We start from the raw sequence: 55354 nt of genomic DNA on the forward strand, positions 1-55354 counted from the left end.
GCCGGCGCGGCCGCCTCGCTCGTGGCGGCCGTGCTGACCGCGCTCTTCCTCCCCGACGCCCGCGGTGCGCTGGAGGTTCCGGGCACCGCGCGGATGGTCCCGCCCGCCGCCGATGCACGACAATGACCAGCGTGACCGTACCGACCAGACCGAGCCTCCGCGAGCGCAAGAAGATCCGGACCCGGCGGGCCATCCGCCGGGCCGCCTACCGGCTCTTCGAGGCGCAGGGGTACGACGGCACCACCGTCGAGCAGATCGCGGACGCGGCCGAGGTCTCGGCCAGCACGGTCTTCCGGTACTTCCCCACCAAGGAGGACATCGTCCTCTCCGACGAATACGACCCCGTCATGGTGGCCGAACTGCGCGCCCGTCCGGCACAGGAGCCCATCGTCGCCTCGCTGCGGCACGCCCTGCTGGGCCCGCTGCGCGAGATGCTCGCCGACGAGGGCGAGTTCGAGGAGATGCGGCAGCGGCTCCGGCTGGTGCGCTCGGTGCCCGCCGTCCGCGCCCGCATGGGCGAGAACATCCAGGAGTCCAGCCGGCTGCTGGCCTCCGTCACCGCCGAGCGCCTCGGGCGCCCCGAGGACGACTTCGAGATCCGGGTCGTCGTCGGGGCGCTGATCGGGGCCTGGTCCGAGGCCATCTTCCACTGGCTCGACGCGGACGGCGGCGCGGACCTCGCCGCCGTCCTCGACCGCTCGCTGGAACTGCTCGCGGCCAACCTCTGCCGTCCGCCCGCCTGACTCACCGGCGGCTCACCCCCTGGTCCCCGTGGACACAGGCCCGGCCGTCGTGGTCGGTGTCCAGCCGCAGCGGGTCCCGCGTCCGGTTCGCCCTCAGCGGCAACGGGTAGGCCCTGCGCGCCGAGCCGGCGGCCCGGGCGGCGCAGGAGGTGCGGGCGACCGCCCCCGGGAAGGCGGCCGGCACGCAGACGCCCGCCGTGCCGTAACCGGCCGCGCCCGGAGACGTTCACCGCGACCGGCGCCGACGACCACGCGGACGGGGCCCCGGCGGCGTGCACGCACCGTCCCCGCCGCCGGGGTCCGGAAGGCATCCGCCACCCCCGCACCGATCGGACGCGCGCAACGGCGCTCCCGACGGGGCCGCTTCACCGGCCGGCCGGCTCGCGCCGGACACGCGGCCGGGGGCAGCCCGGTGGCGTCGTGGCCGCCCCGGGCCGCGGGCGGCGAGCGCCCCTGCCGGAGTGCCTCAGCGCGTGCCGAGTCGCTCCGCCAGGGCCTGCGGGTCCGCGGTCGGGGCCGCGCACACGAAGTGCCGGCAGACGTAGGCCGCGGGGCGGCCGCCGAGCAGCGGGCGGTCGGCCAGGAGCACGAACTCCTCGGTGCCGGGCTCCCCCACCGCCACCACCGCGCCCGGGGCGGTGCCCAGCAGCGCGGCACGGTGCAGCGCCGCCGTACCCGCGTCGCCCGCCGGGCCGACCACGGCGACCTCGCGCGGGCCGTCGAGCGCCGCCTCCGCGACGGCCAGCCCCCAGCCGATGAACCGCGGCACCCGGCCGCCGAGGGCCCCCACGACGCCCAGCGCCCGCTCGGCGGCCTCGCGGTGGCGGGACGAGCCGGTGTACGCGGCGTACGACAGCAGCGCGCCGGCCGCGGCCGTCCAGCCCGAGGGGGCGGCGTTGTCGGTCGGGTCCTGGGGCCGGCGGATCAGCGTCTCGGCGTCGTCGGCGGTGTCGTAGAGGGCGCCGTCCTCCCCGGTGAAGTGCCGCAGCACGGAGTCGAGCAGGAGCCCCGCGAGGTCCAGCCACACGCCCTCGCCGGTCACCGCGCCGAGCGCGAGGAAGCCCTCCGCGACGTCGGCGTAGTCCTCCAGCACGCCGGCGTTGCCGCCCACCGTGCCCTCCCGCGAGGTCCGGGCGAGCCGACCGTGCTCGTCCATGTGGACCCGCACCAGCAGGTCGGCGGCCTCGACGGCGGCCGCGACCAGGTCCGGCCGCTCGAAGTACGCGCCGGTCTCGGCCAGCGCGGCGATCGCCAGGCCGTTCCAGGCGGCGACGACCTTGTCGTCCCGGCCGGGGCGGGGCCGCCCCTCCCGGGCGGCGAACAGCCGCTCGCGCACCGAGGCGATCCGCCCGGCATCCACCAGGCCCCCGTCGGCGGGCAGTTGGAGCACGGAGGCGCCCTCCTCGAAGGTGCCGTCCTCGGTCACCCCGAAGAACTCGGCCGCCAGCGCCGCGTCCTCCTTGCCGAGGACCTCCTCCAGTTCCGCCGGCGTCCAGACGTAGAAGGCGCCCTCACCGTGACCGCCGCCCGGCCTGTCGCTGTCGGCGTCGAGCGCGGAGGCGAAGCCGCCCTCGTGGGTGCGCAGCTCGCGGACGAGGAAGTCGGCGGTCTCCAGGGCGACCCGGCCGGCCAGGTCGGAGCCGGTGGCGCGCCACAGGTGGGCGTAGACCCGGCACAGCAGGGCGTTGTCGTAGAGCATCTTCTCGAAGTGCGGCACGACCCACTTGCGGTCCACGGAGTAGCGCGCGAAGCCGCCGCCGAGCTGGTCGTAGATGCCGCCGCGGGCCATCGCCTCGCAGGTGTCGCGCACCATCTGCAGCGCGCCCTCGGAGCCGGTGCGGGCGTGGTGCCGCAGCAGGAACTCCAGGGCCATCGACGGCGGGAACTTGGGCGCCCCGCCGAACCCGCCGTACGAGGGGTCGTAGTCCCGGGTCAGCCCCAGCAGTGCCGCCGCGAGCTGCTCCTTTCCGGGGGCGGCCGTACCGCCGAGGGCCGGCGAGCGTCCGCCCAGGTCCTTCACGATGCTCGCCGCGACCGCCCCGACCTCCTCCCGCCGCTCGCGCCAGGCCGCCTCCACGCCTTCCAGCACCTGCCGGAAGGAGGGCATGCCGTGCCGCGGGGCGGGCGGGAAGTAGGTGCCGAAGTAGAACGGCTCGCCCTCGGGCGTCAGGAAGACCGTCATCGGCCAGCCGCCGTGCCCGGTCGCCGCCTGCACGGCCTCCATGTAGACGGCGTCGACGTCGGGGCGCTCCTCGCGGTCGACCTTCACCGACACGAAGTGCTCGTTGAGGTACGCGGCGGTCGCCTCGTCCTCGAAGGACTCGCCGGCCATGACATGGCACCAGTGACAAGACGAATACCCGACGCTGAGCAGCACCGGCACGTCCCGCTGCCGCGCCTCCTCAAACGCCTCCGGCGACCATGGCCACCAGTCGACGGGGTTGTCGGCGTGCTGCAGCAGGTACGGCGACCGGGAACCAGCCAGTCGATTCATGCTTCCACTCTGCCATGCCGGTAGCGCCGGCCCGGCCACTGCCGCCCCGCTGCCCGGGTCCGGCGGGTGTCTCGTCAACGCGCCATGGCCCGGTCGATTTCCCGCACTCGTTCACGCAGCCGCCTGCCCTGCGCGTCGCCACGGTCGACCAGGTCGGGGAGCGCGGAGACCTGGACATCCCGCTCGCCTTGCGCCGCGACACCCGAATCCGTCCAGTCCAGTTCGATGGCTGCCCGTTCCGCGAGAGCGAGCACCGTGACGACAAAACGTCGGAAAGTGCCCGGATGACGGCGTGCCTGGTGCGCCGGTGCCGTGTCAGAAGAGCGGAGGCGAAGACCGCGAACGCTACGGGTTCGACCTGGCACTCATCGTTCTCCATCGGCCCGATCCCCGAGGCAAGACCCAGCTCCGCCTCAGCCCGCCGCCTCGAACTGTAATAGTTCTTGTCGTACACTGGCCTCATGCAGACGAACCGATCCGGGACGACCGAGAACATCTCCGTGTCCTTGCCTTCGGAACTGGTCGGAGCATTGCGCGAGCGCGCCGGCCGACGTGGCGTGTCCGCCTACATCACCGCAGCGGTCCGGCACCAGCTCGCCATGGACGGACTGGCCGAGATCGTCGCCGACCACGAGGCCGAGCACGGCGCCCTCACCGATCAGGAGATCGAGGCGGCACACCGTGAACTCTTCGGCGACGAAGAGCAGTCCCATGGAACCGGACAGAGCGCCGCGTGAAGGAACCCACGGCCCGATCCCTGGTGCTCGACTCCCAGGCGCTGTCCCTCCTGCTCGGCAATGACCGGCGGATGGTCACCCGCATCGAGGCATCCCGCCGGGCCGGTGTGCCGGTCCTCGTCTCCGTTCTCACCGTGGTCGAGGCTGTCCACGGCAAAACGGATGTCGCCCGGCTCAGCTGGGTCCTCTCCCGGCTCCAGGTCGAGCCGGTCAGCCAAGCCGACTCGATGACCGCCGTGCGCCTGCTGCTGGACGCGGGTGGTCTCCACGGACACAAGTACGCGATCGACGCTCTCGTCGCGGCGATGGCTCTGCGCTCCCCGACCCCCGTTCTGGTCCTCACCTCGGACCGTGACGACTGGTCGAAACTGTGCGGCGATCGCGTAGGCGTCGTCAATGTCTGAGGGGCCCGGACTACTGCCTTTACGCAGTCACTGGCACCAGTGACAAGACGAATACCCGACGCTGAGCAGCACCGGCACGTCCCGCTGCCGCGCCTCCTCGAACGCCTCCGGCGACCATGGCCACCAGTCGACGGGGTTGTCCGCGTGCTGGAGGAGGTACGGGGACGTGGCCTGCGCAGGTCGGTTCGGCATACCCGCATCCTTGCGCACCCGGCCTCCGCCCCGCCCATGCGCCACAGGGGCGGCGCACGTACGGGGCGGAAGGGCGTCGGCTCAGTGCTCGCGCGGCCGGACCGGCTGGCGAGTGGCCGCACTGACCGCCAGGCCGAGGAGGAAGAGACCGCCGCTCCCCCGCACCACGGCACCGCCTTGGGGCCGGCCCCCGTCAGGGGGTTCCCCATCGCCGTCACAGCGCGGCGAGCCCGGTTGCCCGCGGCAACGGACGTTGTCCAGGGCCGGTCATGCTGATGGAATCGACGGCTGGACGGTGCTGGGAGAGGGACAACATGCTGGAGACGGTCGGCCTCACGGCCCCCGAGGGCGACGTGTACCGCCTGCTGCTCGTCGCCGAGTCGGCGTCCGCCGGGGAGATCTCCGGCCGTACGGGCCTCGACGCCCCGGTGGTCCTGCGCCTGCTGGGCGCGCTGGAGGCCAAGGGGCTGGCGTACGCGGTGGAGGAGAGCCCGGGCTGGTACGCGGCCATCCCGCCGGAGGTCGCCCTCGTGCCGCGGCTCCAGCGCCACGCGGAGGCCCTGGACCAGACCCGGGCGGCCGTGTTCGACATGGTGGAGACGTACCGCCGCGTCGCACGGGCCCGGGGCGTGGGCCAGACCGTCGAGATCATCGACGGCGCCGCCGCGCTGCGGCAGCGCCTTCGTCAGCTCCAGGACGGCGCCCGCCGCGAGATGCTGTGCTTCTGCAAGGCCGGTTACGTGGCGATGTCCCCGGAGAGCAACCAGGAGCAGTTCGCCGCGCACGACCGGGGCGTGCTCTACCGGGTCCTGTACGAGCAGGCGTACTTCGACGACCCCGGCTCCGTCGACAACGTCGTCACGGGGGTGCGCGCCGGGGAGGTCGCCCGCGCGGTGCCCCGGCTGCCCCTGCGGTTGGCGATCGCCGACCGGTCGGTGGCCGTCCTGCCGCTGGCCCCCTCCGGCGCTCCCGGCGGCAGCCCCCGGGAGCTGAAGGCGGCGCTGGTACGGGACAGCAGCCTGCTGGAGGCGCTCATCGACCTGTTCGAGCACTACTGGGAGGTCGGCGCCCCGCTGCGGGTGACCGACGAGGGGCGGATCGGCGGCGCGGGGCCGGAGGACCCGGCGTCGCCGGCCGCGGAGGACCGGCACCTGCTCTCCCTGATGGTCGCCGGCATGACCGACGAGGCGATCGCCGGGCAGTTGCGGGTGAGCAAGCGCACCGTCCAACGGCGCATCCAGGGCCTGATGAACCTCGCGGGTGTCGTCACCCGCATGCAGCTGGGCTGGCACGCGGCGCGCCGCGACTGGCTCTGAGGCGGCGGAGACGACGGCGGGGCCCGCCGGGCTGATCCGGCGGGGCCCTGCCGTGCCGTTACGCGGCTACTTGAGGAGGTACGCCTTGAGGACGGTCTGCTCGAAGGAGTTGCCGGCGGCGTCCTTGACGTAGGTGCGCACGCTGACCGAGCCGCCCGAGGCGTTGCGCGGATGGCGCACGGTCACGGTGCGCTTGGTGCCGGAGCCGCGGACCTCGGCGGGGTGCCAGGTCCTGCCCTCGTCGTAGGAGACCTCGGTGGTGAAGGTGCGGATGGCCTGCTCGGAGGCGCCCTGGGCGCGCTGGATCAGCACCGGGATGTCGAGCCGGTGTCCGGCCCGGGCCCGGTTCCGGTCGTCGAGCTCCGGCGCCATGCGCACCGCGTACAGCGGCAGCGCCTGACGCGTCGCCGTGGTCGCGGACCGGAACCGCCATTCGGCGCGTGTGCTCGTGGACACGAGGCTGGGGCCGAGGTCGCGCTCCTGCTCGACCGTCAGACGGTAGTCGGCCGGGGTGGCGTCGGCCGGTACCTCGGTCCCGCTCATCTCCTGCGAGACCAGAACGCCGTTGCGCCGCAGTTCCGTCCTGGGCAGGCTGGCCTGGCTGTCGGCGAGGTAGTCGAGGTTCCCGTTGGCCGCGTACTGGAGGATGTACGTCATGGTGTCGCCCTCGCGGTGGATGTTCGTCTCACCGGGTACGAAGCCGATGGCCTGGACCGCGCCGTTCCAGCGCTCCTCGACCTTGGAGCCGGGGCGGTAGGTGTGCACGGTGCTCAGGTAGCTCTGGCCGCGGATGCTCTCCGGGTCGAGGAAGTTCCACTGGTCGAAGGCGGTCCGCCAGCGCACCCCGTCGCGCGCCGAGAAGTAGTCCACGCGGTGGCCGGGGACGGGGAGTCCCTGCATGTACATCCCGCCGAGCTCGTAGCCGTCGACCCATGTCCACACCAGGCGGACGGCGTCGAGTCCCGGTGCCGTGGCGGCGAAGGTGGTGTTCACCGTGGCCAGCTCGGACTTGCGGGGGTGGTAGCCGGGGTCCTCGGGGATGCCGCCGTGCACCGGCCGGGTGAGGTAGTACACCGAGGAGGGGTTGCCGTCGGCGGCGACGGGCTCGCCCCACACGCCGCTGACGATGTAGGTGAACGCCGAGTCCTTCACCCGTGCGGTCGGCGTGGCGTAGAGGTGCTCGATGTGGTCGTCGCCGACCGCGTCGTTCATGGTGACGGACAGGAGCTCGTCGGCCAGGCTCAGGGTGCCGATCTCGGCCGACATGATGCGGGCGGTGCGGCTGGGGGCGGAGATCGTGACGGGCCTGGCGGTGCGTGCGTCGATGGTGACCGACCGGTCGGCGGTGGTGACGACCTCCGGGGCACCGACCGCGACGGCCTCGGTGAAGTCGGCGTCGAAGAAGAAGCCGCTCACGGAGTAGGTGTCGTTCGGCAGTCGCAGGGTGGTGCCGTCCTTGCCGAGCAGTTCCTGCTCGTAGGTCCTGCCGCCGGCGGATTGGATCAGCAGGTAGGCGTACTCGGGGGCCTTGCCCGCGCGGTCCTTCAGGGTCAGGCGCAGCTCGTGGGAGGGCTGTTCCAGGTCCACGCCGAAGGGGACGCGGACCGAGACCTTCCCGTCGGTGGAGGTGGCCCTGACCACGCCGCTGTAGGCCGCGTACTGGGTGGTGGCCTGCGGGGCGACGGTGAGGGTGACGTCCGCGGAGCCGCCGGCGGGCACGGTGACCTGATCGGCGCCGAGCGTGAACAGGCCCTGGGGAGCGGGCTCGTCGAGCCTGCCTCGGCCGGCGGTGTGCGTCAGGCGCAGGGTGACCGGTGTGGTGCCGGGGTTGCGGTAGGTGAGGGTCTTGGTCACCGGGGGCCGGTTGCCGTCGGCCCACTGGATCAGCCCGAAGTCCAGGGCGGTGGGCTCGGCGGCCACCTGCTGGTCGACGGCGCGGGCGATGTCGACGCGTCCGGCGCCCTGGTAGTAGGCGCCGTGCTCCTTGGCGCCGGCCGTGGTCTGCATCAGCCGGCTCTTGACCTGCTCCGGGGTCCATTCAGGGTGCTGCTGGAACATGATGGCGGCGGCGCCGGCGACGTGCGGGGTGGCCATCGAGGTGCCGCTCATCGCGATGTAGCCGTCCTCGGCGGTGGTCCCGCCGGCCATGGCGGCGGTGACGTTCACGCCGGGTGCGATCAGGTCCGGCTTCAGGCCGGAGTCACCGATGCGCGGGCCGACCGAGCTGAAGTCGGCGCGGTCGTCGTCGGCCTCGGCGGCGCCGACGGCCAGTGCCCGGTCGGCGGAGGCCGGCGAGGAGACCCTGCTGCCGGACCCGTTGTTGCCGGCCGCGGCCACCACCAGGGTGCCGTAGTCACGGGTGACGGTGTCGACCATCGCCTCGATCGCGTCGGTCTCGGGGGTGTCGGTGTCACCCAGGCTCAGGTTGATCACCTTGGCGCCGTGCCGGGCGGCCCAGGCCAGCCCCTCGATGATCGCGGAGTTGTCGCAGTTGCCGTCCGCGGTGCACACCTTGCCCGCGAGGATCCGCGCGCCCGGCGCCACGCCCTTGTACCGGCCACCGGAGGCGGCGCCGGAACCGGCCACCGTCGAGGTCACATGGGTGCCGTGACCGTTGAGGTCGGCGGCGTCGGGTTCGCCGGTGAAGTTCGCCGACTCCACCACCAGGCCCTTCAGATCCGGGTGGTTCGGGTCGTAACCGGTGTCCAGCACCGCGACCTTGACCCCGTCCCCGGTCAGGCCCTTCTCCCACGCGTGCGGCGCGCCGATGCGCGGCACCGTCGTGTCCAGCTGCACCTTCGCCGTGCCGTCGAGCCACACCCGGCGCACACCGGCGCCGAAGGCCGTCGCGCCGGCCTTGCCGGGGGCGATGCCCTTCCAGAACGCGCCCGCGTCCTCGCGGCGTTCGGACAGCGTGGCGAAGGAGGTGCCGGCGACGGTGCCGACGTCGGCGGCGCCGGCCGCGGTCAGCCGGCGCTCGGCGGCACCCGCGTCACCGGCGTACTGGACGATCAGCGGCAGGGCCGACCGCTCCGCGTACTTCCCCTTCGCCAGGGCCGAGACGTTGAACAGCGCGCGGTCCACACGGTCCGCCGCGAGCAGCGGCAGCGCGTCGACGGGGATGACCGTCCACTGTCCGCCGTCCTGACGCTTGACGAACCTCATGCCCTCGCGGCCCTCGGCGGGCTCGACCGACACGCTCTGCTTGCCGGACGGGCCCGTCAGCAGCGTCACGCGGTCGCCCGTGACCAGGGTGACGTGCTGCCGGGTCAGGCCGTGCGTGCCGGACGCAGCCGTTCCCCGCGAGTCCGCGCCGGCCCGCCGGGTGTCCGGGCCGGTGCCCTGGGCGGCACCGGGGGTCGCGGTCAGACCGGCCAGAAGCGCGGCGAGGGCGGCGGCCGCCACGTACCGCGTCCGAGGGCTTCCGCCTTCCGGCCGCCATCTGCTGTTCATGTGTCTCATGACGCGACAGCGTGACGCCGGCGCCTCCCAGGGGTCAGCACTTTCGCCTGTCGGTCAGAGGACAAGTCACCTTTGCGCCACGGCACGGGAGCCGCAAAGGAGCCCAAACGGCGATGAAGCCGCGGCCCGGCGCGGCCCCTTCAGTGGTGCCCGGGCGTGCCCGTCCGCGGACGCGGTGTCGCGATGTGGCGCGTTCGGCAGGACACTTGGGGACCGGCGGCTACCGAGGGGGCCAGTGGTGACGAAGCAGACGCCGCAACGGCAGACGCAACTGAGCACGTCCGACCGGGCCGAGGTGTTACGGCTGCTGGAACGCGCCGTCGCCGGTGAGCTGCGGGACGGGCACTCCGGGGAGGAGGCGCTGCGGCAGGCACGGGCGGCGGTCGACGCGATCGCGGCCGAGACGTCGGCCGAGTACGCCGCCTACACCGCCGCGCTGGCGGCGGAACGCGCCGGCCGCCGGTCGTCGTTGGTCACCCCGGCGCTGGTGACCGCGGTCGCCGCCGTCGCGGCGTGCGTGGCGGACCTCGGCTGGGGCACGCCGACATCCACGGCGCTGGGCGTGGGCGGCGTGGTGGCGCTCGCCGGGGCGGCCGTGACGGCCGCGCTGACGACGGGCGGCGGCGGCGCCCGGCCGCAGGATCTGCGGCGGGCCTGGCTGGAGGCCGTGGAACAGCGCGGTGTACGGCCGTTCCTGGAACGCCGGCGCGCCGTACCGGCCCCGGCGAAGGTGCCGGCGCAGCGCCGCACCGACCGCAGCGCCGCCGCGCGGGGGCGCAGCGTCCTGGAGCAGTCCTTCGCCCAGCTCCCCGCCACCGAGGGGCCGTTCGCCGGCCGCCGGGACCAGCTGCGGCAGATCGCCCAGTGGGTGCACCAGGCGCGGGTCTCCCCCGCCTCGGAGCCCGTCGTGGTCGTCCTGCACGGCCAGGCCGGTTCGGGGCGCACCACGCTCGCGGTGCGCGCCGCCCAGCAGCTCAAGGACCAGTTCCGCGGCGCCTGCGTGGTCGACCTGCGCGGCGCCGCGCCCGGGGAGCGCCCGCTGCCCGTACGGGACGCGCTGCTGCACCTGCTCAACCGGCTGGGCGCGCCCCGCGAACAGCTCCTGTTCCGCGAACGCACCTCCCAGGAGCAGCATCTGCGGCGCCTGACCGACCAGTACCAGAAGCACCTCACCGACGTTCCGGTCGTCATCGTCCTCGACGACGCCGCCGGGCCCGAGCAGATCCGCGCCCTGGTCCCGGAGCGCTCCGACAGCCTCGTCCTGGTCACATCGGCCGAACCGATCGACCTCGACGTGCCGGCGGCCCGCGTGTACGCCCTCCCGGTCGATCCGCTCGGGGCGGCGGCGTCGCGGGAGCTGCTGGCCGGGCTGACGCCTGAGGCCGGCACGGCGGCGGACGGGGAGGGCGCAACCGACGCCGTACGGCGGCTGTGCGGTGGTCTGCCGCTCGCGCTGCGCATCGCGGGCAGTTCGCTGCCCGACCGGGGCGCGGAGCGGCTGGCGGCCGATCTGGCGGCGTACGGCCCGGTGGGCCCGGTCGACCGGGCGCTGGCACTGGGTTACCACGACCAGCCCGAGCCGGCCCGCCGGCTGCTGCGGCGGCTCGCGCTCGCCGGACGGACGAGCCTCGGCGCGGCGGCCGCCGCGGCCCTGCTGGGGGCGGAGGAGCAGGAGGCGGCCCGGCGGCTGGGCGAACTGGCCTCGGCCGGTCTGATCGAGCACGTGCGCGGCAGCCGCTACCGGTTGCACGACCTCGTACGGCGCTTCGCGCACGCGCGCCTGCTGGACGAGGAGGAGCCGGCCGAGCGGGCGGCCGCCCAGGAGCGCCTCATCCGCAGCTACTCCGAGCTGGCCGACGCGGTGATCCGGCTCGTCGACGGCCGGACCTCGACCCGCGCCGACCGCTTCGGCCCGCAGGGCTTCCCCTCCCTGGACCAGGCGCTGCGCTGGCTGGACGAGGAGTCGAGCTTCATCACCGCGGCGCTGCGGCACTCCGAAGGCGTCGACCAGCGGGTGGTGCAGCACCTGCTCGGCGCGCTGTGCGACTACTGCCTGCTCCGCGGCGACCTGTACCGGCTGGGCGAGATCAGCGAGCTGGCCCAGGCGCACCAGCGGGAGGCCGACCAGTCGGTGCTGGTCCGCTCGGTGCAGTGGCGCACCGGCATCGCCGCGCGGCAGCTCGGCGAGCTGGACAAGGCCCGCTCGACGCTGTCGTCGGTGGTCGACCTGTACTTCGAGGCGCAGCACCCGGCGGGCGCCGCCCGCGCCCTGTGCAGCCTGGGCATCACGCTCCACCAACAGGGCAGCCTGCGGGAGGCGGAGGTCAAGCTGCGGGAGGCCCTGGAGCTGCAGGCCGGCGACGAGCTGCGGGCCGACCGGGCCTGGACGCAGCACGCGCTGGCGGCGGTGCTGCGCGACGCGGGCCGGCCGGCGCAGGCGTACGAGCTGCTGACCGAGTCGCTGGCCCTGCACCGGGAGAGCGAGAGCGTGCACGGCGAGGCCTGGGCGCACCTGCAGCTGGGCCAGCTGCTGCTGCGGCTCGGCGACGCCGAGCGCGGCGAGACGGAGCTGCGGACCGCGGGCGAGTGCTACGCCGCGACCCGCGACCCCCGCGGCGAGGCCTGGACCACCACCCAGCTCGGCCGCGCCCGCCTGCTGCGCGGGGACGCCGGCGCCGCCCAGCACCTGCTGCGCGAGGCCCTGGCCCGCCACCGCGCGAACGAGGACGCCCGCGGCGAGGCGTGGTCGCTGTACTACCTCGGCCAGGCGCTGGAGGACGGCGGCGAGCTGGACGCCGCCCTGCGGGCCCTGGAGCGCTCCCGCACCATGTTCAGCCGGATGCGGGACGTCTACGGGCTGGCCTGCGCCCGCCACCATTCCGCCCGGGTCACCCGCGACCAGCGGGCGGCGCTCACCGGCAACCTGCGCAACAGCGGTTTCGCGCGCCAGCTCCTGCAGGACGCCCGGGCCGACTTCCACCGCGCCGGGGTGCCGCACGGCGAGGGCTGGTCCTGTGTGGAGCTCGCCGTCATCGACGCCGGCAACGGCCGCGTCCCGGCGGCCCTGGACCTGGTCCGGGAGGCGGAGCGGCTCTTCGCCGGTATGGGCGACCGGCGCGGCCTGGCGTGGGCACACTTCCTGCAGTGCACGCTGTTGCCGCTGCTCTCGCGCGAAGGGGCCGTCGAGGCCCGCGAGCGGCTCGCCCGGCTGACGGACGACCTGCACGAGGGCCGCGACCTGGACCTGCGGGAGTACGCGGAGACCTACGCCCTGCTGCTGGAGCGCGGTGTCGAGCCGGGCACGCCATGGGAGGCGTGGCGGCTGGGCATGGTGCCGTCGCGGGGTGCCCGGATGGTGATGGCCGTGCCGGTGGACCGGGCGGTGGAGGGCTGAGCGCCCGGCCCGGCGCGTCACCGGCTCCGCGGCGTCCCGCGGATGACCGTCGCGACGGGACCCGGCCGCCCAAGGACGAACCATGGGCCGGCTGCCCGCAGCGCTCCGGCCCATCCGCGACCGGGATCGGGCACTGCCGCGCGAGGCCGGCGTCCATCACGAGAGCCCGGAGCGGCACACGATCACCTTCGCGCGGGACGCGCCGGAGGGCGCCGACGACGGCCTCGCCGTGATCGTCTCCAGCGGCGCGCTGCCCGTGCCGGCCGTCGGCGGGCACGTCGCCGTGCACGACCACGAGGTGCGGGTGGTCGCGGTGCGGACCCCGTACACCCGCTCCGGCGACGAGGGCGTCCCGCTGCTCTTCACGCGGGTCACGGTCGCCGCGCCGGAGTGAGCGTGCCGGGCATCCCTCCCGGGCAGGGGAGCGGGTGCCCGGCGTGCCTCAGCCCTTTCGGCCGGGGCCCTCGGCGCCGGAGGCGGCGGATGCCTCGAGCGACTCCGACGGCTGCTCCGCCTGCTGCGGCTGGTCCTCGAAGTCGATCTTCTTGAACTGCTTGTTCATGTTCTTCATCAGCCACCACAGGGAGAGGCCGATGAGGGCGAAGATGACGAAGCCGAGGAGGCCGGGCGTCACCTTGTTCTCGTCCAGGTCCTTGACGGCGAGGGGGACGAGCTGGGCTGCGGCCGTGCCGAATGTCGCGTTCACGCGCTCAATTCTTCCGGATGCCCGCGAAGAGGTCGTCCTCGGGGAGGGAGGTGTCCACCCGGGACTTCGCGAGCTCGTAGTCCTCGGTGGGCCAGACCTCCCTCTGCAGCTCCATCGGGACGTGGAACCAGGCGCCGTCGGGGTCGATCTGGGTGGCGTGGGCGAGCAGGGCCTTGTCCCGGATCTCGAAGAAGTCGGCGCACGGCACGTGCGTGGTGATGTTGCGCTCCGGCCGGTCGGCGGTCTGCCAGCGCTCCAGCCACTCGCCGTACGGGGACTCCAGCCCACGGGCGAGCAGCGCCTCGTGCAGGGCGACGGTGCGCTGCCGGTTGAAGCCCTGGTTGTAGTAGAGCTTCAGCGGCGTCCACGGCTCGCCGGCCTCGGGGTAGCGCTCGGGGTCGCCGGCGGCTTCGAAGGCGACCATCGAGATCTTGTGGGTCATGATGTGGTCGGGGTGCGGGTAGCCACCGTTCTCGTCGTACGTGGTGATCACGTGCGGGCGGAACTCGCGGATGAGCTTCACCAGGGTGCCCGCGGCCTCGTCCACGTCCTGGAGGGCGAAGCAGCCCTCGGGCAGCGGGGGCAGCGGGTCGCCCTCGGGGAGCCCGGAGTCGACGTAGCCGAGCCAGGACTGCTCGACGCCGAGAATCTCTCGCGCCTCGTCCATCTCCTTGGCGCGGACCTCGTGGATGTGCTCCTCGATGTACTTGTCGCCCTGCAGTTTGGGGTTGAGCACGGAACCACGCTCGCCACCGGTGCAGGTGGCGACCAGGACGTCGACGCCCTCGGCTACGTACTTGGCCATGGTGGCCGCGCCCTTGCTGGACTCGTCGTCGGGGTGTGCGTGCACGGCCATCAGTCGCAGCTGCTCGGTCAAGGTCGGATCCTCAGTCATGGGTCGTAGGTAGCGGCTTCTATAGTGACCGAAGCGAGGGGCTGTTTGATTCCAAGGCGGGATTCCCCGGGCCCCGGGAGGACTGATTCATGAGCGCGGTGCGCGACGGACTGCCCGAGGGACGGTACGGGCGGGGTACCGACGACGACGCGCGCGCGGACCGAAGGCTGCGGCTCGTGGGCTCGGTGCTCGGTGTGGTCCTGCTGCTGTTCCTCGGCTGGATCGGCTGGGACAAGCTCGCCGGCACCGAGGTCAGCGCCGAGGTCATCAAGTTCCAGGTCGTCTCCGACCAGGAGGTCCAGGTCCACATCGAGGTACGCAAGGACGCCGGGGTCACGGCGGTGTGCACCCTGCGCTCGCTCGCCGAGGACCACAGCGAGGTCGGCCGTAAGGACGTTCGCCTCAAACAGCACACCGGTCGCATCGACACCGTCGTCACCATTCGCACCACGAGTCACGGCGCTTCTGCGGAACTGGTCGGCTGCCAGCCGGCCGGCTGATCCGACCTGCCCGGCCATTCACCCCTTGACCTGGGTCTATGGCTTCCCGATGATTTCCCTCTCGCCGTTTGTCGGGGGGAATTGTTACGCTCGTGGTTTCGCCCTCCCGCGAAGACGCATCTTTCTGGGTAGGGCGATCATTTGTAAGCAAGCGAGTTCGAGTACGACGAGGAGCACCTGTGACCCAGACCAGCGAGAACGTCACCTGGCTGACCCAGGAGGCGTACGACCAGCTCAAGGCCGAGCTGGAGCACCTGTCGGGTCCCGCACGCGCCGAGATCGTCGCCAAGATCGAGGAAGCCCGCCAGGAAGGCGATCTCAAGGAGAACGCCGGGTATCACGCGGCGCGTGAGGACCAGGGCAAGCTGGAGCTCCGGATCCGCCAGCTGACGCAGCTCCTGCAGCACGCGAAGGTGGGAGAGGCCCCGGCGGACAACGGCGTGGTGGCGCCCGGCATGGTCGTGACGATCGCCTTCGACGGCGACCCTGACGACACCCTGACCTTCCTGCTCGGCTCGCGTGAGTACGTGTCCTCCGAGCTGGAGACCTACTCGCCGCAGTCTCCGCTCGGCTCGGGCGTGAACGGCAAGAAGATCGGCGAGGACGCCTCGTACGAGCTCCCGAACGGCAAGAAGGCCTCGGTGAAGATCCTCGACGCCAAGCCGCACAGCGGCTGACGGCCGCCGCGCCCTGGAGCTCCAGGCTCCCGGCGTCGCCCCGCAGACGCAGGCGAGCCCCCGGCCTTCCGGCCGGGGGCTCGTCCGCGTCCCGCGGGAATGCGCCCGCGGGAGGGGGGTCAGGCGGTCGCCGAGCGGTACTTGCGCACCGCGAGGGTGCGGAAGATGGCGATGATGACGATCGACCACAGCACCGAGGCGAGCACCGGGTGCTGCATCGGCCAGACGTCCGGGGTCCGGTAGCCGGGCGGCAGGTTGCCGAACAGCTCCCGGCAGGCCAGCACGGTGGCGCTGAACGGGTTCCACTCGGCGATGTGCCGCAGCCAGGGGGTCATCTGGTTGGAGTCCACGAAGGCGTTCGAGATGAACGTCAGCGGGAACAGCCAGATCAGACCGCCGGAGGTGGCCGCCTCCGGGGTGCGGACGGACAGGCCGATCAGGGCGCCGATCCAGGAGAAGGCGTAGCCGAGCAGGAGCAGCAGGCCGAACGCCGCGAGCGCCTTGGGCAGGCCCTCGTGGACGCGCCAGCCGACGAGCACGGCGACGATCGCGAGCACCACGACCGTGAGGGCCGTCTGCACCAGGTCCGCCAGGGTGCGGCCGGTGAGCACCGCGCCGCGGGCCATGGGCAGCGAGCGGAAGCGGTCGATGAGGCCCTTGTGCATGTCGTCCGCGATGCCCGCGCCGGCGCCGGCGGTGGCGAAGGTCACGGTCTGGGCGAAGATGCCGGCCATCAGGAACTCGCGGTAGAGCGCGGGGCTGGTGGAGCCGCCGACGTTCATGGAGCCGCCGAAGACGTAGCTGAACAGCACCACGAACATGATCGGCTGCACGAGGCCGAAGATCACGACCTCGGGGATGCGCAGCATACGGATCAGGTTGCGCCGGGCGACCACCAGCGAGTCGCGTACGGACTGCACGATGGGGTTGGGGGTGCGCGGCGCGCTGGTGGAGACCGCGTCGGTCACCGTGGTCACTGGGACTCCTCTTCCTTCTCCTCGGCGGCGTGGCCGGTGAGGGACATGAACACGTCGTCGAGCGTGGGCCGGCGCAGACCGATGTCGTCGATCTCGATGCCGCGGGTGTCGAGCTCGCGGATGACCTCGGCGAGCAGCTTGGCGCCGCCCGTGACCGGAACGGTGATCCGCCGGGTGTGGTTGTCCACGGCGGTCTCGCCCTTGCCGAAGCCGTTCAGCACCTCGGTGGCGGTCACCAGGTGCTCGCGGTCGTGGACGACGACCTCGACGCGCTCGCCGCCGGTCCGCGCCTTCAGCTCGTCGGAGGTGCCGCGGGCGATGACCTTGCCGTGGTCGATCACGCAGATGTCGTGGGCGAGGTGGTCGGCCTCCTCCAGGTACTGCGTGGTGAGCAGCAGCGTGGTGCCGCCGGCGACCAGGTCCTGGATGACCTCCCACAGCGCGAGGCGGTTGCGGGGGTCGAGGCCGGTGGTCGGCTCGTCCATGAACATCACCGGCGGCCTGACGACCAGTGCGGCCGCCAGGTCGAGCCGGCGCCGCATGCCGCCGGAGTAGGTCTTGGCCGTGCGGTCGGCCGCCTCGGCGAGGTTGAAGCGGTCGAGCAGCTCCGTCGCGCGGGCCTTCGCGTCCCGAGCGCTCATCTGGTAGAGCTGGCCGACCATCTGCAGGTTCTCGCGGCCGGTGAGGTACTCGTCGACCGCCGCGAACTGACCGGAAAGGCCGATCTGCCGGCGCACTTCGTTGGGGTGCTTCAGCACGTCTATCCCGGCCACGACGGCCTTGCCGCTGTCGGGCTGCAGCAGGGTGGTCAGGACGCGCACGGCGGTCGTCTTCCCGGCCCCGTTGGGGCCGAGGAGGCCCAGGACGGTCCCCTCAGGGACGTCGAGGTCCACTCCGTCCAGTGCCCGTACGTCGCCGAAGGTCTTCACCAGACCTTCGGCATGGATGGCGCCTGGCATGCGATGTCTCCGATTCGGGGCTTGGGGTGCATGGGGACTGGGGCGCGCGGCCGCACGGCAGCGCACCACGATGTGTCGCGAGCATCCCAGACGCGATATATCGCGTCAAGCGGATTTACCGCACTCCGCCCTCGCGCGCCGTCCCGCGTCCACGACACCCGATTCCACCATGCCGCACGCCACTGACAATGCGGACCGAACGGGCTCAGAGCAGCGCGTATCCCGCCGTACGCAGCGCCTCCGCCACGGCGGCCCGGTGCTCGGGACCGCGGGTCTCCAGCTGCAGCTCGACCTCCGCCTCGGTCAGTCCCAGCCGAGGATCCGTGCGGACGTGCGCGATGTCCAGCACGTTCGCGTCACTCGCGGAAAGGATCTCCAGCAGGGCCGCCAGCGCTCCCGGCCGGTCCGTGAGCCGCAGCCGGAAGGACATGTAGCGCCCGGCGGCCGCCATGCCGTGCCGCAGGATGCGCTCCATCAGCAGCGGGTCGACGTTGCCGCCGGACAGCACGGCGACCACCGGCCCGTCGAAGGACTCCGGCCGCGACAGCAGCGCCGCCACCGGGCTCGCCCCGGCCGGCTCGACCACCAGCTTCGCCCGCTCCAGGCAGAGCAGCAGCGCGCTCGACAGCTCGTCCTCGCTGACCGTGCGCACCTCGTCCACCAGTTCCCGGACGATGGCGAACGGCACGTCCCCCGGGCAGCTCACCTTGATGCCGTCCGCCATGGTGGCCACCGAGTCCAGCCCCACCGGCCGCCCCGCCGCCAGCGACGGCGGGTACGCGGCCGCGCCCGCCGCCTGCACCCCGATGACCCGCACGTCCGGACGCACCGACTTCACCGCCACCGCCACACCGGCCGCGAGCCCGCCGCCGCCCATCCCCATGACGATCGTGCGCACCTCCGGGCACTGGTCCAGGATCTCCAGGCCCACCGTGCCCTGCCCGGCGACGATGTCCGCGTGGTCGAAGGGGTGGATGAAGACCGCCCCCGTCTCCTGCGCGTACTCCCGTGCGGCGCGCAGCGTCTCGTCCAACGCATGCCCGTGCAACCGCACCTCGGCCCCGTAGTCGCGGGTCGCCGCGACCTTCGGCAGCGGGGCCCCGGCCGGCATGAAGACGGTGGAGCGCACCCCGAGCAGCGACGCGGCCAGCGCCACGCCCTGCGCATGGTTGCCGGCGCTCGCCGCCACCACGCCCGCCGCACGCTCCTCCTGCCGCAGACCGGCGATCCGCACATAGGCGCCGCGCACCTTGAACGAGCCCGTGCGCTGCAGGTTCTCGCACTTCAGGTGCACCGGCGCGGCCACCAGACGGGACAGGTAACGGCTGCCCTCCATGGGTGTCACACGCGCGACACCCGACAGCATCTTGTGCGCGCCGCGCACATCGTCGATGGTGACGGGACACGGCCGCGCGGTCACCATCGCGCGACCCGTGGAACGTGCCGGACTTGCGGGGCTTTCCATGGTCCCCAGTCTTGCAGCAGTGGCCACCGCCCGGACGGACCGAGCAGTTTTCCGCGGCGGGGTCCCCGGGTGACGCTCTCCGCGTACTCTTCTCCCAACCTTCGCAGGACCGACAGAACGCGAGCTTCCGGCCATGCCCATTCCCCCCTCGGAGATCACGACCGACCTCCTGGAGCGCCTGCAGCACGAGGTGGCGCTCTTCGCCCGCCGCGCGGAACAGACGCGCCTCGGTGGCGTCGGCAAGGCCCGCAACTCCATGGACCGGGCCGCTTACCTGCTGCTCCACCGCCTGGACGACGAGGGCCCGATGGGCGTCAAGGCGCTCGCGGAGGGCATGGGCATCGACTCCTCCACCGTCACGCGGCAGGTCGCCCCGCTCGTGGACAGCGGACTGGTCAAGCGCACCTCCCACCCCGAGGACGGGCGGGCGGTCGTGCTCGCGCTCTCCCCCCGCGGGCGTTCGCGTCTGGAGGAGGTCCGCAGCTCGCGACAGCGGCTCATGGAGGTCGTGACGGAGGACTGGACGCCGCAGGAGCGCGAGTCCTTCACCGATCTCCTCGGCCGGTTCAACACCGCGCTCGCGCGGTACCACTCCTCCGTCACACAGGGAGACGAGCAGAACTCTTGACCTGAGGTCGCCGTCTGCCGTCCCATGTCGCTGTGGGAGAGCGCCGGGAGGCAGCGGAGCGCCTGCGCGAGGCCGAGTTCGAGGCGTTCGCGGCAGGCGCGGCAGGGCGTTTGCTGCATGTCGCCGTCCTGCTCACGGGGGACCGGACGGAGGGGACCGAGCTGCTCTGCGCCGCCCTGTCGCGCACCTACGCGGACTGGTTCCGGATGCGCGGCGAGGACCCGTACGCCTGCGCCCGCGCCGAGATGGTCCGCCGCTTCGCCCACCGGCCCTGGTGGCGCCGCCCGCGCGGCGGGGTGCTCGGGCCGCTCAACGTGCGGGAGCGGCTGGTGATCGTACTGCGGCTGTACGAGGGCATCGCCGAGGAACAGGCCGCCGCGCAGCTCGGCATGCCGTCGGAACGCGTACGGACGATCACCCTGCGGGCCACCGCGGTCCTGCGCAGCCGGCCCGTCCGCGGCGGCGCGGCCCCCCGGGTGCGGGAGGCCGCGTCGTGAGCGCGTACGACCGCAAGCAGGAGGAGGTCCGCCGGCTGCTCGACGGGCCGCACCCCGCCGTACCGGTGGACCTCGCCCCGCGCGCCGCCGAGCGCGGCCGCCGCGTCCTGGCCCGTCGCCGCGTGCTGCACGCGGCCCTGTGGACGCTGCTCGTCGTGGGGATCGCCGTCGGGCTCGTCCTGGCGGCACTGTGGTGGCCGTCCGCGGAACCGCTCGACACGACGCCGGGCATCGGCGACTGGTAGCGGCCGACCGGAGGGGGAACCCCCGCCCGTCGGCCGCGTGCGGCCCTACGCGCCCAGCGCCTGGCGCAGGTCCTCCAGCAGGTCGTCCACCGACTCGATGCCGACCGACAGCCGCACCAGATCCGCCGGCACCTCCAGCGCGGAACCCGCGACCGAGGCGTGCGTCATGCGGCCCGGGTGCTCGATGAGGGACTCGACGCCGCCCAGGGACTCGCCCAGCGTGAACAGCCGCGCCCGGTTGCACACCTCGACCGCCGCCTCCTCGCCGCCCGCGACGCGGAAGGAGACCATGCCGCCGAACCGCTTCATCTGCTTGGCAGCGACATCGTGCCCCGCGTGCTCGGGCAAGCCCGGGTAGAAGACCTGGGTGACCTTCGGGTGCAGCGACAGCAACTCCGCGACCCGGGCCGCGTTCTCGCTGTGCCGGTCCATGCGCACCGCCAGCGTCTTGATGCCCCGCATCACCAGCCACGCGTCGAACGGACCGGCGACCGCGCCCATCGCGTTCTGGTGGTACGCCAGTTCCTCGCCGAGCCCCGCGTCGGCCGCGACCAGCGCGCCGCCGACCACGTCCGAGTGCCCGCCCATGTACTTGGTGGTGGAGTGCACGACCACGTCGGCGCCGAGCGCCAGCGGCTGCTGCAGGTAGGGGCTGGCGAAGGTGTTGTCCACGACGAGCCGGGCGTCCGCGCCGCGCGCGATGTCCGCCAGCGCCGCGATGTCGGTGATCCCGAGCAGGGGGTTGCTGGGCGTCTCGACCCAGATCAGTCTGGTCTCCGGCCGCAGCGCGGCCCGGACCGCCGCCGGGTCGGAGGTGTCGGCGACCGACCACCGCACGCCCCAGCGCTCGACGACCTTCGCGAACAGCCGGAAGGTGCCGCCGTACGCGTCGTTGGGGATGACGACGTGGTCGCCGGGCTTCAGGACCGTGCGCAGCAGGCAGTCCTCGGCGGCCAGGCCGGACGCGAACGCCAGGCCGCGGCGGCCGCCCTCGAGCGCCGCGAGGTTCTCCTCCAGCGCGGTGCGGGTGGGGTTGGCGGAGCGGCTGTACTCGTAGCCGCCCCGCAGGCCGCCGACCCCGTCCTGCTTGTACGTGGAGACCTGGTAGATCGGCGTGACCACGGCCCCGGTCCGGGTGTCGGCCGGCTGACCCGCGTGGATCGCGAGGGTCTCGAAGTTCTGGTGCTGCTGCTCGCTCATACCGCCGAGCGTAGTGCGCGCCGCGGGCCGGGACGTGCCGGGCGGGCCCGCGTAGGCTTGCTCATCATGGAATTCCTGTGGGTGCTGTACGGCGTTCTGCTGATCTCCGCGATCGTGCTGGTGCCCCGCATGCTGCGCGGCCGCGGTGTGCGGGCCGTGGCCACGGTCGATCCCGCCCGGTACGGCCTCGTGCCGCGGGAGGAGATCGACATCCGGCTGCCGGGACCGGACGACGAGCTGACGCAGGCGCTGACCGTGACCCAGCGCACCCAGGACTGGCGCGCGGTCGCCGCCCTCCTCAAGGGCACCCCGGCCGAGGGCGAGCTCCGCTGGCAGCGGGTGCAGACCCTGGCCGGCGCCGCGGCGGTCGAGCTGGCGCAGGCCGCCGGTACGGGCGCGGCGTGGCTGCGCACCTGGCGGGTCGAGGACGCCAAGGACGCCGGCGGGGCGGCCGTCCACGCGGCGTTCCTGGTGCAGCGGGCCCGGCGCGAGCCGGCCGGCTCCCCGGACGTGGCGATGATCCTGGAGGAGGCCCGCACGGTCGCCGACCAGGCCGCGCTGCTCGCGCCGGGCGACCCCGTCCCGTACATCGTCGCGCTCGCCGCCGACGGGGACTTCGACCCGGCCTGGGAGAAGATCACCTCCCGCGCCCCGCACCACATGGGTGCCCACCTGGCCGCCCTCGCCCGCCTCCCGGAGGACGCCGCACGCGACTTCGCCGAGCGGGCCGCCTCCTCCGCTCCCGAGGGCAGCCTGCTGCCGGCGCTGCCGCTCTTCGAGGTCTTCGCGCACCAGCCGGACGTCATCCTCGTCCGCGGCTTCTACGAGAGCGAGGTCGTCTCCCGAGCCATCGGCGGCGCCCTCTACGCCACCGAGCACGCCTCCCCCTCCGACCCGGTGCTGCCCGTGGTTCGGCACCTGCTGGCGGCCTTCCTGCTGCGCGCGGAGCGCTTCTTCGAGGCGGTCGAGCAGTTCCGCGCCGTCGACGGCTACGCGGGCGCGGCCCCCTGGGCCTACGACCCCGACCCGGCCGCGGCGTACACCGCCCACCGCGCGCAGGCGCTCGCCGGGCTGGAGTGGAACTCCGAGCGCGGGCACACCCGTTGACGCACGCCACGCCTGCCCTCCCGTGAGGAGGCGATACTCAGGAGTTGTGGACTGGCCGGAGCGCTGATGCCGTCCTGCGCTCCAGCAGCGTGACCGAGACACCGGGCACGATCCGGCGCTCGACGACAGGGACGAATCCGCGCCGACGATAGAGCGCGAGTGCGGGCAGGTTGGCGGTTCCGGTGGAGACGACGGTCAGTTCCGCGGGCTCGATCGAGTCCAGGGCGTCGAGCAGTGCCGTTGCGACACCGCGACGGTGCGCGACGGGATGGACCACGAGCCGGCAGATGTCCAGAGCACCGTTCGGCAAGCGGGCCCAGGCGACCGCTCCGACAAGTCCCGACTCATCGCGAACGCCGAGGAAGGACTCGTCACATGCCCGCAACTGCTCAAGGGACTCGTGCAGGGGCGGGATGCCGTCGAAGCCGATGAGCCGGGCTTCGACCGCGTAGGAGGCCCGCTGAAGGTCCCACAGTTGACGCAGGGTGTCGGGATCGGACAGGTCGAGCCGGACCGCTTCGGCAAAGGGCCGGTGGGGTTCGGTGACGGCGTGGTGTTGGCCGGTCATGCCAAGATCCTCTCACCCCGCGGACGGCGCTGGGCCGCTGCTCGCGCGGGCGGTGAGTTCGGGGCCGAGGAGGCGTACCTCCTCCGTCGGGCTGCCGTTGAGCTTGGCGATGACGAGTTCGACCGCGTGCCGGCCCATCTGCTGCGCGGGGATGGCGACCGAGGTGAGCTGGGGGGCGGCCTGGGTGGCCACCTGGTCGGGGCAGACGGCGACGACGGAGAGGTCCTCCGGCACGGCGCGGCCCTGCTGGCGCAGGAGCGCGAGAAGGGGGGCGATGGCGGACTCGTTCTGGACGACGAGGGCGGTGGTGTCGGGCCGTTCCTCGAAGATGCGGGAGAGGGTGCCCGCGGTGGACTCGTAGCTTCCCTCGCAGGGGCGGTGGATGAGCCGCAGTCCGCGTTCGGCGGCGCGGGAGCGCAGGCCCTGGAGGGTGCGTTCGGCGAAGCCCGTGTGGCGCCGGTAGACCGCGGCGGCCTCGCCGACGACGGCGACGGAGCGGTGGCCGAGGTCCGCGAGGTGGTCGGCGCAGAGCGCGCCGGTGGCGACGAAGTCGAGGTCGACGCAGGTGAGTCCGGCGGTGTCGGCGGGCAGTCCGACGAGCACGGCGGGCCGTTTCCCGGCACGCAGCAGCGGGATGCGCTCGTCCTCCAGCTCGACGTCCATGAGGATCATCGCGTCGGCGAGTCCGCTGGCCGCGACCCGGCGGACGGCGGTGGGGCCCTCCTCGCCGGTGAGCAGGAGTACGTCGTGGCCGTGCTGACGGGCCGTCGTGGCGACCGCCATCGCGATCTCCATCATGACGGGGACGTACATGTCTGTACGGAGCGGCACCATGAGGGCGATGATGTTCGAGCGGCTGCTGGCCAGCGCCCGCGCGCCGGCGTGCGGGTGGTAGCCGAGTTCCTGGATGCTCCGTTCGACCCGCCGACGCGTGCCCTCGGAGATCGACCGCTTGCCGCTCAGGACGTACGAGACGGTGCTGGCGGAAACCCCGGCGTGCCGGGCTACCTCGGCGAGTGTGGCCATCGCGTGTCTCCGTCCCCCAAGAAGTGTCGAGGCGCGTGCCGAAAGCGTTGAAGCGCTTCGACACAGACGGTATCCGGACCCCCACATCCCTGTCCAGACAGGAGTCGAAGCGCTTCGACACCCTCATGGCCGAATCCGGCTTGGCGTTCGATGTGACGCTTGAGCTGTCCGCGACAGGCGGCACATACTGCGTATGCAAGGCGGGGGCTTCACCGGGGGGAACGCCGTGGGGGAACATCGCGTGCGCGCGCCCGGGAACGAGCGCTCCCGCGTGTCATGACGCAGACACAAGGGGATACGTTGCACCGACGATGGAAGAAGGCGCGCGCGGCAGCGCTCGCGACGGGGGTCGTGGCGGCGCTGACCGCCGGCGCCGCCGTACCGGCCTCGGCGGCCGGTCCGTCGGCCGCGGAGCCGGCCGGCTCCGCGTCCGCCACGGCGGTCAGGGACCGCGTGTGGATCACGCTGATCACGGGCGACCGGGTCGCCGTGGACTCGCAGGGCAGGCCTGTCGCCCTCAAACGCGCCAAGGGGCGCGAGAACATACCGGTGCAGATACGCCGGCAGCACGGCCATGTCTACGTCGTCCCGCAGGACGCGGTGCAGCTGATCGCGCAGGGCCGGGTCGACCGCCGGCTCTTCGACGTGACCACGCTGCGCCGGGCCGAGTACCGCAAGGCCGCCGAGCGGCACGGCCTCGGACTGATCGTCACCTACCGGGGCAGCAGGCCCGAGGCGCGGACCGAACTGCACCGCGCCCAGGGCACCGAGGTGACCCACACCTTCGCGCCGCTGGGCGGCGAGGCCGTCACCGCGCCCGAGGACTGCGCTTCCGGCGTCTGGACGGCGCTGACCGACGCCCCGCAGGGCTCCCCGTACGCCACCGCCGAGTCCGGCCTGCGCACGGTCTGGCTGAACGCGATCCAGAAGGCCGCGGCCGAACCGAGCTGGAACACCCGGCAGATCCACGCGCCGGACGCCTGGGACGCGGGCTACGACGGAACCGGCGTCACGATCGCGGTGCTGGACACCGGCGTCGACAAGAGCCACCCGGACCTGACCAGTCAGGTGGTCGCCGAGAAGAACTTCTCCACCGCGGACAACCTGCTCGACCACTTCGGCCACGGCACCCACGTCGCCTCCATCGCCGCCGGCACCGGCGAGAAGTCGGCCGGTGCCTACAAAGGCGTGGCCTCGGGCGCGCGGATCATCAGCGGCAAGGTGCTGGACGACGACGGCTTCGGCGACGACGCCGGGATCATCGCGGGCCTGGAGTGGGCCGCCGCCTCCGGCGCCAAGGTGGCCAACCTGAGCCTCGGCGGGACCGACACCCCGGGCGTCGACCCGATCGAGGAGGCGGTCAACCGCCTGTCGGCCGACACCGGCACGCTGTTCGTCATCGCGGCGGGCAACGAGGGCGACGGCGACTCCACCGTCGGCTCCCCCGGCAGCGCGGACGCCGCGCTGACCGTCGGCGCGGTCGACAAGGACTCCAAGCTCGCCGACTTCTCCTCACGCGGCCCGCGCGTGGGCGACGGAGCGATCAAGCCCGATGCCACCGCCCCCGGCGTGGACATCACCGCGGCCGCGGCCGCGGGCAGTGTCATCGACACCGACCCCGAGGTCCCGCACACCCCGGACGGGAGCTACCTGACCATCTCCGGCACCTCCATGGCCACTCCGCACGTGGCGGGCGCCGCGGCGATCCTCGCCCAGGAGCACCCGGACTGGACGGGCCGGCAGATCAAGGCCGCGCTGGTCGGCTCCACGACGGACGGCGGCTACACCGCCTTCCAGCAGGGTTCCGGCCAGATCGACCTGGCCGGGGCGATCCACCAGGACGTGGTCGCAGAACCGGTCTCGCTGAGCTTCGGCGTCGCCCGGTGGCCGCACGCCGACGACACCCAGCAGTCCAGGACGATCACGTACCGGAACTCCGGTGACTCCGACGTCACCTTGCACCTGTCGGTCACCGGCAAGGACCCGGCCGGTGCCGCGGCGCCGGCCGGCTTCTTCACCCTCGACAAGCAGCAGCTGACCGTGCCCGCCGGCGGCACCGCGCAGGCCACGCTGACCGTCGACACCACCCTCGGCGGCAGCCTCGACGGCGCCTACAGCGCGGCCGTGGTGGCCGGCGACGGGACGCGGTCGGTGCGCACCGCCGCGGGCGTGGTGCGCGAGGCCGAGTCGTACGACCTGCGGATCAACAACCTGGACCGCGACGGACGGCCGGCCGCGGCCTACGACACGCTCGTCCTCGGACTGGACGGCGACACCTTCGAGGAGGTCACCAACGACAGCGGCAGCACGGTGCTGCGCCTGCCCAAGGGCAGCTACGCCGTGGACAGCCTCATCGTGAGGCTCGCCGCCGACGGCCAGACGATCAAGAGCGCGAACTGGGTGAACCGCCCGCTGGTCAAGCTCACCAAGGACACCGAGCTGACGCTCGACGCGAGCAAGGCCAAGCCGTTCGTGTTCACGCTGCCGGACCGGGCGGCCAGGCAGTCGGACCTCATGGTCGGCTACAACCTGAACTACGGCGCCGCCGGCGCGGGCCTCAGCTTCAACGCCGGCACGCTGCGGGACTTCCGTACCGCGCACTCCGGCCCCGCGCTGACCGCCGCCCAGTATCAGGCGACCGTGGCCGGGCTGTTCGAGCACGGCTCGAAGGTCTACACGGTGGCGTACGGCCGCACGAAGTCGTTCTACACGGGCTACACCAGGACCGTGCGGAGCGCCGACCTGGCGAGGATCACCACCACCGGCGGCTCCTCGGTGAAGCGCAAGCTCGGCGCGGTCTTCACCACCCCGTTCGTGAACCGGGCCATGGTGACGCCGAGCGGCTTCCTCACCGGGCTGCCCTTCACCAAGGCCGTGTACGTCAACGCCTCCGGCGTCTCCTGGGCGCAGGACTTCCTGCAGACCGACGCCTCGGGCGAGATGTCCGAGGGGTACTACGAGGCGCCGGCCCGGACCTTCACCAAGGGCAAGAGCTACAGCCGCAGCTTCAACGTCGGCGTCTTCGGCCCGAAGCTGGACCGCCACTCCGGCATCGTGCGCTCCGGTGACGAGATCTCGGGCACGGTAGGCCTCTTCACCGACGGTCAGGGCCACAGCGGCTTCTCGTCGTACGACAGGGCCACCACGATCCTGTACCGGGGCGGGACGAAGGTCGGGAGTTACAACGGCACGCTCGACGACGGCGCCGTCTTCACCGTCCCGGGCGCCAAGGCCGGCTACCGGCTGACCACTTCGGTGACCCGCGCCTCGACCGCGGCGGTCAGCACCCGCATCACCGCGTCCTGGACGTTCTCCTCCAGGCACGTCGGCGGTGACGTCCCGGCCGCTCTGCCGGTCTCCGTGGTGCGCTTCACCCCGTCCCTGTCCGCCATGAGCACCTCCAAGGCGAAGGCCACGGTCAAGATGCCAGTGACCGTCCAGGGCGCGGCCGCGGGCCGCGACCTGAAGTCTTTGAAGGTGTACGTCTCCACCGACGGCGGCGCCCACTGGTCGAAGCTGACGGTCAGGAGCGGCAAGGTGACGCTGAAGAACCCCACGGCGGGCAGGGGTGTCTCCTTCAAGGCCCTGGTCAGCGACAAGAAGGGCAACACCCTGTCCCAGGTGATCTACAACGCGTATCTCGCGAAGTAGGTCGAAGCGTAGGACGGCAGGCGACCCGCCCGGAACGGAATCCGCCGTTCCGGGCGGGTCGACCGCCCTTGTGCCCTCCACGGGCCCGTGCCCGATCTCTGCCGCGCCCGCAACGGCCGCACGGCAGTCGGCGTCCTGCTCCGCAGCGGCTCGGAGGACGCGCGCAGCACCGACGCCACCAGGATGCCGAACCACGCGTTCGACGGGAGTAGTTGCTCCACCGCAGTCACCGTGACCCTGCGTGAGCTCCCGGCCGGCGCGCAGCGCCACTGACCGGCCGTCTCTTGCGCCGTCCCGCCGGGCGGGATAGGAAGCGAACCATGAATGCCACGCTCGGCGCGATGATCACTGCTGTCGTCGGAGTGCTCGGCACCCTGTTCGCCCCCGTGCTCGCCCAGCGCGGCACGGACCGGCGCCGCCTGGCGGAGGCCGCCGAGGCGGAGCGGCTGCGCCGGTTCGAGGAACGGCGGACGGCCTACACGGCGATGAACCGGGCCTCGCGGCAGTTCCACACGCTGCTCAAGGACGCCCTGCACCGGATCAGGGACGGGGTCTACTCCGCCGAGGAGCGGGACCAGGTCGAGGAATCCCGCCGTGAGTACCGGGACCGGTACGCCGAGGCGCAGATGATCGTCCCGGAACGCGTCCTGGCGGCCTCGCGAGACGTCAACCAAGTCCTCGCGGCGGCGGACGCCGCGGCCAAGCGGCTCGACCGCGGCCTCGCCCGGGACGGCGAGAGCCCGCACAGCGCGCTGGAGGCCCTGCGGGACGCGGAACCGCTGCTGCGGACGCTGCAGCGCCTGATGCGCGAGGACCTGGGCGTCACGGACTGAACGCCTCACGGCCCCCGGCGACGCGCGCCGGAGGCCGCGGGGCCGCGGGGCCGCGGGGCCGCAGGTGCGGCGGCGGCCTCAGGCCGCGGGGGTCCGCTCGGTGACGGTGACCCGGCCCTTCTCGATGGTGGCGACCCGAGTGGCGCGCCGGGCGATGGCGGAGTCGTGGGTGACCATGACGAAGGTCAGCCCGTACTCCTTCCACAACCCCTCCAGCAGGGCGAGGATCTCGTCGCGGGTGCCCTCGTCCAGGGCACCGGTGGGCTCGTCCGCGAGCAGCACCTTGGGGCGCTTCACCAGCGCCCGGGCGATCGCCACGCGCTGCTGCTGACCGCCCGACAACTCGCCGGGCAGGTGGTGCAGTCGGTCGCCGAGACCGACGGATGCGAGGGCCTCGGCGGCGCGGGTACGGCGTTCGGAGGCCTTCACGCCCAGCGGGACGAGGGCGGTCTCGACGTTCTCCTGGGCGGTCAGGGTCGGGATCAGGTTGAAACTCTGGAAGATGATGCCGATGTTCTGCGACCTGACCTTGGTCAGCCGGGCCTCGCTCAGCCGGGCCAGGTCGACGCCGTCCAGCTCCACCGAACCCTCCGTCGGGCGGTCGAGACCCCCGAGCATCTGCAGCAGCGTCGACTTGCCGCCGCCGGTCGGGCCCTGGACGACGAGCTGGTCACCGTCCTCGATCACCAGGTCGACGCCGCGCAGCGCGTCCACGACGTCCTTGCCACGCGAGTAGCGCTTGGTCACGCCGCTCAGCTTGTACATGAGGTGACTCCTGAAGTCCTGAAGGGGAAGGGCGGGGGCCGCGCCACGCCGGGGGGAAGGTGCGGAACGCGGCCCCCGGTCTCGTGGGGCGGGTACGGGCTACTCGACGCGGCGCAGGGCGTCCGCCGGGCGCAGCCGCGAGGCCCGCCAGCCGCCGAATAGTCCGGCGACCAGACCGCCCGCGACCGCCAGGACCACCGCGAGGACGATGGTGTCGACCTCGACCGGCGCCTCGAGGGCGATCTTCAGGGCGCCGGAGGCCGCGCGCCGGGCCGGCCCGCCCGGCCCGAAGCCGCCGCCCGGTCCCTCGGCACCGCCGCCGGCCCCGCCCACGGTCGCCTCCAGGGTGGGGCTGATCGCGGTGATGAGGTACGCGCAGCCGAGGCCCAGGGCGATGCCGAGCCCGCCGCCGACCAGGCCGTTGACGATCGCCTCGCCCATGACCTGCCGGGTCACCCGGCCGCTCTTCCAGCCCAGCGCCTTGAGGGTGCCGAACTCGCGCACCCTGCGGCTGACGGCGGAGGAGGTCAGCAGGCCCGCGACGAGGAAGGCCGCGACGAGCACCGCGATCGACAGCCACCTGCCCACGTTGGTCGCCAGGTCGGAGGCGGTGCTCAGCGAGCCGGAGACCGTGGATGCCAGGTCGGAGGAGGTGGTCACCGTCGTTCCGGAGATGTTCTTCTGGATCGCGGACTTGACGGAGTCGATCTTCTTGGAGTCACTGGCCTGGACGTAGATCGTGGTGACTTTGTCCTTGGCGTCCGCGAGCGTCTGCGCCTGCTTCAGCGGGATGTAGACGTTGGCGGAGGAGGAACCGCTGTCGGCGGTCGCGATGCCGATGACCTCGAACTTGGTGCCGGAGATGGTGAGCGTCTTGCCCACGGTCAGCTTCTTCTGCTTCGCGTAGGCGCTGTCGAGCACGGCCACCTTGGCGTTGCCCTGCGCGCTGGTGAAGGTCTTCCCCGAGGTGATCTTCGACGAGGTCAGCGGGCCGAGGTCGAGGTGGCCGACGTCCGTCCCGTAGACCGTGAAGTTGTTGATGTCGAAGTCGGCGCCGCCGCCGCGCACCGTGCCCTGCGGCTGGCCGCTGCCGCCTTGGCCGCGCGGCCGGGTGCCGCTGCCCGGCGCCTGCTGGAACTCGCCGCGCTGGAACTGGCCGTTGACCTTGATGACGACCAGGCTCAGCCCGCCGACCGCCGCCTTGACCCCGCTCTGCCCGGCGACCTGGTCGACGACCGACGACTGCAGCGACTCGAAGCCCTGCACCATGACGTGGTCGCTGCTCTGCTCCTTGTCGTCGCCGCGCGCGTCGAACCGGAAGCGCGGCCTTTCCGAGGAGGAGCCGGGGTCGGCGGCCTTGGTGACGGTCATGTCGGTGCCCAGGCCGTACAGCGACTCCAGCACCTTGCCCTGGGCCTGCTGCATGCCGGCCGACACCGAGTTGACGGTGATCACCAGGGCGATGCCCAGTGCGAGGCCCGTCGCGATGACGAGCGCCGCCTTTCTGCGGCGTCGGAGTTCGCGCCGAAGATACGTGAAGAACATGCGATTCCTCGCCGAGTCAGGAAAACGGGAAGCGGGGGGAGGTCAGTGCTCCTTCTCCGCTGCCGCGACGCTAGGAACCGGCCGTGATGAGAGCCTGAGCGGTGGATGAGAGGCGCATGAGAAACCCCTCCCCCAGGAGCCGCGCGGCGGCTGCAGTACCTTGCCCTGGCCCTCCCGCACCCCGCCGGGCCGGGCCGGCGGCGGATTCGCGGAAGGCCGGGCGGGAACGCGGACCGGATGAGAAGGTCGGCGCCTGACGGGACATCATGACGGGGAACGTCCCGACGGGGACATCGGTGGGGGCCCGGGTGGCCGCACGAGGTGGGGAGACGCGGAGATGACGGACGGAACGCCGTTGGGCGGCGGCGGTTGGGGCCCCGGTCACGGGACCGGCGGCGGCACGGGGGGCGGCGGCTTCGGACCGCCGCCCCCGCCGGCGCCGCCGTACCCGCCGCAGCCGCAGGCCCACCGCGGAGCGCCCTGGTACCCGCCGCACCCCGGTTACCCCACACCGCCGCCCCGGCGGCGCGGCCCCCTGCTGGCCGTGGCGGGCCTCGCCACCGCGGCCCTGGTCGCCGGCCTGCTCATCTGGGCGCCCTGGAGCGGTGACGGCTCCGGCGACGGCAAGGGCCCGTCGGCGACCGCGCGCAAGGACCCGGCGGCGGAGGCCGAGCGCATGCTCCGGGAGGCGGCGGACACCATGGACAACGCCCAAGTGGTTTCCTACCGCGGCGACTTCGCGCTCGACAGCGGGGCGAGCACCCCGTTCGACCTGCAGACCACGCCCGGCGGCTGGGGCCGCGGCTCGCTGCGGGACGAGGGTGCCACCGTACGGCTGCTCACCACCGACGACCACCGCCTGACCAAGGCCGGCCGTGCCTACTGGAAGGATCGCGGCTACGCGGGCGACCTCCTCGACCGGATCGACGGCCGCTGGCTGGACTCCTCCGCCGACCTGCCCGAGATCGACGATCTGACGACCCCGCTGGACCCGGCCAACGTCTCGGCCCTGCTCCGTGACGCCGCCGGCCGCGGCCGCCCGGACGCCGTCTCCTCCTCCACGGTCGCCGGACACCCCGTCAAGGTGCTGACCACGACCGGCGGCCGCTTCTGGATCAGCGACTCCACCCCGCGCACCCTGCTGCGCCTGGCCGCGGGCGACTCCCCCGCCGCCTCGGGGCCGCTGCCCCTGCCGGACGGTCTGGACACCACGGTGGCCGCCCTCACCGGCGCCGACCGCGAGACCTTCGCCACCGCCTACGACCGGGACCTCGCCGCCCTGAAGTCCGCCGTCGACCCCGCGGTCAGCTTCAGCAGCACCGGGAAGGCCCGCTTCTCGCCCTGCGGCAACAGCAGTTGCACCGCCCGATTCACCATCCAGAACTCCGTGTACGACGGCCTCGGCGACGAGGAGGCGTCCGACGACCCCGTCTACGCGGAGATCAGCATCGCCATCACCCTCGACGGCCGCAAGGTGAAGACCTGCGACTTCCACCGGAAGATGAAGCCCGCCGACACCGTGTCACTCACCTGCACGGCCACCTACAGTGCCGCGACCTCCCGGGACCACACCGTCCGCGGACTCCCCGACGCCTGGGCACGCGCGGTGCCGGACGACGAACTCTCCCGGCTGCGCGCGGACTTCGCCAAGGGCGTCGTGGACGGTCAGGCCGCCTGAGCGGGCCGGCTTCGCGAGAGCGGTGCGCGCTTAACGGCGCGGCCGCCGGTCCGTCTCGCCTGTGGGTGCGCCGCCGTAGAGCCGGGGCCGACTCCACCGGATGCCGGGGCACCGGGGGCCGGTGGTCCGGCACGGCGTGGTGATGGCCGGGGGCCGGTCGCGCAGCGGACCCCTCAAGGACCTTTCTCGTAAGGACGAAGACTCCCCCCTCCCCTCCCAACCCATCACGCGATCGGGTGATTTGAGCGGAAGCGGTGAGTACAGGGCGGTATGGTCGCCGCAGACAACACCACACAGACGACGGCCCCGGCGGGGACGGCAATCCCGGCCGGGGCCTGACCAATCAAGGAAGCAAGGCCCTTCCCCATGGCTGACACCCAGTCTAGTGCGCCCTCGCACGCCCGCGCCGGGACTCCGACGACCGGCGTCGTCCACGTACGCCGCCGCCTTACGGCGGACTTCACCATCCTCTCCAACCGCCTCGCCCAGCGCCCCGGCAGCGCGGTCACGGTGGGCGTCGGCGCGTATCTGCTCTCCGTCCCGGACGGCGTGCCCGTCAGCATCGACGCGCTGCGTGCGCACTTCACCGAGAGCCGGGAGCGGCTGGCCCGGGCGCTGAACGAGCTGGAGGCGGAGGGATTCCTGGAGCGGGTCGTGGTCCGCGAGGGCAACGGGCGAATCCGTACCCGGACCTATGCCCACGACGCGCCGCGGGCGGACGCGCCGACGGCGCCGGAAGCCCCCGCGCCCGAACCCACCCCGGCCGTGGACTGCGACAAAGCCCCCGACGAAGCTCCCGCCACCGTCCGGGAAGCCGCCCCGGGCGCCACCCTCGGTGCGGACGCCCTCGCCGGGGCCGCCGAGGCCGTCCTCGCGTCCCTCCGCGTACGCGACTCCCGCCTGCTGCTCTCCCAGCGCGACATCGCCCGCCTGGCGCCCGGTGTCGCCGCGTGGCTCCGCCTCGGTGCCGAGCCCCGGCGCATCGCCGAGGCCCTCGCCGCGGACCTGCCCTCCGTCCTGACCCACCGTCCGGCCGGCCTGCTCGCCCACCGCCTGCGCGTATGGGAGCCGCCCGCGGCCACGCCGCCGCCCCGAGCGGCCGTCCCCTGGCAGTCCTGCGACTCCTGCGAACGCCCCTTCCGCGGGCACGCCCCGGCCACCTGCCGGGAGTGCCTGGCCGAAGCGGCATGATGCCGTCACGCCCGGACCCCGGGGCGGCCCCGCCGGGGAACGCCCTTGCCGTGAGTCCACTCGAAGGCGTTCGCTGGTACCCCATGAGGTACACACAACTCGGCCGCACCGGCCTCAAGGTCAGCCGCATCGTGCTGGGCACGATGAACTTCGGCGGGCAGACGGACGAGGCCACCAGCCACATGATCATGGATGCCGCCCTGGACGCGGGCGTCAACTTCTTCGACACGGCGGACATCTACGGCGTCGCCGAGGAGAAGGGGCTCACGGAGAAGGTCATCGGCTCGTGGTTCGCGCGGGGCGGCGGCCGCCGCGACAAGGTGGTCCTGGCCACGAAGGTCTACGGGAACATGTCGGCGGACAAGAAGGCGTGGAACGAGGAGTCGTGGCCGAACCACGACCGGCTCAGCGCCCTCAACATCCGCCGGGCGGTCGAGGCCAGCCTGCGGCGGCTCGGCACGGACCACATCGACGTCTACCAGTTCCACCACGTCGACCGGCGCACCCCGTTCGAGGAGATCTGGCAGGCGGTCGACGTCCTCGTCCGCCAGGGCAAGATCCTTCACGCGGCGTCGTCGAACTTCCCCGGCTACAAGATCGCGCAGGCCAACGAGTCCGCCGCGAACCGTGGTTCGATGGGCCTGGTGAGCGAGCAGTGCCTGTACAACCTGGCGGAGCGCAGCGCCGAACTGGACGTGATCCCGGCGGCGCGGGAGTACGGGCTCGGCGTGATCCCGTGGTCGCCGCTGCACCAGGGGCTGCTGGGCGGCGCGCTGCGCAAGGAGCGGGAGGACAGCGGGGCCCGCACCAGGGTGGGCCGGTCGGCGGCGGGGCTGGCCGACCCGGTGGTCCGGGCGCGGGTGCGGGCGTACGAGAATCTGCTGGGCAAGTACGGGCTGGAGCCCGGCGAGGTCGCGCTCGCCTGGCTGCTGACCCGGCCCGGGGTCACCGGGCCGATCGTGGGGCCGCGCACGGTGGAGCAGTTCGCCTCGGCGTTGCGCGCGGTGGAGCTGGAGCTGGACGAGGAGCTGCTGGCGGGTCTCGACGAGATCTTCCCCGGACCGGGCGCCGCCCCGGAGGCCTTCGCCTGGTGACCCGCGGGAGCGTCGGACCGGGCGAACGGCTGGCCAGGCCGCCTCAGGCCCGGTCCACCCGGCGCGGCCCTACGCCGCCGCGATCGGCTTCGTCATGACGCGCTCCGCGCGCCCGTCCGGCATGACCTCGCCGGATTCGCCGGCGTCCACGAAGCCGTTGCGCGTGTAGAGCGCCGTCGCCGGCGCGTTGCCCTCCGCGACGGCGAGGTGGAGCGAGGCAGCGCCCGCCGTGCCCGCGGCCCACTCCTCGACGGCCCGGATCAGCAGGTCCGCGACGCCGCGGCCGCGGGCCTCGCCCGCAACCCACATCGAGATCAACCGGGCGGTGTCCGGGCGTTCGCCGGGGACGCCGCTCGCCATGCCGCGGGGCCTGCCGTCGACGAGGGCGACCAGGTTGTACGAGCCGGCCAGGGCGAGCCGGTCGCGCCAGCGTTCCTCGCGGTCGCCGTCGCCCTGCCAGTCGGCGAGCCGGGCGCCGAAGGCGTGCGGCGCGTCGGCGAGCGCGGCGAGCCGCAGCTCCCGCCAGAGCGGCCAGTCGTCGGGGGTGAGCACACGCAGTTCGATCACCCCCGCAGGGTGCCGCCGGGACGCGCCCGGCGGCAACCGTGTTTCCGGCGGTCTCAGCGGGTGCCGAGCAGGTGGTCCATCGCGAGCTGGTCGAGCTGCTCGAAGGCGGAGCCGCGGGTCGCGACGGCGTCGGCGTCGAACTCCTCGTAGGCGCCGCGGTCGGCGAGCAGGTCGGCCAGGGTCTCGCCCGCGCCGAGGGTCGGCTGCGCCAGCTGGTCCAGGCGGGCGGCCTTCAGCGCCTCCTGCACGGCCGGGTCGGCACGGAACGCGGCGGCGCGCTCCTTGAGGATGAGGTAGTTGCGCATGCCGCCGGCGGCGGAGGCCCACACGCCGTCCATGTCCTCGGTCCGCGGGGGCTTGAAGTCGAAGTGGCGCGGGCCCTCGTAGCCGGCCGACTCCAGCAGGTCGACCAGCCAGAACGCGGAGCGCAGGTCGCCGGCGCCGAAGCGCAGGTCCTGGTCGTACTTGATGCCGGTCTGACCGTTGAGGTCGATGTGGAAGAGCTTGCCGTGCCACAGCGCCTGGGCGATGCCGTGCGGGAAGTTCAGCCCGGCCATCTGCTCGTGGCCGACCTCGGGGTTGAGGCCGACGAGCTCGGGGTGGGCCAGCTCGTTGATGAACGCCAGCGCGTGACCGATGGTCGGCAGCAGGATGTCGCCGCGCGGCTCGTTCGGCTTGGGCTCGATGGCGAAGCGGATGTCGTAGCCCTGCTCGATGACGTACTCGCCGAGGAGGTCGAAGGCCTCCTTGAAACGGTCGAGGGCGACCCGCACGTCCTTGGCGGCGCCGGACTCGGCGCCCTCGCGGCCGCCCCAGGCGACGTAGACCTTGGCGCCCAGCTCGGCGGCGAGGTCGATGTTGCGGATGGTCTTGCGGAGCGCGAAGCGCCGCACCTCGCGGTCGTTGGCGGTGAAGCCGCCGTCCTTGAAGACCGGGTGCGTGAAGAGGTTGGTGGTGGCCATCGGCACCTTGAGGCCGGTGGCGTCCAGGGCCTGGCGGAAGCGCTTGATGTGGCCCTCGCGCGCGGTGTCGTCCGAGCCGAAGGGGATCAGGTCGTCGTCGTGGAAGGTCACGCCGTACGCGCCGAGCTCGGCCAGCCGGTTGACGCTCTCGACGGGGTCGAGGGCGGGGCGGGTCGCGTCGCCGAAGGGGTCGCGGCCCTGCCAGCCGACGGTCCAGAGACCGAAGGTGAACTTGTCCTCGGGGGTGGGGGTGAAACTCATCGCGGCGGCTCCTATTCGTAAGACCACTGAACAAATTAATATGCCATCGCCGCTTTGTGAAGGGAGCCGCAGGATGGGTAACGGACCGATCGCGCTGGGTGTGGACAGCTCCACCCAGTCGACCAAGGTGCTCGCCGTCGACGTGGAGACGGGCGAGGTACTGGCCAGGGGGCAGGCCCGGCACACGGTCAGCGAGGGCGCGGGCCGCGAGACCGACCCCGAGGTCTGGTGGCGCGCGCTCGGCGACGCGCTCGCCCAGCTCGGGCCGTACGCGGAGCGCGCCGACGCCATCTCCGTCGGCGGCCAGCAGCACGGCCTGGTCGTCCTCGACCCGGCCGGCAGGCCCCTGCGGCCCGCCCTGCTCTGGAACGACGTGCGGTCCGCCCCGCAGGCCGACGCCCTGGTGGAGCGGCACGGCGCCGAGCACTGGGCGCAGCGCTTCGGCAGCGTGCCCGGCACGAGCTTCACCGTGACCAAGTGGGCGTGGCTCACCGAGCACGAGCCCGAGACCGCCAAGGCCGCCGCGGCGGTACGCCTCCCGCACGACTTCCTCACCGAGCGGCTCGCCGGCGCCGGCGTCACCGACCGGGGCGACGCCTCCGGCACCGGCTGGTGGGCCACGGACACCGAGACGTACGACGAGGCGCTGCTCGCGGAGATCGGCCTCGACCCCGCCCTGCTGCCGAGGGTCCTGGGCCCCGGCGAGGCCGCCGGTGTCACCCTGCCCGGACTGCCGTTGCGCGAGGGCGTCCTGGTCGGCGCGGGCACCGGCGACAACGCCGCCGCGGCCCTCGGCCTCGGGCTCGTCCCCGGTCAGCCCGCGCTCAGCCTCGGCACCTCCGGCACGGTCTACACCGCCGCCACCACCCGTCCCACCGACCCCACCGGCATCGTCGCCGGCTTCGCGGGCGGGCACGGCGGCTGGCTGCCGCTGGCCTGCACCCTCAACTGCACCCTCGCCGTCGACAAGATCGCGGGGCTGCTGTCGCTGGACCGCGAGGCGGTCGAGGCGGGCGGCAGGACGGTGCTGCTGCCGTTCCTCGACGGCGAGCGCACGCCCAACCTGCCGTACGCCTCCGGGCTGCTCACCGGGCTGCGGCACGACACCACTGCGGGGCAGATCCTCCAGGCCGCGTACGACGGTGCGGCGTACGCCCTGCTCACCGCCCTCGACCAGGTGCTCGCGGTCGACGGCACCACCTCGGACGAGCCCCTGCTGCTCATCGGCGGCGGCGCCCGCGGGACGGCGTGGCGGGAGACCGTGCGGCGTCTGTCCGGGCGGGCCGTCCGGATCCCCGTCGCGGACGAACTCGTCGCGCTGGGCGCGGCCGCGCAGGCCGCGGGACTGCTCACCGGGCAGACCCCGCAGGACATGGCCCGCCGCTGGAACACCACGGCCGGTCCCTCCTACGACCCCGTCCCCCGGGACGACGCCGCTCTCGACCGCCTCGCCACGGCGCTGGCGGACGCCTTCGGCGTGCGGTGAGCCGGGGCGCCCCGCCCGGTGGCCCGGCCCCCGGCGGGGCGTGCGAGGGTGGCGGCAGGACGACGTTGACCAGGACGGATGACGGACGACAGCGGAAGGGGACCGGGGCGTGGCGGAAAGGCCGGGGTCGCAGGCGGGATTGCGACGGCGGAATCTGGCGCTGGTGATGCGAGCCGTGGCGGACCACGGCGAGGTCTCGCGCGCGGCCGTCGCCGCCGAGGTCGGCCTGACCCGGGCCACCGTGTCGACCCTCGTCGACGAACTGCTCGCCGCGGGCCTGCTCGTGGAGCTGGGCACCCAGCGCCCCGGGACGGTCGGCCGGCCCGGCACCGCCCTCGCGCTGAACGACACCGGCCCGGCGGGCCTCGGCGCCGAGGTCGGGGTGGACCACCTCGCCGCCATCGCGGTGGACCTGCGCGGCACCGTGCGCGCCCGGGCCCGCGTCGAGGCGGACAACCGCGGCCGTCCGGCGACGGAGACGCTGCGCGAACTCGCGGCGCTCGTCGCCGAGGTGCGGCGGGAGGCGCGGGCCGCGGGCCTGAGCCCGGCCGGACTGACGCTCGCCGTGCCGGGCCTGGTCGGCCGGGACCGGCAGGTCGTGATGCGGGCGCCGAACCTCGGCTGGGAGGACGTCGAGCCGGCGGGCTGGTTCGACCGGGCCGACGGCGACGGTCCGGCCGGAGCCCGCATCCCGGTCGCCGTCGAGAACGAGGCCAACCTCGGCGCCCTCGCCGAGCTCTGGCTGGGCGGCCACGAGGGCGTCACGGACTTCGTGCACGTCTCGGCGGAGATCGGCATCGGCGCGGCACTGGTCGTCGACGGCCGGCTGTTCCGCGGGGCGCGGGGCTTCGCCGGGGAGCTCGGCCACGTACCCGTGCACCCGACGGGCCCCCGCTGCTCCTGCGGGGCCCGCGGCTGCCTGGAGCAGTACGCGGGCGAGGAGGCCGTGCTGCGCGCCGCGGGCATCGCCCCGGAGCGGCCGGACGCGCTGAAGGCCCTCCAGGCGGCCGCCACGGAGCAGGACCCGGCGGCGCTGAAGGCGCTGGCGGCCGCCGGCCAGGCCTTCGGGATCGCGCTGAGCGGCGCGGTGAACCTGCTGGACCCGCAGGCCGTCGTGCTGGGCGGCACGCTGGCCTCGCTGGCGCCGTGGCTGCGGTCGGCCGTCGAACGCGAGCTGGACCGCCGCGTGACGGACCGTCAATGGCCCGCGGACGCCGTGCTGGTGTCCCGGCTGGGCCACGAGGGCGTGCTCCTCGGGGCTGCGTACAGCGTGGTGCGCGCCGTCCTGGACGACCCCCAGTCGCTGCGCACCCGGTAACCCCCCGTACAGCCCGGCGACACCCTCGCAACAGCTGGTCACGCAGCGCGCGGAGCCGTCACCCGCGGCCGTTACGATGCGCTGCGCGGCGCGGCCGGGGGCGGCGCCGGTCCGTGGTCCCGGAGGGGGATTTTTTGTGTTCGTGCTGTCCATCCTGCTGCTCATGGCGGCGGTCGCGCTGTTCTTCGTCGCCCGGGGCCAGAGCTCCGGCGGCTGGAGGCTGGGAGCGGCGCTCAGCGCCCTGGCGGGCGTGCTGGCGGGCGTCTTCGCCTGCGTCCACGTCGTGAGCGCCTACGAGGTCGGCGTCCCGGTGACCTTCGGCAAGGTCGGCTCGCCGCTGACCTCCGGTATCCACTTCAGGTCGCCGTTCACCGATGTCACGTCGTTCTCCACGCGCCCGGTCGACCTCGACCTGCACGACAAGGACGTGGTCGAGGTCCGCTCCTCGCAGGGCGGGGTGCTCTACGCCGACGTCACCATCAAGTGGGCCGTGGTGCCCGCCAAGGCCGTCGAGCTCTACCGGCTGGCCGGCAACGAGGAGGCCATCCAGTCGCGGCTGGTGATGCCCGACAGCCGTGAGATCATCCGCAACGTCTTCGCCGCGCACACCAGCGAGGAGGGGTACGCCTCCGCCCGCGAGCGGATCGGCTCGGAGATCGACTCCCTGATCAAGCAGCGCCTCGCCCCGCGCGGCATCGACGTCACCGCGGTGAACCTGCGCAATGTGCGGCCCTCCCGCCAGTTGCAGGAGCAGATCGACAAGAAGATCCAGCAGCAGCAGGCCACCGAGCGGGCCGTCGAGGCGGCAAGAACGGCCAAGGCAGAGGCGGAGCGCAAGCGGATCGAGGCGGAGGGCATCGCGAGCGCCAACCGGATCATCGCGCGGTCGCTGAGCGACAAGGTGCTCTACAACCAGTGCCTGGACGCCTACCGGGAGGCCGCCAAGTCCCATCCCGTGTACGCGGTGCCCTGCGGCACCGGCTCCGACGGCTCCCCGGTCATCGTGGACGGCACGAAGGACTGACGGCCCGGCGGCGGAGGGCGCCGCTCCCGCCCCCGAACGCCACAGGGGCCCGGAACCTCGCGGTTCCGGGCCCCTGTCGCCGTTCGGGGGCGGGAGCGGTCTCAGACCGCGCTGCCCGCCTTCCACGCGCTCCAGCTCATGTTCCAGCCGTTGAGGCCGTTGCCCGGGTCGACGGTCTTGTCCTTGGAGTTCTTCACGGTCACGACGTCCCCGACGATCGAGTTCGTGTAGAACCAGTAGGCGTCGGTGGAGGTGTCCTTGGCGCCCTTGGTGTCGTTCAGGCCCACGCAGCCGTGGCTGGTGTTGACGTTGCCGAACACCGAGTCGGCACCCCAGTAGTTGCCGTGGATGAAGGTGCCGGACGTGGTCAGGCGCATGGCGTGCGGCACGTCCTTGATGTCGTACTCGCCCTTGCCGTCGTCGTCGGTGAAGCCGACGGTGGCGCCGTTCATCCGGGTCTCGGTGAACTTCTCGGAGATCACCATCTGGCCGTTGTAGGTGGTGTTCTCGTCGGAGCCCGCCGAGATCGGGATGTCGCGGATGACCTTGCCGTCGCGGACGACCTTCATCCGGTGGCTGGCGGCGTCGACCGTGGAGACCTGGCTGCGGCCGATCTTGAAGGTGACGGTCTTCTCCTGGACCCCGTAGACGCCGCTGGAGCCCTCCACGCCGTCCAGGTTCAGCTTCAGGGTCACCGTGGAGCCGGCCTGCCAGTAGGACTGGGGACGGAAGTCCAGCCGGGTGGAGTTGAACCAGTGGCCGACGACCTCCTGGCCGCTGCTGGAGCTCACCGAGATCGCGGACTGGACGGCCTTCTTGTCCTCGATGGCCTTGGTGAAGTTGATCGAGACCGGCATGCCCACGCCGACGGTCTGGCCGTTCTCGGGCGTGTAGTAGCCGATGAAGCTGTGCTCGGGACTGACCGTGGTGAAGGTGGAGTTCTCGGCGGCCTTGCGGCCCTTGCTGTCCTCCGCCTTGGCGGAGATCTTGTACTGGGTGGCCCGCTCGAGCTGGGCGTTGGGGGACCAGCTCGTGCCGTCCGCGGAGATCGTGCCCGCGACCTCGGAGCCGTCGGCGACCGAGGTCATCACCACGCTGGTGAGCTCACCGTCGGCCACCTGCACCTTGGCGCCGGTGTTGATGCTGACGTTGTCGGCGCCGGTCTTGGGGGTGATCGATATTCGGGCGTCAGACGCGTCCTTGGCCGCCTGCTCGTCGACCGAGGCCTGCGACTTGACGTTGCTGTCGGAGCCGGCGGTGCCCGCCTTGTCTCCCCCGCAGGCGGTCAGCGTGATCGCCCCGACGGCCAGCAGCGCCAGAGCTGCCAGCCCGGCTCGCCGCTTGCGAGAGGGACTCGTGTCGGTGGCTGTGCCGGTCACGGCGCGCTTCACACAGATCTCCAATGTCTTGGTACGCGTTTCCCCCGGCCCGCGTGCGTCGCAGGCCACGGCCCTCGATCGAGCCTTACTCGTACGTCCAGGAACTGCCAGGGTCTTTGGTCCGTTCCCCAACACCTCGAAGTGTGGGGAAGAACACGTGCGTGACGCACGTGACATGGGCGCGGCCCCGCGGCCCGTGCGAAACCCCGGACCCTGAAGGGCCCGGGGCAGGTGAGTCACGCGGTGGCGAAGACGCGTTCAGCGTCCCCGCGGTTCCTCCTCGTCGATGTCGGCTTCGTCACCCGCGTCGTCGTCGGCCTCGTCGTCGTAGAGGTCCCACTCGTCGGAGTCGGGGTCGTACTCGGTGTGGGCGCAGGACCAGGACGCCTGCACCAGTTCGATCCCCGGCACGCTCGTGACCAGGTCGAAGGGATCGACCAGGTACGCCAGCGCCTCCGACTCGTCCTGCCGCACCGACGCCTCGGCGTGTTGCCGCTCGTCGTCCGGCATGTACTCGTCGCCGCCGATCTGCTCCAGCGCGGCGTCGGTCAGCTCGCCGGACCCGGTGATCTCCAGGACCAGCTCCACCTGGAGCCGCACGTAGCGCGGCCCGCTCTCCCCGGCGGGGATGTCAGTAGTGCTCATGTGACGGAGCGTATGCGGGGGAACGGCCCCCGTTGCGCAGGCAGCCCGCTTCCGGCGCGGAAGGATACCCGTGGCGGCCCTCCGGGAACCCGCGGAAGCCGCGGTTCCGGGACCGAACTTCCCTCAATGGCGCTTGTCTCACTACCATCGGCCTTCACGGTCAAGTCGCCGCAACCGCTGGGGGATCCGTTGACCTCGCACCGTCCACCCGCCTTCGTCGCCATCACGGCGGCCGCCGTCCTCGGCGCCCTGTACTTCGTGCCCAACGCGTCCGCCAGCGCCGAGCACACGGCGAACACGAGCGCGCAGTCGTCCGCTTCGACCACCGCCACCACCGGGCCGGGAACCGGCCAGGGGCAGCACCTGGCGGACACCGGAAGCGTCGACACCACGCCGTACCTCGTCGGCGGGACCGCCTTCCTCGGCCTGGGCGCGGCGCTCGTGATCAACGCGAGCCGCCGCGCCCGCGACGCGTACTAGGACCGCCCCCGGCCCCTTGGGGGCCGGGGTCAGGCGAGCGGGCCGGTCACCGACTCTGCCGCCGCCACCAGACCGCCGCCGCGCACGAAGTCGTACGCCGCCTCCAGGTCCGGGGACAGGAAGCGGTCAGGACCGGGGCCGCCCACTCCGGCCTCACGCGCCGCCTTGAGCACCGCCCGGGTCGCCGGGGCGGCCACCAGCACCTCGCTGCCCTGCACACGCAGCTCGACGGCGCGGGAGGCGGCCATCAGCTCGACCGCGATGATCCGGGCGAGGTTGTCCACCGCCTGCCGCAGCTTGCGGGCGGCCGACCAGCCCATCGACACATGGTCCTCCTGCATCGCCGAGGACGGGATGGAGTCCACCGACGCGGGCACGGCGAGCCGCTTGTTCTCGCTGACCAGCGCGGCCTGCGTGTACTGGGCGATCATCAGGCCGGAGTCCACGCCCGGGTCGTCGGCCAGGAAGGCCGGCAGTCCGTGCGAACGGCTCTTGTCCAGCAGCCGGTCGGTGCGCCGCTCCGCTATCGAGCCGAGGTCGGCGGCGGCGATGGCCAGAAAGTCCAGCACATAGGCGACGGGCGCGCCGTGGAAGTTGCCGTTGGACTCCACACGTCCCTCCCCGGCGGCACCCCCGAGGAGGACGACCGGGTTGTCGACGGCCGCGGCCAGTTCCCGGTCGGCCACCGTCATGGCGTGCGCCACGGTGTCCCGGCCGGCGCCGGCCACCTGCGGGGCGCAGCGGATCGAGTACGCGTCCTGCACCCGGGGGGCGTCGTCCTGGTGGTGCCCGGTGAGGCCGGAGCCGGCGAGCACGCGGCGCATGTTCTCGGCGCTGGCCGCCTGGCCGGGGTGCGGGCGGATCGCGTGCAGCTCGGGGGCGAGCACCTTGTCGGTGCCCAGCAGCGCCTCCAGCGACAGCGCGGCGGTGACGTCGGCGGCGGTGAACAGCCGCCGCAGGTCCTCGATGGCCATGACGAGCATGCCGAGCATGCCGTCGGTGCCGTTGATGAGGGCCAGGCCCTCCTTCTCGCGCAGCTCGACGGGCTCGATGCCGTGCTCGGCCAGCAGCTCCGGCACGGGGCGCACGACGCCGTCGGGGCCCTCGGCCTCGCCCTCGCCCATCAGGACCAGCGCGCAGTGCGACAGCGGCGCCAGGTCGCCGGAGCAGCCCAGGGAGCCGAACTCGTGGACGACCGGGGTGATGCCGGCGTTGAGCAGCGCGGCCATCGTCTCGGCGACGACGGGACGGACACCGGTACGGCCGGAGGCCAGCGTCTTCAGCCGCAGGAACATCAGGGCGCGCACCACCTCGCGCTCCACCCGCGGACCCATGCCGGCGGCGTGCGAGCGCACCAGGCTGCGCTGCAGCTGCGCGCGCAGCTCGGGGCTGATGTGCCGCACCGCGAGCGCGCCGAAGCCCGTCGAGACCCCGTACACCGGCTCTGGTTTCGCCGCCAGTGCGTCCACGACCTCGCGCGCCGCGGCGATCCCGGCCAGCGCCTCCGCAGACAGCTCGACCCGCGCACCGTCGCGGGCCACCGCCAACACGTCCTCCGCCGCGACCCCGTGGGCCCCGATCACCACGTTATGCATACTCATATTCACGAACCCTACGGACTGAATCGCTACCTGTCACGTGCCGGACGGACGTCTTCCACGCGGTCCTCGCCGCACCCGCCGGCCCGGTCCCATCGTCCGCTCCCCGGCCCGCCGGGCGGCGCTCAGTCCCGCCCCCGGAAGCGGCGCCGCTCCACGTCGTGGCCCGAGGGCTGGTCGGCGAGCCGGACCACCGGGTCCTCGGGCGCCCCGCGCCCGGCGACCACCGGCTCCACCGAGTGCAGGGCCTTCGCCCGGTACTGGGCCGCGTCCGCCAGCCGGAACAGCCGGCGCCCCGAGGTCACCGCGCCGATCTCGGCGTCCGTGGACGCCACCCCGACCGCGACCCCGTCGCCCAGCCCCAGCCACTTGGTGCGCACGCACAGCTCCTCGGCGACCGCCACGACCTCCTCCGCGCGGTGCCCGACCGAGAGCAGGCAGAACTCGTCGCCGCCCAGCCGGGCCACCAGGCTGCCCTCCAGGGCGGCCCCGCACAGCGACAGCACGGAACCGAATCCGACCAGCAGCCGGTCGCCGACAGCGTGCCCGAGCTGGTCGTTGACCCGCTTGAGCCCGTTGAGGTCGCAGACCACCAAACTCACCGGGGTCCCGTCGGCACGGTGCCGTTCCACCGCCTCCTCCAGCCGCTGGTCGACGGCCCGCCGGTTGGCCAGCCCGGTCAGCGGGTCGCTGAAGGCCAGCCGGCGCACCTCGGCCAGCCGCTCGGTCTGGGCGATCCCGGCCGCGGTGAGCGCCGCGAGCACGGTCGCGAACTCGGCGTCGTCCCGGTCGAAGACCGGTCGCCCGGCCCCCCTGGCCACGTACAGCTCGCCCCAGGCGAGCCCGTGCAGCATGATCGGCGCGACGACGCAGGAGGTCCGGCCGCGCCGCCGCAGCGTGGCCACCCGCTGGTGGCAGTAGGCGCCGGTACGGCCCTGCGCCGGGCCCTCGGCGGTCTCGATCCAGGCGTGCGGCTCGCCGCCCTCGGTCCACTTGGCGTGCAGGAACTCCACGATCTCCGGGAAGTCCGCGACCGAGTAGACCTCCTCGGCGGGCTGCGGCTCCTCGCCGGGTGCCAGGTCCCCGTCGTTGACCAGCACCCGCAGCCGTCCCCGGTCGCGTTCCCAGCGGGAGATCGCCGACATGGAACCGCCGAGCGCGGCCCGCGCCGAGGACGCGGCGGCGACGGCCGCCTCCATCGGCGACTTCGCCGCCGCCACCGCCCGCGCGAGTTCGGCGACGGCGCGCAGCCGAGCGTCCCCGCCGGTGCCGTTCATGCGCCCGTCTCCTGTCGCCCGCGGACTTTTTACCAGTTTGCGACGTTCGCACGGCCCCGCACGTTACGCGCCCGGCGGCGCGGACGTTTTACCCCCCGATCACTCACCCGGCCACACCGGGTCACGCTTCTCGTTGAACGCCGCGACGCCCTCGGCGCGGTCACCGGAGAAGGCGACCGTGCGCCACGCGGCGTCCTCGACGTCCAGCCCGGTCCGCAGGTCCGTGCCCTGGCCCAGCCGCAGCGCCCGCTTGGCCGCCCGCAGGCCGACCGGCGAGTTCGCAGCGATCCGGGTGGCCAGCGCGAGCGCCTCCACGCGGTCCTGGCCCTCCTCCGCGAGCACGTCGACCAGCCCCAGCGCCAGCGCCTCCGCCGCGGCCACCCGGCGCCCGGTGAAGATCAGCTGCGCCGCCCGCGCCGCGCCCACCCGGCGCGGCAGCAGCTGCGTGCCGCCACCGCCGGGGATGACACCCACCGTGACCTCCGGCAGCCCCACGACGGCCGTCGGGTCCGCGACGATCACGTCGCACGCCAGCGCCAGCTCGTACCCGCCGCCGAGGGCGAAGCCGTGCACCGAGGCCACCGTCGGCATCGGCAGCTCCAGCACCGCCGTGTAGGCGGCACGCGTGTACGGGCGCTGCCGCGCGAGGTCGGCGTCGGTGAAGGAGTTGCGCTCCTTCAGGTCGGCGCCCACGCAGAACGCCCGCTCGTGGGTCGAGGTGAGCACCACGCAGCTGACCGACCGGTCGCCGGACAGGGCCGCGCACGCCTCGGTGACCGTCCGGGCCATGTCCGTCGAGATGGCGTTCATCGCCTTGGGCCGGTCCAGCACCAGTTCCGCCACCCGCCCGGCGTCACCGTGCCTGCGTACTGCCACCCACTCGCCAAACCGCTGCTCGGCCATCGCGCCGCCACCTCCGGGTCGCTGTTAACGATCGTGAACCGTCGACCGCCAGCGTAGTGGGCGGACCCGATCAGCCGCCCCGGCGGTTCAGCAGCCAGGGCTCGACCACGCCGAGACCGCGCACCGGCCGCCGCCACATGGGCTGCAGCGCGAAGCGGTACTTCTCCTCCGACCCGGGCTCGATCTCCGCCTCCGACTCGGGAGCCTCGCCCGCCGCGACGAGCGCCTGCGCCAGCTCGCCGTCGACGAGCACCGCGTCCCGGGGCGCTATCGAGGTCAGCCGGCTCGCCAGGTTCACCGTGGTGCCGAAGACGTCGCCCATACGGGTCGTGACGGTGCCGAAGGCCATGCCGACGCGCAGCGCCGGCATCGTCTCGTCGCCGTTCATCGTCTCGATGAGCCGCATGCCGATCTCGGCGGCCGTCCCCGCGTCGTCGGCGATGAACAACACTTCGTCGCCGAGGGTCTTGACGAGCCGTCCGCCGTGCGCGGCCACCTGGTCGGCGGCCGTGGTCTCGAAGGCCTCGACCAGCTCGCCGAGTTCCTCCTCCTCCAGCCGGCGGGTGAGCCGGGTGAAGCCGACGAGGTCCGCGAAACCGACCGCGAGCCGGCGGTCGACGGCCTCTTCGTCGTCGGAGCGGACGACCCGGCTGGTGGCGGCGGCGAGCTGCCGGCGCCACACGTACGTCAGGAACTCCTCCAGCTCCGGCAGCAGCAGCTCGACCAGCGGATAGGCCACCTCGCCCCGGGTCATGCCGGGTTCGGGCGGCTCGGTGAGCTCCTCCAGGAAGGAGTCGGTCTGCCACTCGGCCAGCCGGGCCGTGGTCTGACCGGTGGACCGGGCGACCTGGATCGCCGTGCTCTCGCTGATCAGCCCGGCCTCGACCAGACCGGCGAGCCGCCGCAGCGCCAGGACGTCGGCCTCGGTCAGCGCGCGTGCCTGGCCGATGTCGGCGAAGCCCATCGCACGCCAGAACCGGGCGGCCAGGTCCATCGAGACACCGGCGCTGCGGGCCGCCTGGAAGGGTGTGTAGTGCCGTCCGGAACCGAGGATCAGCTGCTCCAGACGGAGCGCGATCGGGTCCTCCTCGATGCCGTGGGACCGGGCGGTTCCGCCCCGTTCCTCGGGCTCTTCGCGCTCCTCGCGTTCCGCCTGCTCGTCACGAGGCCCGCCCGGCTCTTCGTGCGGCGGGAGGTCGCTCGCGTCGTCCACGGTCACCGCCCGCCCCCTCCTGGGTCCCTGTGTACCGGCCCTTCCGATCACCGTGCCGGAGGCTGCCGCATCAACAATACGGCAGGTGTGGTCTGGCTCACTCTCCCGCCGGGCGCACGTGGACGACGTCGCCGGCGGCGACCGCCTGTTCGCCCTCGCCGGTCGCGACGACCAGTCGCCCGTCGTCGTCGACGGCCACCGCCCGCCCGGCCACCTGGCCCCCACCGGGGAGTTCGGCGCGCACGGCACGGCCGAGCGTCACGCAGCCGGCGGCGTACGCCTGCTGCAGGCGGGAGGCGGCCGGGTCGCCCTCGGCACGCAGCCACTCGCCGTACCAGTCGGCGAGGGAACGCAGCACGGCGCGCAGCAGCGGATCGCGGTCGGTGACCTTGGCCCCGGCGAGCGCGAGCGAGCCCGCGGCGGGAACCGGCAGCTCCTCCTGGCGGAGCGTGACGTTGAGGCCGATGCCGATCACCACGGCGTCGTCGCCGACGCGCTCGGCGAGGATGCCGCCGGTCTTGCGCTCCTCGCCACCGACCGTGACGAGCACGTCGTTGGGCCACTTCAGCCCCGTGTCCACGCCCGCCGTCCGCGCCACCGCGGTGGCCGTCGCCACGCCGGCCAGCAGCGGCAGCCAGCCCCAGCGCCGGGGCGGGACGGCGGTCGGCCGCAGCAGCACGGAGAGGAAGAGCCCGGAGCGGGCGGGGGCCTGCCACTGGCGGTCCAGGCGGCCGCGACCCGCGGACTGCTCCTCGGCGACCAGGACCGCGCCCTCGGCGGCGCCTTCCCGGGCCCGGGCGCCCAGGTCGCTGTTGGTGGAGCCGGTGGAGTCGACCACGACCAGGTCGGTCCACAGGCTGTCGGGGGTGACGATCGCGCGGCGCAGGGCGGCCGCGTTGAGCGGCGGCCGCTCGAGGTCGGACCAGCGGTTCGAGGTCATGTGTCCAGCCTAGGGTCTGCCCTCCGGATCGCCGCGGACGCGCCTGCCGGGTGCCGGGACGACGCGGCGCCCGGCAGGGCGGACCCTGGGAGTGGAGTGTGGCCAACGCCGCACTGACCGGGCAGCATCCGCGCGGTTACGCTACGAAAACAGCATTACTCGCCAGTCACGTCACACCCTCAGAACGACCCGACGAGAGCAGGAGAGCCGCCTCCCATGGCCGAGCCGGAGATCGACATCCACACCACCGCGGGGAAGCTCGCGGACCTGCGCCGCCGTATCGACGAGGCAACCCACGCCGGCTCGGCGCGCGCGGTGGAGAAGCAGCACGCCAAGGGCAAGCTGACCGCGCGTGAGCGCATCGAACTGCTGCTGGACGAGGGCTCCTTCGTCGAGCTGGACGAGCTGGCCCGGCACCGCTCGACCAACTTCGGCCTGGAGAGGAACCGCCCCTACGGCGACGGTGTCGTCACCGGCCACGGCACCGTGGACGGCCGCCCGGTGGCGGTGTTCTCCCAGGACTTCACCGTGTTCGGCGGCGCGCTCGGCGAGGTCTTCGGCGAGAAGATCGTCAAGGTCATGGACTGGGCGCTGAAGACCGGCTGCCCGGTCATCGGCATCAACGACTCCGGCGGCGCGCGCATCCAGGAGGGTGTCACCTCGCTCGGCCTGTACGGCGAGATCTTCCGCCGCAACACCCATGCCTCCGGTGTCATCCCGCAGATCTCGCTCATCCTGGGCCCCTGCGCGGGCGGCGCGGTCTACTCCCCCGCCATCACCGACTTCGTGGTGATGGTCGACCAGACCTCGCACATGTTCATCACCGGCCCTGACGTCATCAAGACCGTCACCGGTGAGGACGTCGGCTTCGAGGAGCTGGGCGGCGCCCGTTCGCACAACACCGTCTCCGGCAACGCGCACCACATGGCCGGAGACGAGAAGGACGCCATCGAGTACGTCAAGGCCCTGCTGTCCTACCTGCCGTCCAACAACCTCCAGGAAGCCCCGGCCTTCCCGCAGGAGGCGGAAATCGAGGTGTCGGCGGAGGACCTCGAGCTGGACACCCTGATCCCGGACTCGGCGAACCAGCCGTACGACATGCACCAGGTCATCGAGCACGTCCTGGACGACGGCGAGTTCCTGGAGACCCAGGCCCTGTTCGCGCCCAACATCGTCACCGGCTTCGGACGGATCGAGGGCCACCCGGTCGGCGTCGTCGCCAACCAGCCGATGCAGTTCGCCGGCTGCCTGGACATCAACGCCAGCGAGAAGGCCGCGCGCTTCGTCCGCACGTGCGACAGCTTCAACGTCCCGGTCGTCACCTTCGTCGACGTCCCCGGCTTCCTGCCCGGCACGGACCAGGAGTGGAACGGCATCATCCGGCGCGGCGCCAAGCTGATCTACGCGTACGCCGAGGCCACGGTCCCGCTGATCACGGTGATCACACGCAAGGCCTTCGGCGGGGCCTACGACGTCATGGGCTCCAAGCACCTCGGCGCCGACCTCAACCTGGCCTGGCCGACCGCCCAGATCGCGGTCATGGGCGCCCAGGGCGCGGTCAACATCCTGCACCGCCGCACCCTGGCCGAGGCGGGTTCCCCGGAGGAGGCGGAGGCGCTGCGCGCCCAGCTGATGCAGGAGTACGAGGACACCCTGCTCAACCCGTACGTCGCCGCGGAGCGCGGCTACGTCGACGCGGTCATCCTGCCCTCCGAGACCCGCACGCACCTGGTGAAGGCGCTGCGGACGCTGCGCAACAAGCGCGAGAGCCTGCCCCCAAAGAAGCACGGCAACATCCCCCTGTAAGGAGCGCGCCCAGCCATGGTGATCAAGGTCGAACGGGGCAACCCGACCCCCGAGGAGCTGGCGGCCGTCGTGGCCCTCGTCCAGGCCCGGGCCGCGGCGGCCGCGGGGCCCGCCGACGGCCCGCGAACGGCCGACGAGTGGGCCTCCCCGGCGCGCAACGTCCCCGGCCGGATGCCGCGCCCGGCGCCGGTGTCCTGGCGCGCCAGCTACTGGCCGCGCTGACCGCAGCGGACGGAAATGGTCCGCATGCCCGCCCGCGCCTGAGTATCCGTACTCAGGCGCGGGTGTTCTCCACGCCGCAACCTGGACGGCATGCTGTGGTCCGACCCGTCCGACGAACCCCCCGAGGAGATGCGGCAGGCGCAGGCGATGCTGCGCCGCGCGATGCTCGTGATCGCCGTCGCCGTCCCCCTGATCACAGCCCTGGTGGCCTGGCGCGGCTGACTACGATGACGGGCATGACCGACAGCAGCCGCAGCCCCCGCCCGCTCGTCCTCGCCTCCGCGTCCCCCGCGCGCCTGGGACTGCTGAGGCAGGCCGGGCTCGACCCGCGGGTCGTCGTCAGCGGTGTCGACGAGGACGCGATCAGCGCGGACAGTCCCGCCGAGCTGGCCCGGGTGCTGGCCGAGGCCAAGGCCTCCGCGGTCGCGGAGCGGCTCTCCGACGGCGAGGTGGTCGTCGGCTGCGACTCCGTCCTGGACCTGGACGGCCAGGCGCTGGGCAAGCCGGCCGACGACGAGGACGCCACGTCCCGCTGGAAGTCCATGCGCGGCCGCTCCGGTGTGCTGCGGACCGGCCACTGCGTGATCGACCTCGCCACCGGCCGCCGGGCCTCGGCCACCGCCTCCACCACGGTGCGGTTCGGCACCCCGGACGACTCCGAGATCGCCGCGTACGTCGCCTCGGGCGAGCCGTTGCACGTGGCCGGCGCCTTCACCCTCGACGGCCGCTCGGCGCCGTTCGTCGAGGGCATCGAGGGCGACCACGGCAACGTCATCGGCATCTCGCTGCCGCTGCTGCGCGGCCTCCTCGCCGAGCTGGACCTGCGCATCACCGACTTCTGGGTCTGACCACTCCGACCGGTCGGCCCGGTCAGACGGCGGCGGGGGCGACGGGCGGCGGGGGCGTGCTCCCGCCGGGCTCGTCGCCCGCGCCGGAGACCGGGGTCTCCCCCGCGTACAGCACGAGGGCGAGCACCACGAACCCCAGGACCACCATCATCCCCACGAACGCGGCCCAGCCCACCGGGGCCGCCAGACCCGCGCCCAGGACTCCGTGGGTCACCGCGCACACGATGAGCAGGATCCGGCCGAAGGGGCCCGCCGCCCGGTCGCGCCGCGCCATGCGGACGAGGACGACCGCGCACCCGATGAGGAAGAGCGCCATCACCACGCCGGCCGCCCACGCGCCCACCGCCATCGCGCCCGGGTCGAGCCCGGCCAGGGACATCTGCTGGTGGCGCACGGCGATACCCATGATCCAGTTGACGAAGGCGAAGCCGAACGCCTCCAGGATCAGCAATACGGCCGCCGCCACGGCGACACTTCTGCGCACTGTGCGCCCCCTGTCCAGAGCCCCTATTACCGGCGGTATGTCGTGCGCCGAACGCTACTAACGGGTAGGAGTTGCGGCAAGAGTCCGCGCGGCACCACCCGTATGGGGCGCCGGTCCGGCAAAGATTTACCCGGGCCTTCGTGGAGTTCCCACAAAAAAAGCGCCACGTCGGTCACGGTGGAGGACGGTGACCCGGCCCACACCCCAGGGCCACAAGCACCGGGATAAATGGGGCTTTACCGTAGGAAGCCAAGGCATCCGGGTCCTGATTGCGGGCCCGTATCACCCTCCGTGTGGGCAAGCTCACCCCCAGGGGTGCCTCGGCACGAAGTGTCGCCAGTACCTAAACTCTGCTTGTTTCAAGGAGGGAGCCATCGTGCGCAAGGTGCTCATCGCCAACCGCGGTGAAATCGCAGTCCGCGTCGCCCGCGCCTGCCGGGATGCCGGGATCGCCAGCGTGGCCGTCTACGCGGAGCCGGACCGGGACGCGCTGCATGTGCGCGTGGCCGACGAGGCGTACGCGCTGGGCGGTGACACCCCAGCCACCAGTTACCTGGACATCTCCAAGGTGCTGGCGGCCGCGGCCGAGTCCGGGGCCGACGCCGTCCACCCCGGCTACGGCTTCCTGTCGGAGAACGCCGACTTCGCCCAGGCCGTCCTGGACGCCGGGCTGACCTGGATCGGCCCGCCGCCGCAGGCCATCCGCGACCTCGGCGACAAGGTCGCCGCCCGGCACATCGCCCAGCGCGCCGGGGCCCCCCTGGTCGCCGGCACCCCCGACCCCGTGTCGGGCGCCGACGAGGTCGTGGCCTTCGCGCGCGAGCACGGCCTGCCGATCGCGATCAAGGCCGCCTTCGGTGGCGGCGGACGCGGCCTGAAGGTCGCCCGCACCCTGGACGAGGTCCCCGAGCTGTACGAGTCGGCCGTCCGCGAGGCCGTCGCCGCCTTCGGTCGCGGCGAGTGCTTCGTCGAGCGCTACCTCGACAAGCCCCGGCACGTGGAGACCCAGTGCCTGGCGGACACCCACGGCAACGTCGTGGTCGTCTCCACCCGCGACTGCTCCCTGCAGCGCCGCCACCAGAAGCTGGTCGAAGAGGCCCCGGCGCCGTTCCTGACCCCGGAGCAGAACGCCCAGCTGTACGCGGCGTCCAAGGCCATCCTCAAGGAGGCCGGCTACGCGGGCGCAGGCACCTGTGAGTTCCTGGTCGGCACCGACGGCACCATCTCCTTCCTGGAGGTGAACACCCGTCTGCAGGTCGAACACCCGGTCACCGAGGAGGTCACCGGCATCGACCTGGTCCGCGAGATGTTCCGCATCGCCGACGGCGAGGAACTCGGCTACGACGACCCGCCGCTGCGCGGCCACTCCTTCGAGTTCCGCATCAACGGCGAGGACCCGGGCCGGGGCTTCCTGCCCGCCCCGGGCACCGTCACCCGCTTCGACCCCCCGACCGGCCCTGGCGTCCGCCTGGACGCGGGCGTCGAGTCCGGCAGCGTCATCGGCCCGGCCTGGGACTCCCTGCTCGCCAAGCTCGTCGTCACCGGCGCCACCCGGCAGCAGGCCCTGCAGCGCGCCGCGCGCGCCCTGGCCGAGTTCCAGGTCGAGGGCATGGCCACCGCCATCCCGTTCCACCGCGCGGTGGTCGCCGACCCGGCGTTCGCCCCCGAGGTCCACGGCAAGACCGGTCCGTTCACCGTCCACACCCGGTGGATCGAGACCGAGTTCGTCAACGACATCAAGCCCTTCGCCGCCCCGGCAGACGCCGAGGAGGACACCGAGCCCGGCCGCGAGACCGTGGTGGTCGAGGTCGGCGGCAAGCGCCTGGAGGTCTCCCTGCCCGCCTCGCTGGGCATGACCCTGGCCCGCACCGCCGCCGCCGGCGGTGCCCGCCCCAAGCGCCGCGCCACCAAGAAGGCCGGCTCCGCGGCCTCCGGCGACTCCCTGACCTCCCCGATGCAGGGCACCATCGTCAAGATCGCCGTCGAGGAGGGCCAGCACGTCAACGAGGGCGACCTCGTGGTGGTGCTGGAGGCGATGAAGATGGAGCAGCCCATCAACGCCCACCGGGCCGGCACCATCAAGGGCCTCACCGCGGACGTCGGCTCCTCCGTCTCCTCGGGCGCCCTGCTCTGCGAGATCAAGGACTGACGTCCCGTCCGCGAACGGCAGCACCCATGCGCGGGCCCCGGCCGATCACTCGGCCGGGGCCCGCCGCATGTCGCCGGCGGGGCTAGTGTCTGCGCGGCGCCAGGTCGGCGATCCGGGCGGCCTGCTGCTCCCCGGCCAGTTGGGCGGTGCGCAGCGGCGACATGCCCGACACGCCGCCGCCCGACTGGCCGGCGGCCCTGGCGCGCGGCTCGCCGGGAGCCGCACCGCCCGGGTAGTTGCCGGAGGGGTGCTGATGGCGCCGGGGTCCCGGGACGGGCGGCATCTCCCGTCGCTGCCGCAGGGACATCCCGTTGTCCGCCCCGTCGGTCGACGCGACGGCAACCTGCACACCCCGGTCGGCCAGCGCCTGCAGCTCCGTCGCGGCGCGGTCGTCGCCCGTCGGTGGCTCGTCCGTGACCAGATGGGTGATCAGGTCCGTGGGCACGGTCTGGAACATCGTGTCCGTGCCCAGCTTGGTGTGGTCGGCCAGGACCACCACCTCCGCCGCCGCCTGGACCAGGGCCCGGTCGACGCTGGCGGAGAGCATGTTGGACGTGGACAGCCCCCGTTCGGCGGACAGTCCCGCCCCGGACAGGAAGGCCCGCGACACCCGCAGCCCCTGCAGGGACTGTTCGGCGCCGCTGCCGACCAGCGCGTAGTTGGAGCCGCGGAGCGTGCCGCCGGTCATGACGACCTCGACCCGGTTCGCATGCGCCAGTGCCTGCGCCACCAGCAGGGAGTTGGTGACGACGGTCAGCCCCGGCACCCGCGCGAGCCGGCGTGCCAGCTCCTGGGTGGTCGTGCCGGCGCCGACGACGATGGCCTCGCCCTCCTCGACGAGAC

Annotated in this window: 52 protein-coding genes and 2 pseudogenes (2 of these 54 only partly in view); 27 read left to right on the forward strand and 27 right to left on the reverse strand. The window is 73.0% G+C overall.

All coding sequences use genetic code 11. The features are described 5' to 3' along the window. Both ACRWNP_RS06925 and ACRWNP_RS06930 read left to right on the forward strand, forming a co-directional pair. Window positions 1-126: the 3' end of an MFS transporter gene (locus ACRWNP_RS06925; protein WP_431960097.1), read on the forward strand. Its footprint begins 1416 nt before the window's first position; the window shows 126 of its 1542 coding nt (coding positions 1417-1542); its start codon lies beyond the left edge, outside the window; the stop codon is at window positions 124-126. After that, the gene (locus ACRWNP_RS06930) at window positions 123-743 is read left to right on the forward strand and encodes a TetR family transcriptional regulator (RefSeq protein WP_431960098.1); all 621 of its coding nucleotides are present in this window, start codon (window positions 123-125) and stop codon (window positions 741-743) included. The genes ACRWNP_RS06925 and ACRWNP_RS06930 overlap by 4 nt, the downstream gene beginning before the upstream one ends. A gap of 1 nt (window position 744) precedes the next feature. Here ACRWNP_RS06930 and ACRWNP_RS06935 read toward each other — a convergent pair whose 3' ends face one another. From ACRWNP_RS06935 to ACRWNP_RS06950, 4 genes and pseudogenes are all read right to left on the reverse strand, one after another. Continuing rightward, a complete protein-coding gene (locus ACRWNP_RS06935) occupies window positions 745-927 on the reverse strand; it encodes a hypothetical protein (RefSeq protein WP_431960099.1) in 183 nt (60 codons plus the stop codon). Between the two features lie 282 nt (window positions 928-1209). Further along, entirely contained in the window at window positions 1210-3237 is a 2028-nt protein-coding gene (locus ACRWNP_RS06940) for a thioredoxin domain-containing protein (RefSeq protein WP_431960101.1), read from the reverse strand. Window positions 3238-3311: 74 nt separating this feature from the next. Next, window positions 3312-3491 carry a hypothetical protein gene (locus tag ACRWNP_RS06945; protein ID WP_431960257.1) on the reverse strand — a complete coding sequence of 60 codons (180 nt, stop codon included), beginning with the start codon at window positions 3489-3491 and terminating at the stop codon, window positions 3312-3314. 74 nt (window positions 3492-3565) lie between these two features. After that, a pseudogene (locus ACRWNP_RS06950) lies at window positions 3566-3733 on the reverse strand (DUF6086 family protein); the annotation flags it as partial. On the opposite strand from ACRWNP_RS06950, the gene ACRWNP_RS06955 reads away from it, so the two are divergent. Next, window positions 3699-3974, forward strand: a complete 276-nt coding sequence (locus tag ACRWNP_RS06955) for a hypothetical protein (RefSeq protein ID WP_431960102.1) — start codon at window positions 3699-3701, stop codon at window positions 3972-3974. The pseudogene ACRWNP_RS06950 and the gene ACRWNP_RS06955 sit on opposite strands and share 35 nt — an antisense overlap. Beyond that, window positions 3971-4378 carry a PIN domain-containing protein gene (locus tag ACRWNP_RS06960; RefSeq protein ID WP_431960103.1) on the forward strand — a complete coding sequence of 136 codons (408 nt, stop codon included), beginning with the start codon at window positions 3971-3973 and terminating at the stop codon, window positions 4376-4378. The genes ACRWNP_RS06955 and ACRWNP_RS06960 overlap by 4 nt, the downstream gene beginning before the upstream one ends. 33 nt (window positions 4379-4411) lie before the next feature. Here ACRWNP_RS06960 and ACRWNP_RS06965 read toward each other — a convergent pair. Then, window positions 4412-4570 (reverse strand): annotated as a pseudogene (locus tag ACRWNP_RS06965) (DUF255 domain-containing protein); the annotation flags it as partial. Between the two features lie 314 nt (window positions 4571-4884). On the opposite strand from ACRWNP_RS06965, the gene ACRWNP_RS06970 reads away from it, so the two are divergent. Then, window positions 4885-5886, forward strand: a complete 1002-nt coding sequence (locus ACRWNP_RS06970) for a helix-turn-helix domain-containing protein (RefSeq protein WP_431960104.1) — start codon at window positions 4885-4887, stop codon at window positions 5884-5886. Between the two features lie 66 nt (window positions 5887-5952). On the opposite strand, the gene ACRWNP_RS06975 is transcribed toward ACRWNP_RS06970, so the two are convergent. Continuing rightward, complete coding sequence (locus ACRWNP_RS06975; protein WP_431960105.1) at window positions 5953-9339, reverse strand: S8 family peptidase; 3387 nt, start codon at window positions 9337-9339, stop codon at window positions 5953-5955. Window positions 9340-9583: 244 nt separating this feature from the next. On the opposite strand from ACRWNP_RS06975, the gene ACRWNP_RS06980 reads away from it, so the two are divergent. Both ACRWNP_RS06980 and ACRWNP_RS06985 read left to right on the forward strand, forming a co-directional pair. After that, the gene (locus tag ACRWNP_RS06980) at window positions 9584-12742 is read left to right on the forward strand and encodes a tetratricopeptide repeat protein (protein WP_431960106.1); all 3159 of its coding nucleotides are present in this window, start codon (window positions 9584-9586) and stop codon (window positions 12740-12742) included. 82 nt (window positions 12743-12824) lie between these two features. Then, a complete protein-coding gene (locus tag ACRWNP_RS06985) occupies window positions 12825-13136 on the forward strand; it encodes a hypothetical protein (RefSeq protein ID WP_431960107.1) in 312 nt (103 codons plus the stop codon). Window positions 13137-13184: 48 nt separating this feature from the next. Here ACRWNP_RS06985 and ACRWNP_RS06990 read toward each other — a convergent pair whose 3' ends face one another. Further along, window positions 13185-13448 (reverse strand): hypothetical protein, encoded by a 264-nt coding sequence (locus ACRWNP_RS06990; protein ID WP_431960108.1) that lies wholly within the window; start codon window positions 13446-13448, stop codon window positions 13185-13187. A gap of 4 nt (window positions 13449-13452) precedes the next feature. Further along, complete coding sequence (gene mca, locus ACRWNP_RS06995) at window positions 13453-14325, reverse strand: mycothiol conjugate amidase Mca (RefSeq protein WP_431960247.1); 873 nt, start codon at window positions 14323-14325, stop codon at window positions 13453-13455. Between the two features lie 107 nt (window positions 14326-14432). On the opposite strand from mca, the gene ACRWNP_RS07000 reads away from it, so the two are divergent. After that, on the forward strand, window positions 14433-14843 hold the full coding sequence (locus ACRWNP_RS07000) for a DUF4307 domain-containing protein (protein WP_431960109.1): 411 nt from the start codon (window positions 14433-14435) through the stop codon (window positions 14841-14843). A 179-nt stretch (window positions 14844-15022) separates the two neighbouring features. Continuing rightward, window positions 15023-15520: a transcription elongation factor GreA gene (gene greA / locus ACRWNP_RS07005; RefSeq protein WP_431960110.1), complete on the forward strand. Its 498-nt coding sequence runs from the start codon at window positions 15023-15025 to the stop codon at window positions 15518-15520. A gap of 119 nt (window positions 15521-15639) precedes the next feature. Here the strand turns inward: greA and ACRWNP_RS07010 are convergent, their stop codons facing one another. From ACRWNP_RS07010 to ilvA, 3 genes are all read right to left on the reverse strand, one after another. Then, complete coding sequence (locus ACRWNP_RS07010; protein ID WP_431960111.1) at window positions 15640-16497, reverse strand: ABC transporter permease; 858 nt, start codon at window positions 16495-16497, stop codon at window positions 15640-15642. Continuing rightward, the gene (locus tag ACRWNP_RS07015; protein ID WP_431960112.1) at window positions 16494-17456 is read right to left on the reverse strand and encodes an ATP-binding cassette domain-containing protein; all 963 of its coding nucleotides are present in this window, start codon (window positions 17454-17456) and stop codon (window positions 16494-16496) included. The genes ACRWNP_RS07010 and ACRWNP_RS07015 overlap by 4 nt, the downstream gene beginning before the upstream one ends. A gap of 205 nt (window positions 17457-17661) precedes the next feature. Continuing rightward, the gene (gene ilvA, locus ACRWNP_RS07020; RefSeq protein WP_431960248.1) at window positions 17662-18879 is read right to left on the reverse strand and encodes a threonine ammonia-lyase; all 1218 of its coding nucleotides are present in this window, start codon (window positions 18877-18879) and stop codon (window positions 17662-17664) included. Window positions 18880-19054: 175 nt separating this feature from the next. Between ilvA and ACRWNP_RS07025 the strand changes: the two genes are divergently transcribed. Genes ACRWNP_RS07025 through ACRWNP_RS07035 form a run of 3 tightly spaced genes read left to right on the forward strand, consistent with a single transcriptional unit; the run spans window position 19055 to window position 20291 of the window. Continuing rightward, window positions 19055-19549: a MarR family winged helix-turn-helix transcriptional regulator gene (locus ACRWNP_RS07025; protein WP_431960113.1), complete on the forward strand. Its 495-nt coding sequence runs from the start codon at window positions 19055-19057 to the stop codon at window positions 19547-19549. Between the two features lie 32 nt (window positions 19550-19581). Then, window positions 19582-20046 (forward strand): sigma factor-like helix-turn-helix DNA-binding protein, encoded by a 465-nt coding sequence (locus tag ACRWNP_RS07030; protein ID WP_431960114.1) that lies wholly within the window; start codon window positions 19582-19584, stop codon window positions 20044-20046. Then, window positions 20043-20291, forward strand: coding sequence for a hypothetical protein (locus ACRWNP_RS07035; RefSeq protein ID WP_431960115.1), 249 nt, complete (start codon window positions 20043-20045; stop codon window positions 20289-20291). Before ACRWNP_RS07030 ends, ACRWNP_RS07035 begins: the two co-directional genes overlap by 4 nt. A gap of 45 nt (window positions 20292-20336) precedes the next feature. On the opposite strand, the gene ACRWNP_RS07040 is transcribed toward ACRWNP_RS07035, so the two are convergent. Next, window positions 20337-21491, reverse strand: a complete 1155-nt coding sequence (locus ACRWNP_RS07040) for a cystathionine gamma-synthase (protein ID WP_431960116.1) — start codon at window positions 21489-21491, stop codon at window positions 20337-20339. Between the two features lie 66 nt (window positions 21492-21557). On the opposite strand from ACRWNP_RS07040, the gene ACRWNP_RS07045 reads away from it, so the two are divergent. Then, complete coding sequence (locus ACRWNP_RS07045) at window positions 21558-22598, forward strand: hypothetical protein (protein ID WP_431960117.1); 1041 nt, start codon at window positions 21558-21560, stop codon at window positions 22596-22598. A gap of 37 nt (window positions 22599-22635) precedes the next feature. Here the strand turns inward: ACRWNP_RS07045 and ACRWNP_RS07050 are convergent, their stop codons facing one another. After that, window positions 22636-23166, reverse strand: coding sequence for a GNAT family N-acetyltransferase (locus ACRWNP_RS07050; protein ID WP_431960118.1), 531 nt, complete (start codon window positions 23164-23166; stop codon window positions 22636-22638). A 12-nt stretch (window positions 23167-23178) separates the two neighbouring features. Then, complete coding sequence (locus ACRWNP_RS07055) at window positions 23179-24192, reverse strand: LacI family DNA-binding transcriptional regulator (RefSeq protein WP_431960119.1); 1014 nt, start codon at window positions 24190-24192, stop codon at window positions 23179-23181. Between the two features lie 300 nt (window positions 24193-24492). Here ACRWNP_RS07055 and ACRWNP_RS07060 point away from each other — a divergent pair, with 300 nt between their 5' ends. Together ACRWNP_RS07060 and ACRWNP_RS07065 are read left to right on the forward strand one after the other, a co-directional pair. Next, window positions 24493-27843: a S8 family peptidase gene (locus tag ACRWNP_RS07060; protein WP_431960120.1), complete on the forward strand. Its 3351-nt coding sequence runs from the start codon at window positions 24493-24495 to the stop codon at window positions 27841-27843. Between the two features lie 320 nt (window positions 27844-28163). Then, entirely contained in the window at window positions 28164-28676 is a 513-nt protein-coding gene (locus tag ACRWNP_RS07065; RefSeq protein ID WP_431960122.1) for a hypothetical protein, read from the forward strand. A 78-nt stretch (window positions 28677-28754) separates the two neighbouring features. Here ACRWNP_RS07065 and ACRWNP_RS07070 read toward each other — a convergent pair whose 3' ends face one another. Continuing rightward, window positions 28755-29441, reverse strand: coding sequence for an ABC transporter ATP-binding protein (locus tag ACRWNP_RS07070; RefSeq protein WP_431960123.1), 687 nt, complete (start codon window positions 29439-29441; stop codon window positions 28755-28757). A gap of 99 nt (window positions 29442-29540) precedes the next feature. Further along, a complete protein-coding gene (locus tag ACRWNP_RS07075; RefSeq protein ID WP_431960124.1) occupies window positions 29541-30986 on the reverse strand; it encodes an ABC transporter permease in 1446 nt (481 codons plus the stop codon). Between the two features lie 337 nt (window positions 30987-31323). Here ACRWNP_RS07075 and ACRWNP_RS07080 point away from each other — a divergent pair, with 337 nt between their 5' ends. The 3 genes from ACRWNP_RS07080 to ACRWNP_RS07090 all read left to right on the forward strand — a co-directional run bounded on the left by ACRWNP_RS07080 (window position 31324) and on the right by ACRWNP_RS07090 (window position 34949). Then, window positions 31324-32664, forward strand: coding sequence for a hypothetical protein (locus tag ACRWNP_RS07080; protein ID WP_431960125.1), 1341 nt, complete (start codon window positions 31324-31326; stop codon window positions 32662-32664). A 366-nt stretch (window positions 32665-33030) separates the two neighbouring features. Further along, window positions 33031-33855: a hypothetical protein gene (locus ACRWNP_RS07085; RefSeq protein WP_431960126.1), complete on the forward strand. Its 825-nt coding sequence runs from the start codon at window positions 33031-33033 to the stop codon at window positions 33853-33855. 83 nt (window positions 33856-33938) lie between these two features. Next, entirely contained in the window at window positions 33939-34949 is a 1011-nt protein-coding gene (locus ACRWNP_RS07090; RefSeq protein WP_431960127.1) for an aldo/keto reductase, read from the forward strand. Window positions 34950-35018: 69 nt separating this feature from the next. Here ACRWNP_RS07090 and ACRWNP_RS07095 read toward each other — a convergent pair whose 3' ends face one another. Together ACRWNP_RS07095 and xylA are read right to left on the reverse strand one after the other, a co-directional pair. After that, window positions 35019-35516, reverse strand: a complete 498-nt coding sequence (locus ACRWNP_RS07095) for an N-acetyltransferase family protein (RefSeq protein WP_431960128.1) — start codon at window positions 35514-35516, stop codon at window positions 35019-35021. A 53-nt stretch (window positions 35517-35569) separates the two neighbouring features. Continuing rightward, window positions 35570-36739: a xylose isomerase gene (xylA, locus tag ACRWNP_RS07100; RefSeq protein ID WP_431960129.1), complete on the reverse strand. Its 1170-nt coding sequence runs from the start codon at window positions 36737-36739 to the stop codon at window positions 35570-35572. A gap of 73 nt (window positions 36740-36812) precedes the next feature. Between xylA and xylB the strand changes: the two genes are divergently transcribed. The 3 genes from xylB (at window position 36813) to ACRWNP_RS07115 (ending at window position 40567) form a co-directional block, all read left to right on the forward strand. Next, the gene (xylB, locus tag ACRWNP_RS07105) at window positions 36813-38225 is read left to right on the forward strand and encodes a xylulokinase (RefSeq protein WP_431960130.1); all 1413 of its coding nucleotides are present in this window, start codon (window positions 36813-36815) and stop codon (window positions 38223-38225) included. Between the two features lie 166 nt (window positions 38226-38391). Further along, the gene (locus tag ACRWNP_RS07110) at window positions 38392-39543 is read left to right on the forward strand and encodes an ROK family protein (RefSeq protein ID WP_431960249.1); all 1152 of its coding nucleotides are present in this window, start codon (window positions 38392-38394) and stop codon (window positions 39541-39543) included. Between the two features lie 142 nt (window positions 39544-39685). Further along, window positions 39686-40567: a prohibitin family protein gene (locus ACRWNP_RS07115; protein ID WP_431960131.1), complete on the forward strand. Its 882-nt coding sequence runs from the start codon at window positions 39686-39688 to the stop codon at window positions 40565-40567. A gap of 101 nt (window positions 40568-40668) precedes the next feature. Here ACRWNP_RS07115 and ACRWNP_RS07120 read toward each other — a convergent pair whose 3' ends face one another. Continuing rightward, entirely contained in the window at window positions 40669-41946 is a 1278-nt protein-coding gene (locus ACRWNP_RS07120; RefSeq protein WP_431960132.1) for a L,D-transpeptidase, read from the reverse strand. Window positions 41947-42204: 258 nt separating this feature from the next. Further along, on the reverse strand, window positions 42205-42591 hold the full coding sequence (locus ACRWNP_RS07125; protein ID WP_431960133.1) for a hypothetical protein: 387 nt from the start codon (window positions 42589-42591) through the stop codon (window positions 42205-42207). 189 nt (window positions 42592-42780) lie between these two features. Here ACRWNP_RS07125 and ACRWNP_RS07130 point away from each other — a divergent pair, with 189 nt between their 5' ends. Next, a complete protein-coding gene (locus ACRWNP_RS07130) occupies window positions 42781-43071 on the forward strand; it encodes a hypothetical protein (RefSeq protein WP_431960134.1) in 291 nt (96 codons plus the stop codon). A gap of 29 nt (window positions 43072-43100) precedes the next feature. Here the strand turns inward: ACRWNP_RS07130 and hutH are convergent, their stop codons facing one another. The 5 genes from hutH to ACRWNP_RS07155 form a co-directional block, all read right to left on the reverse strand. After that, the gene (hutH, locus tag ACRWNP_RS07135) at window positions 43101-44666 is read right to left on the reverse strand and encodes a histidine ammonia-lyase (RefSeq protein WP_431960250.1); all 1566 of its coding nucleotides are present in this window, start codon (window positions 44664-44666) and stop codon (window positions 43101-43103) included. Between the two features lie 128 nt (window positions 44667-44794). After that, window positions 44795-45946, reverse strand: a complete 1152-nt coding sequence (locus tag ACRWNP_RS07140; protein WP_431960135.1) for a GGDEF domain-containing protein — start codon at window positions 45944-45946, stop codon at window positions 44795-44797. A gap of 99 nt (window positions 45947-46045) precedes the next feature. Next, entirely contained in the window at window positions 46046-46849 is an 804-nt protein-coding gene (locus tag ACRWNP_RS07145; protein WP_431960136.1) for an enoyl-CoA hydratase/isomerase family protein, read from the reverse strand. 70 nt (window positions 46850-46919) lie between these two features. Further along, the gene (locus tag ACRWNP_RS07150; protein ID WP_431960137.1) at window positions 46920-48068 is read right to left on the reverse strand and encodes an adenylate/guanylate cyclase domain-containing protein; all 1149 of its coding nucleotides are present in this window, start codon (window positions 48066-48068) and stop codon (window positions 46920-46922) included. Between the two features lie 91 nt (window positions 48069-48159). Continuing rightward, window positions 48160-49002: a biotin--[acetyl-CoA-carboxylase] ligase gene (locus ACRWNP_RS07155; RefSeq protein WP_431960138.1), complete on the reverse strand. Its 843-nt coding sequence runs from the start codon at window positions 49000-49002 to the stop codon at window positions 48160-48162. A gap of 216 nt (window positions 49003-49218) precedes the next feature. Here ACRWNP_RS07155 and ACRWNP_RS07160 point away from each other — a divergent pair, with 216 nt between their 5' ends. The 4 genes from ACRWNP_RS07160 to ACRWNP_RS07175 all read left to right on the forward strand — a co-directional run bounded on the left by ACRWNP_RS07160 (window position 49219) and on the right by ACRWNP_RS07175 (window position 51878). Beyond that, window positions 49219-50808, forward strand: coding sequence for an acyl-CoA carboxylase subunit beta (locus ACRWNP_RS07160; protein WP_431960139.1), 1590 nt, complete (start codon window positions 49219-49221; stop codon window positions 50806-50808). A 15-nt stretch (window positions 50809-50823) separates the two neighbouring features. Beyond that, window positions 50824-51030, forward strand: coding sequence for an acyl-CoA carboxylase subunit epsilon (locus ACRWNP_RS07165; RefSeq protein ID WP_431960140.1), 207 nt, complete (start codon window positions 50824-50826; stop codon window positions 51028-51030). Between the two features lie 90 nt (window positions 51031-51120). Then, entirely contained in the window at window positions 51121-51252 is a 132-nt protein-coding gene (gene mmpB / locus ACRWNP_RS07170) for a morphogenic membrane protein MmpB (protein WP_319137499.1), read from the forward strand. A 5-nt stretch (window positions 51253-51257) separates the two neighbouring features. Continuing rightward, window positions 51258-51878 carry a Maf family protein gene (locus ACRWNP_RS07175; protein WP_431960142.1) on the forward strand — a complete coding sequence of 207 codons (621 nt, stop codon included), beginning with the start codon at window positions 51258-51260 and terminating at the stop codon, window positions 51876-51878. A gap of 22 nt (window positions 51879-51900) precedes the next feature. Here ACRWNP_RS07175 and ACRWNP_RS07180 read toward each other — a convergent pair whose 3' ends face one another. Beyond that, window positions 51901-52362 (reverse strand): hypothetical protein, encoded by a 462-nt coding sequence (locus tag ACRWNP_RS07180; protein ID WP_431960143.1) that lies wholly within the window; start codon window positions 52360-52362, stop codon window positions 51901-51903. Between the two features lie 376 nt (window positions 52363-52738). Between ACRWNP_RS07180 and ACRWNP_RS07185 the strand changes: the two genes are divergently transcribed. Further along, window positions 52739-54511 (forward strand): acetyl/propionyl/methylcrotonyl-CoA carboxylase subunit alpha, encoded by a 1773-nt coding sequence (locus ACRWNP_RS07185; RefSeq protein WP_431960145.1) that lies wholly within the window; start codon window positions 52739-52741, stop codon window positions 54509-54511. 82 nt (window positions 54512-54593) lie between these two features. Here the strand turns inward: ACRWNP_RS07185 and ACRWNP_RS07190 are convergent, their stop codons facing one another. Then, window positions 54594-55354: the 3' portion of a DeoR/GlpR family DNA-binding transcription regulator gene (locus ACRWNP_RS07190; RefSeq protein WP_431960251.1), read on the reverse strand. 226 nt of this gene lie beyond the right edge of the window; only the last 761 of its 987 coding nucleotides appear in the window; its start codon lies off the right edge, out of view; it ends in the stop codon at window positions 54594-54596.

The organism is Actinacidiphila sp. bgisy160 (assembly GCF_965342435.1).
GTDB lineage: Bacteria > Actinomycetota > Actinomycetes > Streptomycetales > Streptomycetaceae > Actinacidiphila.

What these genes read in the sequence shown, in the direction of transcription:
- ACRWNP_RS06930 (WP_431960098.1), top strand. Translation starts at nt 123, where the DNA reads ATGACCAGCGTGACCGTACCGACCAGACCGAGCCTCCGCGAGCGCAAG.
- ACRWNP_RS06940 (WP_431960101.1), bottom strand. Translation starts at nt 3,237, where the DNA reads ATGAATCGACTGGCTGGTTCCCGGTCGCCGTACCTGCTGCAGCACGCC.
- ACRWNP_RS06955 (WP_431960102.1), top strand. Translation starts at nt 3,699, where the DNA reads ATGCAGACGAACCGATCCGGGACGACCGAGAACATCTCCGTGTCCTTG.
- ACRWNP_RS06970 (WP_431960104.1), top strand. Translation starts at nt 4,885, where the DNA reads ATGCTGGAGACGGTCGGCCTCACGGCCCCCGAGGGCGACGTGTACCGC.
- ACRWNP_RS06975 (WP_431960105.1), bottom strand. Translation starts at nt 9,339, where the DNA reads ATGAACAGCAGATGGCGGCCGGAAGGCGGAAGCCCTCGGACGCGGTAC.
- ACRWNP_RS06985 (WP_431960107.1), top strand. Translation starts at nt 12,825, where the DNA reads ATGGGCCGGCTGCCCGCAGCGCTCCGGCCCATCCGCGACCGGGATCGG.
- ACRWNP_RS07000 (WP_431960109.1), top strand. Translation starts at nt 14,433, where the DNA reads ATGAGCGCGGTGCGCGACGGACTGCCCGAGGGACGGTACGGGCGGGGT.
- ACRWNP_RS07015 (WP_431960112.1), bottom strand. Translation starts at nt 17,456, where the DNA reads ATGCCAGGCGCCATCCATGCCGAAGGTCTGGTGAAGACCTTCGGCGAC.
- ilvA (WP_431960248.1), bottom strand. Translation starts at nt 18,879, where the DNA reads ATGGTGACCGCGCGGCCGTGTCCCGTCACCATCGACGATGTGCGCGGC.
- ACRWNP_RS07025 (WP_431960113.1), top strand. Translation starts at nt 19,055, where the DNA reads ATGCCCATTCCCCCCTCGGAGATCACGACCGACCTCCTGGAGCGCCTG.
- ACRWNP_RS07040 (WP_431960116.1), bottom strand. Translation starts at nt 21,491, where the DNA reads ATGAGCGAGCAGCAGCACCAGAACTTCGAGACCCTCGCGATCCACGCG.
- ACRWNP_RS07045 (WP_431960117.1), top strand. Translation starts at nt 21,558, where the DNA reads ATGGAATTCCTGTGGGTGCTGTACGGCGTTCTGCTGATCTCCGCGATC.
- ACRWNP_RS07050 (WP_431960118.1), bottom strand. Translation starts at nt 23,166, where the DNA reads ATGACCGGCCAACACCACGCCGTCACCGAACCCCACCGGCCCTTTGCC.
- ACRWNP_RS07055 (WP_431960119.1), bottom strand. Translation starts at nt 24,192, where the DNA reads ATGGCCACACTCGCCGAGGTAGCCCGGCACGCCGGGGTTTCCGCCAGC.
- ACRWNP_RS07065 (WP_431960122.1), top strand. Translation starts at nt 28,164, where the DNA reads ATGAATGCCACGCTCGGCGCGATGATCACTGCTGTCGTCGGAGTGCTC.
- ACRWNP_RS07070 (WP_431960123.1), bottom strand. Translation starts at nt 29,441, where the DNA reads ATGTACAAGCTGAGCGGCGTGACCAAGCGCTACTCGCGTGGCAAGGAC.
- ACRWNP_RS07075 (WP_431960124.1), bottom strand. Translation starts at nt 30,986, where the DNA reads ATGTTCTTCACGTATCTTCGGCGCGAACTCCGACGCCGCAGAAAGGCG.
- ACRWNP_RS07080 (WP_431960125.1), top strand. Translation starts at nt 31,324, where the DNA reads ATGACGGACGGAACGCCGTTGGGCGGCGGCGGTTGGGGCCCCGGTCAC.
- ACRWNP_RS07085 (WP_431960126.1), top strand. Translation starts at nt 33,031, where the DNA reads ATGGCTGACACCCAGTCTAGTGCGCCCTCGCACGCCCGCGCCGGGACT.
- ACRWNP_RS07090 (WP_431960127.1), top strand. Translation starts at nt 33,939, where the DNA reads ATGAGGTACACACAACTCGGCCGCACCGGCCTCAAGGTCAGCCGCATC.
- xylA (WP_431960129.1), bottom strand. Translation starts at nt 36,739, where the DNA reads ATGAGTTTCACCCCCACCCCCGAGGACAAGTTCACCTTCGGTCTCTGG.
- xylB (WP_431960130.1), top strand. Translation starts at nt 36,813, where the DNA reads ATGGGTAACGGACCGATCGCGCTGGGTGTGGACAGCTCCACCCAGTCG.
- ACRWNP_RS07110 (WP_431960249.1), top strand. Translation starts at nt 38,392, where the DNA reads ATGCGAGCCGTGGCGGACCACGGCGAGGTCTCGCGCGCGGCCGTCGCC.
- ACRWNP_RS07125 (WP_431960133.1), bottom strand. Translation starts at nt 42,591, where the DNA reads ATGAGCACTACTGACATCCCCGCCGGGGAGAGCGGGCCGCGCTACGTG.
- hutH (WP_431960250.1), bottom strand. Translation starts at nt 44,666, where the DNA reads ATGCATAACGTGGTGATCGGGGCCCACGGGGTCGCGGCGGAGGACGTG.
- ACRWNP_RS07140 (WP_431960135.1), bottom strand. Translation starts at nt 45,946, where the DNA reads ATGAACGGCACCGGCGGGGACGCTCGGCTGCGCGCCGTCGCCGAACTC.
- ACRWNP_RS07145 (WP_431960136.1), bottom strand. Translation starts at nt 46,849, where the DNA reads ATGGCCGAGCAGCGGTTTGGCGAGTGGGTGGCAGTACGCAGGCACGGT.
- ACRWNP_RS07155 (WP_431960138.1), bottom strand. Translation starts at nt 49,002, where the DNA reads ATGACCTCGAACCGCTGGTCCGACCTCGAGCGGCCGCCGCTCAACGCG.
- ACRWNP_RS07160 (WP_431960139.1), top strand. Translation starts at nt 49,219, where the DNA reads ATGGCCGAGCCGGAGATCGACATCCACACCACCGCGGGGAAGCTCGCG.
- ACRWNP_RS07165 (WP_431960140.1), top strand. Translation starts at nt 50,824, where the DNA reads ATGGTGATCAAGGTCGAACGGGGCAACCCGACCCCCGAGGAGCTGGCG.
- mmpB (WP_319137499.1), top strand. Translation starts at nt 51,121, where the DNA reads ATGCTGTGGTCCGACCCGTCCGACGAACCCCCCGAGGAGATGCGGCAG.
- ACRWNP_RS07175 (WP_431960142.1), top strand. Translation starts at nt 51,258, where the DNA reads ATGACGGGCATGACCGACAGCAGCCGCAGCCCCCGCCCGCTCGTCCTC.